Here is a 57671-nt window from a genome sequence, read left to right as displayed (position 1 = left end):
CGTTCACCATTTTTGGAACCAAATCTTTTAATTTTTCAATTATAGACTCTACAAAACTTCCATTCTTGGTCCAAATTTTACTTTCCTCGTAAGGTTCACTTAAAATATCTGCGGCAAGCTGACTTACTTTTTCATTGGCATGATCACGGAAAAAAGTTTTTGCATTAAATTCTGCATTATTCATGTTCGAGCCGTATTGATCAAAAACCAATTGATATAAAGGATTTATCGATTCCAGTTCATCATTTTGTAATTCAGATATAATATATGTACCAACCAGAGTAATTATCTCTTCCCCATTTTCATTTTTATCGCTAAACAATACTTCGGTACCAAAATTCAAAAGAAAGCGAACCAATGCACGCTCTTCCAGATCGCATTCGTTGCCCGATCTCAGAAATCCTGAATTCTCCGCCATTCTTTTAGCGGGTTCAGGTTCATCAAAATCTGGTCGTTGATTTCTTTTCCAGGCTTCCTCCTTGCGCTTGTGAATGATTTTATTAATCTCGGTATATAAAACACGCTCATCTACATTCAGAATACCACTACATTCTCTTACGTAAACCGAACGCACAATGGCATCGGGAATAATTGCAATGGAACGAACGATATCAATAATTAGGTTTGCACGTTTTACCGGATCATCCTGCGCATCTTTTAAAAGCAGATTTGTTTTAAAAACGATAAAGTCTGTTTCGTTTTGCTCAATATAATTGGTAAGCTCAGTCGCTCCCATAGTTTTCGAGAAAGAATCCGGATCTTCACCTTCAGGCAACAACAAAACTTTAGCATTTACCTCCTGCTCCAAAACCAAATCAATTCCTCGCAAAGATGCTTTTATCCCTGCCGCATCACCATCATAAATAATGGTAACATTATTGGTAAATCTTTTTATCAACCTGATTTGATCTGGAGTAAGCGCAGTACCGGAAGATGCAACAACATTTTCGATTCCTGCCTGATGAAATGAAATTACATCAGTATAACCTTCAACCAAAAAACATTTGTCGTTCTGAACAATTGATTTCTTTGCCTGAAAAATACCATACAGTACTCTACTTTTGTGATATACTTCGGATTCCGGAGAATTCAGATACTTGGCCACTTTCTTATCATTTCTCAGCGTACGCCCCCCAAAAGCCAATACTCTTCCTGCAATTCCATGAATCGGGAAAATTACCCTTCCTTTAAACCTGTCAATTAAGCGATTCTCCTTATCGATACTCAAACCTGTTTTTACAAGATATTCCTTCTTGTATCCACTATCTAAAGCTTGTTTCGAGAATGCCTCCCATTCTTCAAGACAAAATCCTATCTGAAACTTTTTAATGATGTCGTCACGGAAACCACGCTCTCTTAAATAACTCATTCCTACAGCCATTCCTTGCGGATGCTGGTGCAAGTTGTGGGTAAAAGTTTTTTGGGCAAAAGAATTTACAATCATCATACTTTCCCTGTCGTTCTTTTGCTTCTCTTGTTCTGGCGATAATTCCTGTTCGATTACATCGATATTGTATTTTTTTGCCAGATATTTTAATGCACCTACATAATCGAGGTGCTCATGCTCCATGATGAAGTTTACCGAGTTTCCCCCTTTACCACATCCGAAACATTTATATATACCTTTTGCTGGAGATACTGTAAATGACGGTGTTTTCTCATTATGAAAGGGACATAAACCCAAATAGTTTACACCTCTTCTTTTAAGAGTAACAAAATCCGAAACCACTTCAGATATCTCTGCAGCATCAAAAATTCTTGATATCGTAGACTGATCAATCATACGAACAAAAATAGAAAACAAGATTGATATTCGATCACCGATTAAAAACTTTTAAAATTTGATTAAAACAAACACACTATAATTTTGGCTACCAAGTTTTATAATCATGAACTTTAGTATTGCTATTTTTTCAACTAGTACATATATAATATGTAACTTGAATTTTTAACAAATCGAAATAATGAAACAAACATTACTACTTACAATTTTTATTTGCCTTTTAGACTTTATTGGTAAAGCACAAGAACATTTGCCAGCTATTGAAGATTATTCTGCTTTTGCAAAAACCAAAACCCTAATTGTTTTAGATGATAATCCTATGAGCGAATACAACTTTAGGATAAAAGATGTAATTAAAAACAATTGGACAATTACTGAATATGGATTCATTTCGAATAAAGAGTTCGAGAATAAACGCTTCGATCCCAAATATTCCTTTATTATTAATAGCATTGTTACTTTTAATAAAGATAAAACCAAAGCCAGGTATAACTTTCTAAGTCTGGTTATGGGCGGTAAGGAAAAAAGAATAACCAACATGCCTGATTTGTGCTCGGTTCCCTTATCGTACAAACATGTTCACGAAGATGTTTATTCCTACAAACTGCCTTGCTTTATTAGATTTATACAAAATCATGTGAAATTGGTAAGTAAAAATCCTGAAATTATATCGGCCAATGTATTAAAATACTATAATAAAAATGCATCCTTGCTTCAAGGCAAAACATTGTACCTTATTAAAGAAGAATTACAAAAAGAGGTGAATAGTCTGACTAAAATCCGAAAAGTTTATCCAGGCAAGGTAAAAATTGTAACAAAAGAAGAGGTTGAAGAGGCAATTAATGGTAAAAAAGAAAATGTAGTGTTTCTGCACAAAGTAGGACCAGAAAGCTCAAAAATAAAAGCCAGATGTTTTAAGATTTTGGTTGGCGCCAGTGATTCAGATTTTTATTATTTTGACTATCACATGATCAAAAAGAACCAAAGCGATTCATTTTTAGAAAAAGATTTTAAACGAATAGCCCGATAAATCTAAACTCATGAAAAAACTAGTTGTATTAAGCGGTGCAGGAATGAGTGCCGAAAGTGGTATCAGAACTTTTCGCGATATGGGAGGATTGTGGAAAGAATACGATGTTATGGAAGTTGCAAGTCCTACCGCCTGGAATAATAACCCTAAGCTGGTTCATCAATTTTACAATGAAAGAAGAAAGCAATTGTTTGAATGTGAACCCAACCAAGGCCATCATCTAATAAAAAAGCTGGAAAAACACTTCGATGTGCACATTGTAACTCAAAATGTTGATGATTTACATGAAAGAGCTGGCAGCTCAAAAATTTTGCATTTGCATGGCGAATTGAAGAAAGCACGCAGTACAGTTGATTCAAGCCTGGTTTATGAACTTGATAAATGGAAGCTTGGTTTAGAGGATAAATGTGAGAAAGGATCTCCGCTCCGCCCACACATTGTGTGGTTTGGCGAAAGTGTTCCTGCTATATCCGAAGCTGCTGAAATAGTAGCCCAAGCTGATATCCTCTTAATTATAGGTACATCACTAAATGTTTATCCTGCTGCAGGACTGATTGATTATGCACCAAACAATACTCCTGTTTACATCATTGATCCAAATCAACCTGCTGTTCATTCCAACAAAAAAATCACTTTTATCACAGAAATAGCAAGTGTAGGAATGGAAAAACTCTTCGAAATTCTCGAACTCGAATAATAGTGATTTCATAGTTTCGCTGAAAGCTCACTCTAAAATTTAAACGGTTAAGGAAAACTCCTCAAAAAAAAAAGCCGGAATATATTATTCCGGCTTTCTTATATAATTAATGGTTTAGATTAATCATCCATAGATTCTTCTTCTATCATTGAATCAACCTCTTCTCCATTAAAACCAGAGAAGTCTCTTGAAGCTTTCAATAAATTTCCAGCATGTAAAGTAAGGTTCTTGGTTTCGTTCAAGATACCTAAGTATAGAACAGAATTTCTTGTACCAACTTTTTCAGCTTTAATTCTCTTGATTTGCTCTTTTCTGAATTTGCGAAGAGATTTCAACAAATCTTTTTGCTTTACTAGAGCTTTTTCAATTTCAGCCGCTTCATAATTGCTGTCTTTCAACAAGCGATTAATTGTTCTGAAGAAATCATCAAGATTGGTTTGAATGATATTTAATTCATTCACCTGCTCCTTAATTAAAGTTTTATGGTTGTTATCAACGTAATCGAAAGCTGGACCAGCAATAAAGCTCATCGAGTGCGCAATTTCACGTAAGTAATCAATCAACTGAACGTAGAAAGGACCTGTTGCGATACTATCTTCACTCAATTTCTTCATCATAATAGGCACCTGATCTTTCATCTGTTTCGCTTCTTTATCTAATTTGCCTGCTTTTTTATTGCATTCCTTCAATTTAGAACGTTCTTCGAAAGCCAATCCGTTAATGATTTTTCCATATAGATTAGGAATCTTAACTGTAATACCAGAAACTGCAAAAGTTAGCTGCTCAAAAATTCCACCCTTAATGATGATCGTATCGTCATCCTCTGTGATTTGTTGCTCTTTTGCCTGAGACTTTTTCTTGTGGAACATGTGAGAACGAACCACGAAGACTACTGCAAGAGTTAACAATCCAAGGATAGCAAATCCTCCTAACCAATTAATCAGGTTCGCGAAAATAAATGCAGCAGTAAAGGCACTAAATGCAGTAAAGAACCATCCTCCAATTACGGTAAGTACACCAGTAATACGGTAAACAGCAGAATCTCTACCCCAAGCTCTGTCTGATAATGAGGTACCCATAGCCACCATAAATGTCACGTAGGTTGTTGACAATGGCAATTTCAAGGAAGTACCAATCGAAATCAGGATACTAGCAACGGTAAGGTTAACCGATGCACGAATCATATCGAAAGCAGGCTTATCCTTAGGATCTATTCCTGGAATGGCTACTTCTTCAGGCTTAGCAAATCTACTAGCAATTCCTTGTTGAATTCCTGCCGGCATCATGCGTTTAATATTGCTGTTCGCTGATAATGAACGACGAACTAATAAACGTGCAAAGAATGATGATCCAAATTTCTCGTCTCCCTCATTTTGACTACTCAAGCCAATTTCTGTCTCGGTAACAGTTCTTGCTTTTTTAGACAACCATAGTGTTAAGGTCATTACTATACCAGCAATCACCAGTAGGTAAGTTTCCGTTTGAACTTTTTGACTCAAAATACCCATTGTCATTCCATAAGGATCTGTTCCTGGATTAGCTGCAAATGCCTGGAACGATTTGAAACCAGCCAATGGCACACCAATAAAGTTTACAAGGTCGTTACCTGCAAAGGCCATTGCCAAAGCAAATGTACCAACCAGTACAATTACCTTAAGAATATTTAAACGAACGAACAAAACCAAAGCTTGCAATAAAATTGTCCATCCAACAAATGAAACCGCAAGAATGGTTAAAGTGTTGGATTTAATCCAAGCCAAAGTGTCTTTGGTAATGAAAGAGGATCCTTTAGCACCTTTAATCAGGATAAAGTAAGTAATTGCTGTAATTGCAATACCTCCAAAAATGGCACCAAAATACTTGAATGTTTTCTCATACTTGTACGTGAAAACCAATCGTGTTACCCACTGCACCAATGAACCGGATAAGAAAGCGATAACAACACTCAACAGGATACCAGTAATAATTGCTAGTGCTTTAGCTGAGTTAATGTAACTTCCTAAATCAAGCAAACTTTGATCGGCAGAGTTCATAATTTTAACCACGGCAACTGCAACAGCAGCTCCAAGCAACTCAAATACAATCGATACTGTAGTTGATGTTGGCAGACCTACGGTGTTGTAAAAATCCAACAGAATAATATCTGTTAGCATTACCGCAATAAAAATGATCATGATTTCTGCAAAGTAGAATTGATCTGGGTGGAAAATCCCTTTACGGGCTACCTCCATCATTCCACTCGAGAAAGTTGCTCCTATCAAAATCCCAAGACTGGCAATAGTCATAATTACCCAACGTGGGGCGGCCTTAGAGCCAAATGCTGAGTTTAGGAAATTAACGGCGTCGTTACTCACGCCCACGATAAGATCGCTAATGGCTAGCGCAAATAGCACTACCACAATTAGTAAATAAAAGTTCTCCATGTTATTAAGTTCGTAAATTCATCGCAAACATACTAACACATGGAGACTAAAATGTTTCGTTTTTATTACGTTTGTGTTAACTCTGTGTTAACTTTTTTTATTCTTCAGATTTGTTAAGCTTAACTAAATAATCTGCAGTAGCAACATTTAAAGCCATTGGAACATTGTTAATTACACAGGTTCTAATTAACGTTTGAATGTCATGTTCGTGACCATGAGGAGTTTCGGCATCTATTAAAAATATTACTTCATCAACCTTTCCTTCCAGAATTTGAGCCGCCAATAAAATATCACCACCATTGGGTCCATGACCAAAAGCTTCAACCTCAAGATCGAGCACTGAGTTCAATATTTCAGACGTATTTGTGGTTCCTATAAGCTTGTGTTTTTTCAATTCATCAAGATGTCTTTTTACCCATGCAAGCATCACACTCTTCTTTTCGTTATGCGCAACTAAGGCAATTGTTTTTTTACTTTCCATATCTAATCTCTTATTAATTTTTAATCTTATACTTAAAATCTATAGTGTAGTACAAGTGTATGAAATCAAAAAAAAACGCATTTGTTAAAAGAACTCTATCTATTCAATTAAGTTTTTTGTATTTTTCTGATTAGTACAACAAATAAACAAAGTATTCTTCAAATCAGTAATAAAATCGTAAATTTGTTAATATTATATTAATGCTAGCAATATGAACTACCTATCTAAAATACTGTTATTGTCCGTTCTAATATGTGGAATTGGCTTAAGTTCTTGTAAGAAAGAGGCGAAAGAACCAGTAAAAAAAGAAACAACTAAAAAAGTTGCCCCAAAGAAAGAGGTTAAAAAAACAACTCCAAAACCTGTTGAAAAGAAAAAATTGGAACCTGTTGTTGAAAAAGTTCCAAACAAGTACTTTTTAATTGTTGCAAGTTTTGAAAACAGAGCTAATGCTGAGAAACTTCAATCGAAATTAAAGACGGAAGGCTATGTTGCTGACATTCATAATGCAAAAAATGGATTCTTCAGAGTTTCTTACAAAGCTTTTTCGGATAGAAAACTAGCATTTCAGGAATTGGCATCTGTTCGAACAACTGAAGAACACAAAGACACCTGGCTATATATCAAACGATAATTTTTAGGACATGGCAAAACTAAGCTATCTATTCATTCCCCTTTTTCTTTTACTGATATCCTGTAAAGATGAGAAAAAGGTTACTACTGTTAGTAAGGACAATGTTGTTGAGCAAACAGCTAAAAGACAGGTTCCGGAGTTAACGCCTCCGCCTGAAAAACCAGAACCTAAATTAAGTAGTGCTGAAATTGCCAAAAACCGTGAAATTTTCGACTATCATATTGTTGCAGCCAGCTACAATTATCAAAAACATGCAGATGCCTTTAAAGACAGATTGTATCAAAAAGGTTATCCTTCCATTGTATTGGAAAATAACGGTAAATTTCGAGTAGTGCTTCAATCATTTAATAACAAAGAATCGGCAATAAAAGAATTGAAACGCTTGAGAAAGCTGAATAAAAAACCTGATTTGTGGTTGCTTCGTCAATAAAGTTGAAGAAGCATTACTGTTGAAAAGATAACAACCAAACCTAGCATAAAACCTGCATATACCTGTAAAGGAGTGTGCAGGTTTAATTTTAATCGGGAGTATCCCAACAATCCTGCCAATAAAATTCCTGCAATAAAATATACTCTTAAGGAACCGGCATAAAGAATGGTAAAACTTAATACCATTCCTATAAATCCACCAATACCAGCCATGTGAATGCTAATTTTCCATTTGGTAGAAATTAAAGCAATTACACCAATAGAAATAATTGCAGCCAATTGCAGGTGAGCAATAATTCTGGTAATTGGGAATTTCATTAAAAGATAAAATCCCAATGCATAAAAAACAATGGTAAAGATCAATGGAATGGCTCTCTCACTTCTTTCGCTTAAGCCATAATCCGAAACAAATTTTTGGACCTTTAAAAGAGGAAGTACGCTTATTGGAAGAAGTATGGTTGAAATTCCAACTATCAGATAAATAACACGAATCAATTGAGGTGGAGTAAAATCAAGAAAAGTACCTGAGTGAAATATTACAAAAATTGAATACAAAGGCATTAACATTGGATGCGCTACTCCTGAAATTATTCTTGAAAGATTCATATTATTACTTTTGTGCTGGGAAACAAATGATGTTATTACTTATTTATCAAACAAAATAAAGCTGCAAAAATAACTCTTTTTGCAGCAGTCTCTGATAATATTATACTTTTTCTATACTTCGATCTTACAATTCCTTTCTTAAACGAGCCACTGGAATATTCAATTGCTCACGATATTTCGCCACTGTTCTACGTGCTATTTGGTAGGATTTTTCCTTTAAAATGGCCGCCAACTTATCATCGGTCAATGGCTTTCTCTTATCCTCATTGTCAATACATTCCTGAAGAATCTTTTTGATTTCACGAGTAGAAACTTCTTCACCAGTATCGGTTTGCAAACCTCCGAAAAGAAATATTTTAACGAAAAAATACCAAAATGTGTTTGAATGTATTTCGAATTCGACACTCGAGAAATGGTTGAGATATCCAATCCTGTGATATCAGCAATATCTTTCAAAATCATTGGTTTCAATTTTCTCTCATCACCTTCCATAAAATACTCGCGCTGGAATTCAATAATTGCATTCATGGTTACCATCAGCGTATTTTGGCGTTGCTTAATGGCATCAATAAACCATTTTGCAGAATCCAGTTTCTGTTTCACGAACATTACTGCATCTTTCTGCTCTTTGCTTTGATTTTTTTTGTTGCCAGCATAATCCTGAATCATTTCAGAATAGGTGCGACTAACATGCAATTCAGGAACATTACGCGCATTTAGGCTTAATCGCAAATCACCATCTTCCTCTTCCAGGATAAAATCAGGAATAATGGTCGGCGATGCTTTAATCATCGGATTATTGAAAGCTCCTCCTGGTTTTGGATTCAATTTCAAAATTTCATCAATTGCACATTTGAAATCTTCATCATTGGCACCAACGCGTTTCTGAATTTTATCGTAATGCTTCTTGGTAAATTCGTCGAAATGCTTTTTCAGAATAAGGTGAGCCAGCTTTACATCTGGGTTGTGTTTTCCCTTTCGGGATATCTGAAGCAATAAACATTCTTGCAAGTCGCGTGCACCTACTCCAGCAGGATCGAAATCCTGAATTACGCGAAGCAGCTCTACCAACTCTTCGAACGAAGTTTCGATTCCTGTTGAGAAAGCCAAGTCATCAACAATACTATCAATATCTCTTCTCAGGTAACCATCTTCATCAATATTCCCAATCAGATATTCGGTTAATGCAGCTTTTTCAGGCTCCAATATTCTTAATCCCAATTGAGAAATCAACAATTCGTGGAAAGTAGTTCCTCCTGAAAAAGGAATTTCCTCGTGCTTATCGTCTTTGGAATAATTTTGTGCCGATAATTTATAAGAAGGTATATCCTCTTCGTTCATATAATCCTCTAAAGTAAATTCTTCTTTATCGGCATCACGATCGTTGCTATCTTCTGTTTGAACTGACTCTTGAAAATCTTCTACTTTTTCGCCTTCTTCAAGAACCGGATTTTCTTCCAGCTCCTTCTTGATTCTCTCCTCAAGCTGCAAAGTTGGAAGTTCCAACAGCTTTATCACCTGTATTTGCTGCGGCGATAACTTTTGTAATAACTTTTGCTGTAAACTTTGCTTTAGCATTCTGTTTCATGTTCTGGTTTAGTCGAAGCAAGGTACATAATCTCCGCTGAACTAACAAATATCAAGCCAAAACGAAAAGGTTAAAAAAGATTAAAGGAAAATAGCAATCAGCTTTTAGCTCACAGGTATCTGCCTCTAATCTTATGAATTTCGTGTTTCTAGTTGATTTCGGGGTACGAATAAATCGCCTATTGGATTATTGATTAGGAATCAGATTAAATAAGATGATTAAGATGAACGCAAATGATTTTCATGATGTATTAAGATTTTGCAATACCTTATATATAGGTATACCTTTTTTCGTCGCAGGAAACCAAAATTCATTTCTCTGGGCTATTACGTACTCCAAGTGCTTAATTTGCAAAACACCAATCTTAATCTTTGCGTTCTTTTAAATTAAAATCTCTGCTCCCTTTGTGTGAAACAAAAAACCGCATCACTTTAGTGACACGGCTTTATATCTTTTCATGTAAAGACGTCGCATGCTACGTCTCTACTAAAATTCCGCATTCTTAGGTGTTCTTGGGAAAGGAATTACGTCGCGGATGTTACCCATACCAGTAACAAACAACATCATTCTTTCGAAACCAAGACCGAAACCAGAGTGAGTTGCAGATCCGAAACGACGAGTATCCAAGTACCAATCCATTTCTTCTGCAGGAACATTCATTTCCTTCATTCTGGTCAATAATTTGTCAAGATCTTCCTCTCGTTGCGATCCACCAACAATTTCACCAATACCTGGGAACAAGATATCCATAGCTGCAACAGTTTTTCCATCATCGTTTTGCTTCATGTAGAATGCCTTGATATCCTTAGGATAATCGATCAGGATCACTGGCTTCTGGAATTTCTTCTCAACCAAATATCTTTCGTGCTCCGATTGTAGATCAGCTCCCCAGCCGTCAATCAAATACTGGAATTTCTTCTTCTTGTTTGGCTTAGAGTTACGAAGAATATCAATAGCTTCTGTATAAGTCAAACGAACAAAATCGTTCTCCAATACAAAGTTCAACTTCTCAATCAACTCCATTGAACGATCTTCCTCTTTCAAACCTTTTTCTTCTTCTTGCAGGCGTTTGCTTAAGAATTGAAGGTCATCCATACAATTATCTAAAGCATATTTAATCATATACTTCAAGAATTCTTCAGCCAAATCCATGTTATCTTTGATATCATAGAATGCCATTTCAGGTTCAATCATCCAGAACTCTGCCAAGTGACGAGTTGTGTTTGAGTTTTCGGCACGGAAAGTAGGACCAAAAGTGTAAATTTCACCCAAAGCCATAGCTCCCAACTCACCTTCTAGCTGACCAGAAACGGTAAGATTGGTTTCTTTTCCGAAAAAATCTTCTTTATAGTTGATTGTTCCATCCTCGTTTAAAGGTGGATTTTTAGGATCAAGTGTTGATACTCTAAACATTTCGCCAGCACCTTCAGCATCCGAACCTGTAATTAATGGAGTATGCATGTAATAGAATCCTTTCTTGTTAAAGAACTCGTGAACAGCATAAGCCATTGCATGACGAATACGGAAAACTGCACTAAATGTATTGGTACGGAAACGCAAATGCGCCTTTTCTCTTAAGAACTCTAAAGAGTGTTTTTTAGGTTGCAACGGATACTTTTCAGGATCGGCAACACCTAAAACCTCAATATTTTTAGCAGCAATCTCAACTGATTGTCCACTACCTTGCGATTCAATAATTTCTCCATCAACCGAAATGGCTGCACCCGTTGTGATCTTTTTCAACAAGTCCTCATTAAAATTAGGAACATCAACAACTACCTGAAGATTTTGAATAGTAGAACCATCATTTAAAGCCACAAAATTAATTTGCTTGTTACCGCGCTTTGTTCTTACCCATCCTTTCACATTCACCGTACTGCCTGCTTCTGCAGAAGCCAACAGTTCTTTGATCTTAATTCTTTTCTGTTCCATTTTAATTAATACTTAATGAGACTTTTTAGCTGGCAGCACCAAGCTGGCAGCTCTCAGCTATTCCCATTCTCAAACAGGAATAACTTATTCTAAATATTTCTATTTGTGAACGATAATGCATCTAAAAATCACTTTACGCAAAATCGAACTACAAAAATATAAAAATTGATTGCAATACGGTTTACTCTGTGCTAATTAATTGAAAAAAAGACCTAACCTAAAGGTTCGATCTTTACTCTTAGTTGTCTTATTGAACAATCAATCTGCCTCTATAAATTTTCTTTCCTTTTAACTCAATGATATAAGTACCAGAACATAAATTGCCTCTCGGTATCTCTACCTTATTAGATTTAATTCCTTTTCTCTGATAAACCACACTTCCTCCTGAATCTAACACTGTAAGAACAAACTCCTTGAAGCCAGGATTCTTAAATTCAGCATAACATCTATCTGTCATAGGATTAGGATAAACAGTTAATTTCTCAATTTTTCCTGTTCTTTCAACAATGCCTGTAGATTTATTTCCTGCATCTACTACATTGGAACTGGATATTCCATAATCATTGGTAGTAGATTTAATGATAGTCGGATCACAAACTCCCCGTGCTTCAATTTGAAGAACATAATACAAAAATTCCTCTTCTGTAGGGGCATTATTGTCTATATATTTTGATTCTGAATTTGAAATAGAAGTTAATAATTGCATATTATCAACCGAAGTACCTCTATATATGTAGTAAGTATCAAAATCAAGTCCAAGATATTTGTTCCAAGATAAATTAATAGCTCCATTTACACCATAGTTAGCTTGTAGTAGCATTGTTCGATGTTCTTCACTTAATTCTGATTCAACGCCACATACATCTATTACAGAAATAGCATAAGTATGAGAACGAGAACTTGGATCGGAGTTCTCATCAGTATATACGCTTTCCTGATCCAAAGATACGTTTGCCATGAATTCATACTGAGAAGCAATATTAGATTCTTTATAAATATTATAAGATTCGATTCCATTTCCTTCTCGCCTTTCCCAAACAATTTCATTCTTATTTTCAGAATTAACAGATACAATACACAGGTTCTGTTCCTTGTAGGTATTTAATACATTAATTGAAATTGTGTCAATATCAGAACATCCATCTTCATTGTAAACTCTCAACCAATATTTACCTTCACCTACCGGAGCAATAATTTTATCTGTAGATCCTGTTGACCACTTATATGAAAAAAAATCGCCACTTGCACTTAACTCCGTAGAATTTGGACAATAGTAATCCCCTTTATTAGATATGATTACAACATCCTCCACGGTATTTAATTGTTCAATACTCACAGATTCAGAAAACTCACAAGAATTATAATCTCTTACAATTAATTTATATGTCCCTGCACCTAAATCATATAAATTTTTGCTTGTTGAACTGTTGGAATCATCCCACTGATAGTCGTAAGGAAGCGTTCCTCCTGTTACAGTTACTTCAATTCCTCCAGTTTTCTCATTCCCACAACTGTTAAAACTTTTCATTTCAACCTGTATCTTTTCCGGCTGATTAAGCTTGATGCTATCGACTGATAAACAGTTATTTGCATCCGTAACAGTTACAAAATGATATTTATCTCCACTAAGAGAAGTAACAATAGAATCTGTTGTATTATCAACATCATCCCACTGGTAAGTATAAGGAGCTTTTCCTCCAATAGGTGTAATTACTGCCATACCATCGGTTAGTCCAAAACAAGAAACATCTTTCTTATCGGTAAATTTCAACAGAGGATCATGTCCTACACTAATTGTTGCAGTTTCGGTACAACCGTTAGCATCGGTAACAGTAACAGTATATTCTACATCTTCTTCCAGGTTTTCGATTCTGCTTGTTGTACTGGCACTTGGATTATCCCAAAGATATGTGTAAGGAGGTAAACCACCAGTTGGTTTACAAATGGCAACACCATCAGTTCGTCCTTCACAACTAACATTAAATCCTTCTACATTTACCAGCAAAGGAAGTGGTTCAGTTATGGTTAATACTCTATCGGTAACCAATTCACCATTCTTATTTTTTACCAACAAATGATAAGTATCGGCATGAAGATCAGCAAAAATACTATCGCCCTGGAATGTGTTTCCATTATCGATAGAATACTGATATGGGTGATTTCCTCCAGTTGGAGTAATAATTAAAGAACGATTACTATCGCCCGAACATGATCCATTATCAACTGTAATCAGTACCTCCTCGTTGGTACATTTGGTAAATTTCAACAAGCCTTTAGCAGTTCCATACCACAGATTACCCTTAAAATCATCCTGGATACAGTAAACTGATGCTTCAGGTAAACCATTATTTGGTTCAATATCAATCCAGTTGGCACCTGTAAATTGAACCAATTTTGGTTCTGTTTCACTTTCATCAAGGTTCTTATAATAAGCAAGTATCACATTTTTAGCTGCATCTTCTCCAAATGTAGATGGGAAATATTCGTTACTCACACCATAATCCTCCCCATTATAGAAAGTCCAAGCGTCATTTTCCAGAACAGCGACGTTTTGCTCAGAAGCCAGCCACAAACGATTTTGAGAATCAACAAGAGCCTTACAATTTATCATTGTATTTCCAGCAGGAGTTAGTGGTATTTCAATCTCGCTAAACGCATTACCATCGTATTTGTTCAACTTCGACCCACTATAAATAAACCAAACGTTTCCAAGCAAATCGGTTTGTATGTCATTTACAGCATTGCTTAGCAATCCATCATTTTGTGTATAAGAATAGAACTGATTATTGGAATATTTATTGATTCCATTTTGGCCATCGAATCGTAACCAAACATTATCATGTTTATCAACAGTTACGCCCATCACTTTATTGTTTTTTAAGCCATCCTCGGTGCTCAGTTTCTCGAACTGCTTATCAGCATATTTGTACAAACCGATATCTGTGGCAATCCATACATTGCCTTTTGAATCGCTTGCCAGGTCATAGATGTAACCAGTAAAACCTTCTTCTTCCGTATACTTGTACCAAGCCGTTCCGTCAAACTTTTGCAGGCTGTTTGGTCCGGTATCTACACTCACCCACAGGTTCTCGTCTTTATCTATAATTGAATTTTTAATTCCATTATTATATAAATCACTTTGAGTATTGTAGGTTACCCAAGTTCCATTTGAATATTTACTTAAACCTTCCGCAGGATTATAACCTACCCAAATGTTTCCAAATAAATCTTCACCAATGGCCAAAGCTCTATCAGATAATAATCCAGTTTCGCTGGAATATTCATACCAGACTTCATTACTTAAGCAGACTACTCCAGTTTCAGTTGCAATCCATACACCACCATTGGCATCAGCACAAATATCATAAATCCACGTAAGTGTATTGCTTAAGTTTGGATTGATACGGATAAATTCATCTCCTTCGAACTTAAGAAGTCCAGACACTCCTTCTGATACCCAATCGCTACTTGCCCAGATTGTTCCATTTTCATCTTCTTCAAGATTTTTAATTCCACCAATAGATTTCCCTTCCGAACTCACCATAAAAGTGGTACAAGATCCTATTTGAGTATCACTTAGAATATTAAACCTAGTGATACCATCATTGGATCCTATCCACAATTGATCATTACTATCGATGTTCAACGAATATAAATTTGCATCAAGCAGACCATCGGAAACTCCAAAATTAACGAATTCAGTGCCATTGTATCGAGAGAGCCCTTCGCTGGTTGCAATCCACAAGTTCCCATATTGATCCTCTTCGATATCCCTCACATCCATACCTGCTAAACCATCATCTTTACTATAAATAGTCAAGGTGTTTCCATCATATTTGTGCAAACCGATACTGTTAAAGTCTGTACCAGCCCATACCTTTCCGCTTTTATCTGCATGCAAACATTCATATTCATAAGTTGTTTCAATAATATTCCAATCCGATCCATCAAACTCACCGATTTGTTGTATGCTTGCAAACCACAGTTTCCCTTCTGAATCTCTTTCAATTGCATTAAAAGAGGTGTTGCTTAACTTTAAACCTTCTCCCTCTTTTGCAAAACTACAGAGGTTATTTTCAACCACCTGAACAACTTTCAGAACAAAGGATACTCTTGTTTGACAACCCTTATCGTCAAAAACCGTTACATGATAAAAATGATCAGCTTTCAAATTATTGGCACTGCTCAAGGTAGAACCTGACTCTTCCCACAAAAATGAATAGGGAGGATTTCCACCTCTAACACCAATGGTTGCCGAACCATCGGCCAGGTCGGACCTTGATATATTGGTACTGTCGGCAACAAATGCTTCCAGCTCTGCCGACTCATATGCATGCAGATAATTTTCATCATCAATACTAATTTGGTTTAAGCACCCATTGTCATCTGCCACTTTAACCCTGTAATTTCCCGATTTGTCCACCAGTTGGTTTCTCTCGCTACCAATGCTTACAAGGCTTTCTCCAATATCATTAAAAAACCATTCGTACGAAGCATATTCATTTTTGGTACTTAAAATTTTATCACCCTCTCCACAAAACTTCGAATCTTCAGTAAAAACAATTTGAGGAATTGTACCAGTATAAATTGTAAGTGTATCGGATAAACGGGTGTTTCCATTTTTATCGATAGCTGAAACAGAGTACTTTCCTGTCTTATCTACAATTATTCCTGGGCGGGTTTTATCAACATCTACGTTTGTATCCCATTCATATGATTGCATAAAATCATACACCCTAATTTCTCTCTCTACACCCTCGCAAATATTATTGCTCGCATTTATAATGCCTAAATGATTCACATCTCCATTTACATCTGTCTTTAATATAAAGGCTCTATTATTATTTCCACTAACTCCCCAGCTGGAGTTTGCCCAATGGTAACCCAAGCCATAATAAAAATCTCCCTGCTTTTTAATGCGATCCAAATGGCCTCCTAATTTGGATCCAAAAAACTTCTCCCATATCAAAGTTCCCTCAGGGTTAACTTTGATTAAATAAGGATCTGTACTGGATTCTGTTCTATCTATGGTGCCTGCAATTAATAAATCGCCATTTTCATTCTCTAATATATCGTCACCTACAAGGTTATTGGTTGTGTAGGTATTCTTATTCCAAAGAATATTTAAACTAGAATCGTATTTTCCAAACCACAAATTTGATCTGAGAGTTCCATTGTCATCATACTCTAATCGTCCTGCAAATGCTAATGAACCATCATTACAGTAATATAAACTTTTTAAATACTCATTCTCAATACTGAGAGTATGAGCCGTCTGAAGAAGATTTCCAGTATCATTTAGTTTAACAATGGCAGTATTTGCGGCTTTATCCTGGTAGTACTCTCCACCAATAATGTATCCACCAGGAATTTTAACAACGGCTCTTGGTGTAAAACTGTTAGAGTCGGAAACCCCGTCAACAATAATTGAATTGTTTGCCCAAAGTAAATTTCCATTCAAATCCACCTTGAGAAGAGCAGGACTTGTCACAGGAGTTGACTGTTGTCCGGCAATTGCATATCCCTCACCTGGAATTTCAATCAGGTCATGACAGTAATTGTAGGTATTATTATCACCAAATCTATTATCCCACAATTTGGTCCCATCCTCATTAATTTTTAAAATATAGATATCATAATAGTTTCCATACTTTAATTCCCCCCCAATTACAAAACCATTATCGGCCCCTTTACAAATTCTTTTACCAAGAATATTACCATCGGTATGTGTTAACACCTTGCGCCAAAGGGTATCTCCTTGTGTTGTTAATTTGTATAATGAAGAACCTATTCCTGTATTTGTAAGCACTAACATTTCTCCAGAAGAGGTGATACAAATATCTTTACCTTCTTCCCATTCATCATCAGGATGGTGAAGAACTTTTTCGAAAGTAGTTTGAGCGTTTATTATGCTCCAAATACAAGTTAATAGTGTAAACAAGTAGAATCTTTTCATAGTTTATGCTGGTTAGTTTAAGTCATTTATCAAACGGGGTAAAATTTAATATAATTAAACATTAAAGTCAAGTATTATATCTTTTGTTTAATATTTTGAACTGAATATAAATAAGAAATATAAATTCTATTTCATGTCTTTAGATCACATTAGGATATACAAGGGCACAGTATAAAGGTAGTCTCTCTAAAAGAATTTTAATTGCGAATGATCTCTGTATTTGTGATTTCTATAAAGTACAATGTAAAAAACGTGATGTGGCAACTAACTCGTTTAAGGATCAAATAAATATTTTTTTCAAGATTTTTTTCAAGATTTTTTACAATTGTGTAAATAACTGATTTTCTGAAATCTTAGTGTCAGAATTATAAAATATCATATTTGGGGTTTATGATTTTTTAACGAGATTATTAACTTTAGCGCTTGCATCAATCAAAGTAAATCAATGATTCAAAATAAGTTAGTCAGTTCCATTCAGGAAACGATTCAAAAAAACTGGGAACACCCAGCGTTTACAAACTACCAAAAAGACACAATTACATTTCAGGAAGTAGCCCAAAGAATTCAATGGATGCACTTTCTGTTTAAAGAACTCGGAATTAAAAAAGGCGATAAGGTTGCAGTTATTGGTCGTAACCTAAACAACTGGGCTGTTACCTATTTGGGCACCCTTACTTATGGTGCGGTTATCGTTCCTATTCTGCCTGATTTTAATTCAAGTGACATTCACCATATTGTTACTCACTCTGAGTCGAAATTGCTTTTTGCCACCGAGAACATTTTCAATAAAATTGATGATGACAAAATGAAAAAGTTGATGGGGATCATTTCTCTTGGAGAATTTGAACCTCTTTGCTCTTCATGCGATAAACTAAATAAGGCGATAGAAAAAGCAAATAAGAAATCGAAGGAAATAGAGGTAAGTAAGGATAAATTAAACTTTGCCGATCCTAAAAAGGATGACATTGCGGTTCTTTCCTATACTTCGGGTACTTCCGGATTCTCGAAAGGTGTAATGTTGCCTTTTAAAAGTTTATACTCAAACGTAAAAATAGGTTTTGATCATATTGATTTGAACCCACAAGATACAGTAGTTTCTTTTCTGCCTTTGGCTCACGTTTTTGGTTGTTTGTTCGAATTCTTAACCGAGTTTTGCTGTGGATGCCATGTGGTATTTTTATCGCGTGTTCCTACTCCACAAATCATTACCAAAGCTTTTCAGGATGTAAAACCTAAACTGATTTGTTTGGTTCCACTGATTATGGAGAAAATCTACAAGAAAAGAATTCTTCCAGTACTGGAAAGCCGCAGGGTAAAACTAATGCTTAAGATTCCTCTGTTGGAGAAGAAAATCTATAAGAAAATCAGAACCTCACTGATCGAAACCTTTGGAGGTAATTTTATTGAGGTAATTATTGGTGGTGCTGCTTTAAACAAAGAAGTTGAAGATTTCCTGAAGAAAATCGAATTCCCTTTCACTGTTGGATATGGAATGACAGAATGTGGTCCGCTAATTAGTTACAGTCCTACACAAAAATTTCGATCTCATTCATGTGGTAAGGTGGTTAATCGCATGCAAGTGCGAATCGATTCAGAGGATCCGTATAAGGTTGTAGGTGAAATTCAGGTGAAAGGTGACAATGTAATGAAAGGCTATTACAAAAATCCTGAAGCTACAGCCGAAGCCATGACCGAAGATGGATGGCTACGCACCGGCGATTTGGGAATTATCGATGCCGATGATACAATATATATACGTGGTAGAAGTAAAAACATGCTTTTAGGACCATCGGGGCAGAACATTTACCCTGAAGAAATTGAAGCGGCTTTGAATAATATGCCATTTGTTCAGGAATCCATAGTTACCGATGATAAAGATCACAAGCTTATTGCCTTAATCTATCCGGATTATGAAGCCTGTGATGCAGAAGGATTGAACAAAGATGAAATTCAACAAGCTTTAGATAAAGACAAGCAGATTATTAACAAGTCTTTGCCTGCTTACATGAAGGTTTCGAGAATCATACTGTTCCCTGAAGAATTTAAGAAAACTCCTAAGCGAAATATTAAACGATACTTGTATACAAATTTGTATCGCGAGTAAAAAGAAAGCCGATCTGTTTAGATCGGCTTATTTTTTAAACAATCCTCTTTGCAATTTTGTGCGATGATTTAATTTGAATACCAAATCAACTACAGGCATTAAGAACAATTGTGTTTTTGTGTCGTTATTTAAATAGTAAGTTTTGTATCCTGCCGATACTGAAAACTTACTGTCTCTATGCCAATGTATTTTCCCTTGACTCTCTATTGCATATTCTCCACCAAAATCGATATTGTAATAGTCGGCCGAAATTGAAAAGTTAAAATTTCGATAAACATTTCCTGCCAACTCTAAACCTGCAAAATATACTTTTTGGTCATCATAGTAGGAAGCCGATCGTTGATACAGGAAATAATAATCCAACTTTGGAAAATTATCATCGCCAGTTTTCAAAGAGAAATCAAAACCAACACGAGCTGTTAATACCAAATCTGGTGTACGAATAAAACAATCTTCAGGTTGTGGGTTAAGTATTCGACTTAATATCAATTCATTTCTAAATGTGAAAATATGCGGAATATCGGCAGTTTTGGGTATCTGATCCTTAAAACCTGAACTTTTTGCCCATTTTAATCCTACAGTAGGATAATAAAAGGTATGCTGACTCGATAAAATGGTATTCTTCCCAAACCATTGATGTTTAAATCCAATATTTGGTGCCAATGGAAAAAGTAATAATTCCGAGTTCAATTCAGTTTTGGGATAATTACCATACCTACTTTTGGCCAAAACACTTAAGTGTATTTCGCCCATTGGAACAACCTTTGCACCTCTATCTGTCCAGGAACTGTAATAATCAATTCTCTCTCCTCCAACTAACGGCACCTGAGCATATGCCGCTGATATATAGAAAGTACTTACCAGGAATAAAAAAATTAACTTTCTCATAGGTTATAGCTTTAAATAGTAAGCGTAAAATTCTTCAATTTATTATAAAATCGAAATAATTTTTGGAAAATGTTAAAACCGAATAAAAATTACCACTTACCGATAAAATTGAAACAATTACCTAATTATGACATAATATGCATTTTCCAAGTTTTATTTTTATCCCAAAAATCGCTTTGATATACTGAAATGCTGAATGTTAACAAAATTTAACAGAAACTACTGGAAACTTTAAGTACTTTTAAAGTTTCCTTAGTGTTAAGTGATTATCTTTGCAAGATGAAAAATCAGAAGGTAGATATAATTGAAATTAGTTGGGAACTGTTCTTTCAATTTGGAATAAAAAGTGTAACCATGGATGATATTGCCAGCAAACTTGGCATCTCAAAAAAAACCATTTACCAGCATTTCAAAAACAAAAATGATTTGGTTGAACAGGCGATAGAGTGGCAAATCAACCATCCTCTTTTTTCATTTCAATCAGAAGAAATCAGCCATTTAAATGCAATTGATCAATACATAGAATTTTACAAGTTTATTGTAAATCAGATAGCAAATTCATGTGAATCTATGCGCTATGACTTGCGAAAATATTATCCAAAGTTGTGGAACAAGTTTCATCTAACAAAACTTACAACCTTTCAAAATGAATTGTCTCAAAACCTGGAAAAGGGAATACAGGAAGGTTTGTTTCGACCAGAAATCAATGTAGAATGGATTAGCAAAACCATGGCTCGCTTTTATATGAATATGGCAGAATCAGATACTCTTATACTCGAAAAAGAAGATATCTCAAATATTGAGTATCACCGAGAACTCGGGCTTTACCATTTACATGGCGTTTGTACAATTAAAGGAATGGAATACGTTAAAAATAATTTTAAATAGATCAGAAATAATGAAAAACATCCTACTATCATTTGTAGTGATTTTTCTTGTGTTCAGTTATCCCACACAAGCTCAAACTGAAGACAAAGTAAATTTCACTCTTGCCGAAGCACAGGAATACGCTTTGGAAAACTCATATACGGTAAAGGGGACCGATTATGACCTACAGGTAGCCAGAAAAAAGGTGTGGGAAACCATTGCCGATGGGTTACCACAGGTAGATTTTTCTGCAGACTATAGTAACAATTTGGATGTAGCTGTGTCTTTATTACCTGCAGAATTTTTTGGTGGTGAACCCGGAAGTTATACTCCTGTAAAATTTGGTCAGCAATATGGAAGTACCGCTTCAATTAGCGTGAATCAGAAAATTTTTGACGGCTCGTATATTGTGGGTACAATGGCAGCTAAAGTTTTCGTACAACTTTCAAAAGATCAGAAAGAGAAAACGGAAATTGAAATTAAAGATGCAGTTGCTCAGGCTTATTATGCCGTTTTGGTTGCCAAAGACAATTACAAAACCGTTAAAGAAAATCTGGCCATCAATGAAAAGTTACTGAATGAAACCAAAGCCTATTGGGAAAATGGTTTTCGTGAAGAATTGGATGTAGATCAGATCAAATTGAATCTGAATCGAAACAAAACTCAATTGTCAGATGCAAAAAGGGCTATTTCTACTTCTTTAACTGTTCTTAAATATACCATGGGAATGGATATTGAGAAAAAAATTGAATTAGGCAACAATCTTGAAAACCTTGTGGATCCAATTCGTTCAACAACTCCTGAAGTAAGTAGTTACGACTTTTCTTCTCATATTGATTACAGAATTTTAGAGACACAATTAAAATCGCAAAAGTTGCTGATTCGAAATGAGCAAGCTCAGTATTTACCAACCATATCTGCTTTTTATAATTATGGGAAAAATACAAGTACGGATTTCCGAAACGTATTTAAATCAGAAGTTCCATGGTTTAAATCTTCAGTTATTGGTTTACGTTTAAGTATGCCGATTTTTTCAGCCGGCCAAAAAAGATCAAAGGTAAAGCAGCAAAAAATTGAATATATGAAAATTGAAAATGATATGGCCAGTACAGAACAAAACCTAAAAAAGGATTTGAGCTTATCATTCTCGAATTTGCTAAATGCTCAGGAAACTTACGAAAACAACTTGGAAGCTGTAAATATCGCAAAAAGAATATACGACAAAACCATTATCAAATTCAACGAAGGGATTTCGACTAGCACGGAATTATCGGAAAATGAAAAGCAATACCTGGATGCACATTCGAATTACATTAATTCAACACTTGGATTGCTGAGTACGAAAATTGCTTTTGATAAGGCTCTTGGAAAATTATAATTAAGAAACATCCTACAAAAACCATAAACAGATGAAAAAAATATTAATTGCAGCAATTATTCCTCTACTATTTGCATGTTCTGCCAAGAATGCAGACAATGAATTGAGCAAGGAAGATCAATTGAAAAAATATAAAACGGAATTTTCTGCTTTAAAAAAGAAAATCTCTGCACTTGAAAAAGAAATTAAGAGTGAAAGCAATACTGATGAAGCAATAAGTGTAGCTGTTACAGAAATCACAAATTCTAAGTTCGAGCATTTTATACAGGTAACTGGTAATGTTGAAGCCGACAAGAATATCACAATTACTCCTGAAACCAATGGTAATATCATTTCCATTGATGTTATTGAAGGGCAAAAAGTAAAAAAAGGTGATGTAATTGGAAAATTAAATACTGCTCAAATTCAAAGAAGCATTGATGAAGTAAAAACCAATCTGAAGTTATCTACAATTCTATTTGAAAGACAAGAAAGACTTTGGAATCAAAAAATTGGTTCGGAAGTTGAATACTTGGAGGCAAAAGCCAATAAAGAGGCTTTGGAAAGCAAACTAAAAGCTTTAGAAGCTCAGAAAGATATGGCAATTATTACTGCTCCTTTTAATGGTATTATCGATGAAATTCACCAAAAGAAAGGTGAGTTGGCAGGGCCAACCATTCCTTTTGCTCAATTGGTAAATATCGATCAGGTATATGTTGAAGCTGATGTTGCTGAAACTTACCTGAACTATATTAAAGCTGGGGAAAAAGCTGAATTGGAATTTCCAGCTATCGATTTTCGTACCAATGCATCGATTTATCGTACATCAAATATTATCGATCCTGGAAATAGAAGTTTTAAAGTTCGTGTCAATTTGAACAATCCAGGACATAAAATTAAGCCAAACCTTATTTCTGTTCTTAAAATTAAAGATTACGAAATTGACAATGCCATTGTAGTTCCATCTATAATTGTGAAGAAAGATTTTGAAGGCAACTACCTGTACCTTGCTAAAAAAGAGGGAAAGAATTTGGTTGCCAAAAAAACTTACATCCAAATATCGAAAACCTACAACAACCTTTCTTTAATCGAATCAGGAATTCAACTAGGAGATAAAATCATTACAGAAGGTTATTCACAAGTTGTAAACGGAACACTAATTAGCACAAAGTAATTCGCAGAAAATGGATCATATAAAAGATAATACTCCTGCCGAGCAAGTTCAGCGGGAGTTTAAACCCACATTTGGTGCGTTAAAGAATAAAAACTCCATTTTTATTCTGACCTTCATTCTTATATTTTTTGGATGGTTCTCGTACCAAAGCATGCCAAGAGAATATTTCCCTGAAGTTGTGATACCAAATATCATGATTACAACTCCTTATCCGGGAAACTCTCCTATCGATATTGAAAACCTGGTTACCAGGCCTATTGAGAAGGAATTAAAATCATTAAAAGGAGTTAAGAAATTAAGTTCGGCTTCTTACGAAGACATGAGTTTAATTGTGGTAGAGTTTAACACAGATGTACCTGTTAAGCAAGCTCTTCAAGACACCAAAGACAAGGTTGACAAATCCTTAAGCGAACTACCTGATGATTTGGATACAGATCCAATTGTTGAAGATGTTGATTTTGCAGATTTCCCAATCCTTAACGTAAACCTTTCAGGTGATTTTGGATTGGAAGATTTAAAAGAGTTTGCAGAAGAATTACAAGATAAATTTGAAACTCTTCCTGAAGTTTCAGAGGCGGATATCAAAGGAATTGACGAAAGAGAAATTAAAATCAATGCCGATTTGCACAAAATGGAAGCAAACGGTGTTACTTTCCACGATATCGAATTGGCAATTAGCGATGAAAATGTAACGGTTAGTGCTGGTACATTAATTACTGATAATACCAGAAGAAGTATACGTACAAGTGCCGATTATACCAGCATGAAACAAATTGAAAACACAATTGTTAAAGTTTCTAATGGTAGAGCGGTTTATTTGAAAGATGTTGCAGAAGTTGAAGATGGTTATGAAGAACTATCTTCCATTTCGAGATTAAATAACCAACCTGTTGTTTCTTTATCGATTACTAAAAAATCTGGTGAAAACTTATTGGCAGCAACCGATGCCATTTACAAAATTATTGGCGAGGAAAAAGAAAATGGTTCACTTCCAAGCGGATTAATCGTAACCGTAACTGATGATACCTCTGAAGATGTTCGCGGTCAGGTTGCCGATTTAGAGAACTCTATCATCATGGGTATGCTACTGGTAATAATTGTTCTTTATCTTTTCATGGGATTAAGAAATGCATTGTTCTCTGGTTTGGCAATTCCTATGTCAATGTTAATTTCCTTCATCATCCTAAACCAAATTGGTTACACGGTAAATCAAATGGTATTGTTCTCTTTGATTTTGGCATTGGGTATGCTTGTTGATAATGCCATTGTGGTAGTCGAAAACGTATACCGCCTGCACGAAGAGGGTTTATCGAAATTGGAAGCCACCAAAAAGGGTGTTAGTGAAATTGCAGGTCCTATTATTTCATCAACAGCAACTACCTTGGCTGCATTCTTCCCATTGCTTTTATGGGGTGGAATCATGGGTGAGTTTATGAAATACCTTCCAATTACATTGATTATTGTATTGTCGTCTTCATTGTTTGTTGCACTGATTCTTAACCCAGTATTTACTGCAACTTTTGTGAAGTTAGATGATGTAAATAAAAAAATGAACAAGAAGAAATTCATCCTAATTGGAACTTCTTTTCTTGTTGTATCTCTGCCATTTTATTTAATGAAGATATTTGGTACAATAGAAAGCTTCTTTATTGCCAATCTTTTGATGCTTATTGGTGTTATTGTATTGTTCAACCTGGTTGCTTTAAAACCATTTGCTCGCTGGTTTCAAACCAAATTACTGGTAATACTAGAAAACAGGTACGAGAAAACACTGCGATTTGCATTAAAAGGAATTAGGCCACTTTTGTTCTTTGTAGGAACATTTGTTCTGATGATTCTATCAATTGTATTCTACTTTAGCACAAAACCTTTATTCGTTTTCTTCCCGGATAATGATCCAAAATCCATTTATGTAACCATGGAATTGCCATTGGGAACAGATATTCACAAAACAAATGAGCTTACAAAACGTGTTGAGGTAATTGTGAATAAAACCATGGAACCATATGAGGACATCATCCGATCGAAATCAACCAACGTTGGTTCTGGTAAAGGTGGAATGTTTGAATCAAGTCGTGCAGCAAACAAATCATTAACCACAATTTCATTTGTGGAATTTAAAGATCGTGGCGGCATTAGCACATCTGAGATTATGCAGGAACTGACTGCAAATTTTGAAGGTTTTGTTGGTGCTAAAATTTTCGTGGAAAAAGATGATCAGGGACCTCCGGTTGGATATCCTGTCAATATTGAGGTTTCGGGAGATGACTTTGAGGATTTATTGATTCAGGCAAATCGCGTTAAGCAATTAATTGATGATGATAGAATTCCAGGAATTGAAGAGTTGAAGTTAGATTTGGATCAAGGTAAACCTGAAATGCTAATTAATATCGATCGCGATAAAGTTCGTCGATTTGGATTATCTACAAACCAGGTTGCAAGAGCCTTACGTAACTCTCTTTATGGTATGGAGGTATCTAAATTTAAAGATGGTGAAGATGAATATGATATCATGCTTCGATTGAATGACAAATATCGATATGATGTACCAGCATTAATGAATCAGAAAATTAGTGTGATGAGTCCAATTAGTAACGAAATGGTACAAGTTCCAATTTCGGCGGTTGCTGATTACTCTTACGGTTCAACCTATGAAAGAATTAATCGTATCGAAAACACACGTGTTGTTACCATATACTCAAACGTAAAGGAAGGATTTAATGCTAATATCATAAACACAAGGGTAAGAGAATTGTTGGCCGATTTCGAAATGCCAAAAGGTTATTCTTATAAACTTACAGGAGAGCAGGAAGAACAAGAGGAAACTCAGGCATTCCTTACTCAGGCACTTATGATTGCATTGGCCTTAATTACTTTAATTTTGGTTTCTCAGTTTAATTCTGCAATTAAGCCACTTATTATAATGATTACAGTACTATTTAGTACAATTGGTGTTTTCTTAGGTTTGGGTATTTTCCAAATGCCATTTGTAATTCTAATGACAGGAATTGGTATTATATCCCTTGCTGGTATTGTAGTAAATAATGGTATTGTTTTGGTCGATTATATTGATTTGCTTCGAAAAAGAAAGATTAAGGAAACCGATATGAGTGATAGAAAGTATCTGAGTTCAGCAGAAGAGATTGATTGTATCGCAAAAGCAGGTAAAACACGTTTACGTCCGGTATTGTTAACTGCAATTACTACGGTACTTGGCTTATTACCACTTGCTGTTGGAATGAACTTCGACTTTTTCTCTCTATTGAGCGAATTTAATCCACACCTTTCGTTTGGTAGTGATAGTACTGCCTTTTGGGGACCGATGTCATGGACTGTGATATTTGGACTAACCGTTGCAACTTTCTTAACATTGGTAATTGCACCTGTGATGTTCCGACTTTCAACACAAATTGAACATCGATTTTATGACTATTTCTCAAAGAAATAAACATATACAACAAAAATAGGAAAGCCGACAATTAGTCGGCTTTTTTATTATCCTAATAATCATGTTATTTTCAGATCTATTTCATGTAAACAATATGTGTTGTTTGAAAAAAACATTTGTCATATTTCGTTTGCATTCATTATATTCATGTATCTTAAACCATAATTGATAACATGCTGATTTAACCAATTTTATACAATTATTTATTAAAAATTAAAATGATTTTTTCATCATTAAATATGATTTGTTTATCCACAAAAATCAAAAGTAAATAAAATGAACCAAACTGATTTTGGGCAAAAACATAATAATTCGTAAATTTTTAAAGATGAGTTTGTTATTTCCAATCAACCAAATTAATCATATTCACTAAACCTTTAAACATGGAAATCATCTCGGTAATACTGCAAATTTTAATCTTAGCTGCCCTTGCTTTCATCATTTCCTTTTTAATTCAGGAAAAAAGGAATGCTGCCGCAAATTCAAATGAAGAAGAAGCTGAAACAAAAGTGAAAGAATCAACCACAAACTCACTTGCTGCTTCCGATGAGAAGAGAGAAGAATTTCTTCGAATCAATGCTTTTTTTATGAAGATTTTGTGTGAAAAAAAGAGCAAGAGCAACTTTAAAAGGCTTCAAAAAGAGTTTTTGGAGCTTGGAACGCGACTGTACTATTTAGCTTCGGAACTAACCATTCGGAAGTTTTTAGAATTTAAATCTCTAAGTTCTTTTGTTGAAGGAACAGTACACGAGCACAAGATTGCTTTGTTGTGGTTTGCCGAGTTTAATGTTTTGCTCCGAAAAGATTTGGGATTGGAAACTTCACCGGAACAGATAAAGGATTATCTAAACATCGTTCTTACCTATTGGGACGAAGATGAAATGGAAAAACAAGAGTTGGATGATTTAAAAGATCAACTGGCCGATTCCATAGATAATTACTTTAGTGTGTTCAACGTTGGGACATCCTTAAACTAAAAAAAGTGCCGAAAGGCACTTTTTTTATTGTATTTATTTTCTTTGGTAGCATCTTATCCAATCAATTTCCATTTCTGCATTTAAGTCATTTCTTGCCTCTTTTACTGCAAGGCTAAAATTCAAATACATTGGATCTTGAGGAATTCCTGTTGTTTGAGTTTTAACAGGAACATCATTTATTTTCCAAACCAATTCGTTTGCACTCCAATCAAGTGAATATATAAAATATCCTTTACTCAAATCAATACCTTTTACCTTGAACTCACTCTTCTGAGGAGAATTTTCACTTCCCCAAAAATTGGCATTCATTATTTTTCCACCATTAAAGGTTTTAAAAATATCGATATGTGGTAAGCTTTTGTCTGCAACCATCCAGAATGAATTCTGAACCTGGGCAGGGTTCTTCACTTTAATTTTAGCTTCGAATCTTCCGAATTTTTGGCGAAACGAATCACCTGTATTAATAATGGCTGAAGTATAATCAAAGCTTTTAGGTACAAATCCTAATTTTGGATTCCAAACCAATCCTTCTTTTGATTCTTTTTTTGCCAACAGACAAGCTGATGATCCTGAAACTTTAACATTTTCTCCATCCGTAAATGTATGCAAGTCCGAATCTAATGAATATCCTTTATCCATTAATTTATCTCCCCAATAATAACGTGTAATCCACTTATTGGTGTCCAAATTTCCAGTATCAAATTCTTCCGCAAAAGTTAATTCCCATTTCTTAATTTCTTCAAATGGATTTTTATCTTTTAACTTGAAATGTTTTACAAATTTCTCTGATGATTTTAAGCTATTATACTCTTGAAGTTTCTTAAAATCCTCTGTTTTTTCAAATCGTTTTTTGTCCAAAAGAAACGCTTTCTCCTCTTTAAATTCTTCCGAGCTTATTCTTTCCTCAAGTTGATAGTATTTTTGCAAATCAGATGATTTATCTACCTCATTGTAGATTTTTAATGCTTTGGATTTTTTAAACTTAAAGTACTCTTTTAATCTGGCAGAACTTTTTAGCCTTTTGTATTCCGAAATTTCTTCAGCATTTTTCTTTTTATTCAGTTTGGATGATTTCATAAGCGCTTCCAATTCTTTAAAGCGCTCCAAATCTTTTGATTCTTCAACCAAATTAAAAGTAGATAATTCAGAAGAATCCTTCAGTCGAAAATAGGTTTTAAACTTTTTTGATTGCTGATACTTTTTAAAAGCTCTCTCTTCCTGATACAGCTCACTCCTTTTAAAGGATTTGCTCTCTATCATTTTTTTATTTCTCTTGAATTCATCAGATAATACCAACAATTCAAGTTCATTAAATTGCTTTAATTCATCCGATTTCGAGAATTGCTCAAATTCTTCAAAATCACTTCTAAGCTCATCTCTTTTTTTCTCGATAGCAACAGTATTTGATGCCTTACGAAGTTTTGATGCTAAAAAAAAGCCCATATTTTTTTAATTCTTTAGGATAAAAACGAATGCCAATTTAGATAATATCAGTAAATAATCATAATCCGAATTGGTTTGAATAGAAGAATGCCTTTGTTACTTACTGCTTTACAAAGTTGTAGGTAATTGTTCCAAACTGTGTTTGTGGACTTGTAGTACTTACATTGAATCTTGATCGATTGGTTGCATCCAAAGCAGCATCAAACAAACAATCGTCCTGAACACTGCACTGATCTTTCACAATTTTAGATTCCACTACTCTTCCACTACGGCTAACACCTATTTTTACAACTATTTTACCTTCGCCCTCGCACTTAAAAACTGGAATGGGTAAATAGATCTTATGACGCCCCTCGAGACTATAATAAACACTACTTGGACCACTATATTCTATACTTTGTAATGAGTCCAAAACACGCTGTTTTTCTCTCTCTTCGGCTATGCTTAAACTGTCTTTTTTAAATTCATTTAAACCATCATCACCACCCGATGCATCGTCAGATCCATATTCATCCAAATTCTTCTTAATCTCATCAATCATATCCTCCACCTTTTGTTTTGGATCGGAATTTGATTTTTTAACGTCTTGGTTTACGGCAATTGATCGCAGAAGTTTGTCTACACTTTCGTTTATTTCTGAATTTTTTTCTTCGATCTCTTTTTTAATCTCCTCTTCTTTCTCTTCGAGAATTTGTTCGACTAATTCTTGTGGTATATCAATGAAAATTTCTGCCTCGAGAAACTCTCTCTTAGTGTGTAGTTTAAATGAAAATAAAAGAATCAAAAGTATCATATGAAAGGCCAATGTCCCCATCACACCGTATTTGTTCCTTTTTAAAAAACCTCTGAATTCAGATATCACAAATGGAACAAATTCTTTGATTTGCTCAACAACAATTTTTCCTAATTCAGAAAGAGACTTCATTTTTTACGGTAATTTCTTAAAGCTTCTGCAATATTAACGATTCTTATTCAAAATTATTAAGAAATATATATGGCATCAAATGCAATTAAAAAAGATTGTACAAAAAAGAAAGCCGCTTAATAAAATTAAGCGACTTTCAAGAGAACTTCTATTATCTGAATTTACTAAAACTTCCGTTCTTTAATTAAATTGCCCTTAGCATCCCAAATGGACCATGTTCCGACTTTTTTTCCTTCGTAATACTCCATTTCATAGCGTTTTACACCATTGTCGTCCCAAATGTACCACTTGCCGTGCTTTTTATTCTTTTTATAATTTGCTTCGGCAATTTTTACTGATTTATCATTCCAAGTAATCCAGGTACCATCCATTAAGCCATTTACATAGGATCTCACTTCCTGAACTTTTTCATTTTCGAAGTAAAGAGTAATTTTACCATTTCTCTTTCCTTCTTCAATATTCATTTCAATTCTTTTTACACCACTCTCATAAAATTCTGTATATGTTCCGGTGTATAAATCTCCTTTTGTAGTGTAATATAATCCCTCTATTTCTTCAATGGCTTGAGAAAAAGAGTGATTCGCAATCAGGCAAAATAGTACGCCTAATATTACTCCAAGTCTTTTTATCATTTACTCTTAATTAGTCCTTTTTAAGTACAAGGCGAATAACATTGTTCTTGCCACTAACATTTACTTCCTTCATTTTATTATCTGTGTACGAAATGTAGCTAGACAGAACATTGTACTTTCCAGGAATTACATTGTCAATTTTAAAGTTACCATCAAAATCGGTATACACTGTTTCTTTTGATCCTTCAAAACGGATGGCTACTCCAACCAATGCTTCACCGGTTTCATTATCCAATACAACACCAGAAAGACTAGTCGTTTCAATTGCTGCCAATTCTGTGGCTTCTATTTCTTTGTCACCATTAGGTGTAACTACGTTGATTGCCTGACTTTCTAGTCCAACAACAAGTAATGCGATAAAAAGGAAAACAAGCTTTTTCATTGTTTCTAATTTTTTGTCTTAGTAATAAATCCTCTAATTTTTATTTAAATTTCATTCTCAATAATGAACTTAATTTGTCTATCTTTAAATTGAGATCAAATTTGATTTTTTATTCATATTGATTAACACTACAAAAATAAGGTGACATATTTTAGCTTTGATTATAAGAAGCTTATCAAAACCTTAAGTGTTGGTTAACTTTTTATTGAGATAATATTACAAAAGGATGATTTCTCAGTTAAATCACAGGATATCTGGACTATGGGATGATTTTATCAATCTGTTTTATCCCAATATTTGTCAGTCGTGTGGCAACGTTTTATTTAAAAACGAGATTGCCATTTGTAGTCGCTGCTTGTACCAAATTCCAAAAACTGATTTTCATTTACAAAAAAACAATCCTGTTTCGATTCTCTTTTGGGGAAGAGTAAAAATTGAATATGCATGTTCCTATTTTACGTTTTCTAAGGGAAGTAAATTCCAAAAATTAATTCACAAGCTAAAATACCATCACCGAACTGATATCGGTATTGAACTTGGTAAACAACTTGCCCACCAATTAAGAAATTCAAAGTTCTTTGATGATGTTGATCTAATTGTTCCAGTTCCGTTGCATCCCAAAAAAAAGAAAATTCGTGGATACAATCAGGCAGAAGTAATTGCCAATGGAATGAAAGAAATTATGAAACTTGAGGTAAATGGTTCAAACCTTTATCGATCAGTTCATACCCAATCTCAAACCAAAAAATCCAAATTGGAGCGTTGGGAAAATGTCGATAATATATTTAAGCTTCGTGATACAAAACTATTTGAACACAAACATATTTTATTGGTAGATGATGTAGTCACAACAGGTTCTACATTGGAAGCCTGCGCACAGGCAATTTTAGAAGCAAAAGGTAGCAAAGTAAGTATTGCTACCTTGGCATATGCTTAATTTGCTGCGTCAACAAATTTATAACCAACTCCCTTTACCGTTTGAATGTAATCATCACCAATTTTTTCACGAAGTTTTCTGATGTGAACATCAATTGTTCTATCTCCAACTATAATTTTTTCACCCCAAATTGAAGAATAAATCTCATCGCGAGTGAAAACTTTTTGTGGACGAGATACCAACAAAATCAATAATTCAAACTCTTTTCGTGGCAATGAGAATTCTTTTCCATCCTGAATAATTAAATATCTCTCACGATCAATTGAAATATTGCCAATGCTTATTAATCCATTACTAGTATTGCCTCCTTCCTCAGAAACTCTTCCCGATCTTTTTAGTAATGCTTTAACACGACTAATAAAAACTTTTGGCTTTATTGGTTTACTGATATAGTCATCAGCACCAGCTTCGAATCCTGCAATTTGAGAATAGTCCTCTCCTCTTGCTGTTAAGAAAGAAATCAGTACATCTGAAAACTCAGGCAACGATCTGATTTTCTCGCATGTTTCGATTCCATCCATTTCCGGCATCATTACATCTAAAATAATTAAATGTGGATGCAATTTTTTAGCTTTTTCTATTGCCTCTTTGCCATCACCGGCAGTTGACACCTGAAAACCTTCCTTTTTAAGATTATAACTTAAGAATTCCAGAATATCCGACTCATCGTCTACCAATAAAATTTTGTAATTACTACTTTCCATTTGGTATTGGTTGTTTAGTTCTTATTATTTTGATTTATCCAGTGAAAAAGTAAAACTCGTACCTTCGCCATAAGTACTGCTTACATTTATACTTTGATTGTGAGCATCAATAATATGCTTAACAATTGCAAGGCCTAAGCCCGAACCGCCCATATTTCGTGCTCTACTTTTATCCACTCTAAAAAATCGCTCGAAAATACGTGGTAAATTATCCGATTCAATTCCGATACCATTATCTCTTACTTCAATGAGTGCTTTATTATCCATGCTCATCACTTCAATTGTTGTGGTACCTTTATCTTTACCGTATTTTATCGAATTTACTATTAAATTATTTAAAACCTGAAAGATTTCCTTTTTATCGGCATATACAAATTTGGGAGCATCGACACGTTGAATAAAGTTTAGCTTTATTCCATTCTTATGAGCTCTCATTTCCTGCATTTCCAAAACCTCATTTATCAAATCTGCAATATTGAATCTTTCGAGCATTAGCTTTAACTCTCCCGACTCTAATTTAGAAATGACCTCCAAATCCTTAACGATGGTAATCATTCTATTTATACTCTTTTCGGTTCTTTCCAGATAGTTTCGGTTTATAGATTTATCTTCCAAACCACCATCAAGCAGTGTTAGTATATATCCTTGGATATTAAAAATAGGAGTTTTTAATTCATGTGATACATTCCCAATAAATTCCTTTCTAAACTTTTCTTGTTTTTTAAGTTGTGCCACCAAAGAACCTCTTTTCTCACTCCATTCTCTGACCTCTTTTTCTGCTTCAACTAAAATGTCAGTACTTTTAACTTTATCACCTAGTTCTTTATCGATTATCTGGGTGTCGTGAATGGTTTTGTAAAGCATTCTCACTTTGGAGTATAAAAATCGATTTACCAAAACTTTACTCAGACTATAAATAATCCAAGTAGAAAGTACTCCAAAAACTATGATATAGCTTGGCTGAATTGGTAAGAATAAACATATGGCACAAAATACCATTACTATACCTCCTGCTAGTAAACTAACAAAAAGACTAACTTTTGTTGATGAAATAATTTTCATTTCTCTATTTATCTTACCTGAAAATAAAAATCTCCAGGTGTTTTGTTCTGTCAATAACATTGCGTTTCACACTTTATAATGCGTTGCAAATATTTAAATAAAAGTAGGATATTTTCTGAAATAGAAGTTAACTTTTCGTTAATCTTATTGTATTTCAGAAGCTTGAATCTTAATTAAATCTTAACATTTCCTCAATAATATTGCCTTAAGTATTCAGGAACTTTAAATGATGTAAAAAGCAGAGTTCTTTTTTAAGATTTTACTTGCTAAATATCTCAAGTAAAAAATCATCTTTTTTCTACTTTTTTAAAAGAATTAAAGTCTGTAATAATTGTGTAATTTTTCCTTCATGTTATTGTAACCAATATTCTTTATTCACTGTTATACAAAGAATTACCATTCAAGAATATTAAAAATAGGTTCCCATTTTTAACCCTGTATTTACAGAGCTTTAACATTCCTAATGCACATTAACTTGAAATTAACACCGCAGCCAATTTTTATAATTTTTATTTAAAGCCATCTTATTATTCTGATCATATATCATTCCTAACATCGCAATGTGATTTGAAAGTAAAAATCGTATTGACTTATTAAGGAAAAAAATGACAAAACAAGTATTATTAGTTTTATTACTAACTCTTTCTTCATTTGGTTTATATGCGCAGAAGGGAAGCATTACTGGAAATGTGAAGGATGGAAAAACCGGTGAAGCATTAATTGGAGCTTCGGTTTATGTGGATGGAACTACTTTAGGAACAGTAACCGATTTTGATGGTAATTATACCATTCCTAATGTTCCTGTTGGAACAGTAACAGTAAAATGTTCTTTTATTTCTTACGAAACCTCTTCAAAAGAAAATTTAAATGTAGCTGAAGATAATTCAGCGGTTGTTGATTTTGTAATGGGAGAATCAACAGTTGCACTTGAAGATGTTAAAGTAGTTGCCAAGGCAAACCGAGAATCTGAAGTAGTTCTTTTATTGGATCAGAAAAAATCTGTAGGCATTAAGCAATCAATTGGTGCACAAGAATTGGCAACTCAAGGCGTTTCGGATGCAGCAGCAGCGGCTTCAAAAATTTCAGGTGTTACCAAAAACGAAGGATCCGGAGATGTATATGTAAGAGGATTGGGTGACAGATATCTTTCAACAACCATGAATGGATTACCAATTCCATCGGATGATGTTGAAAAGAAAAACATTGATCTTAACCTATTTGGTACTGATATTATTAAAAATATAAGTATTAATAAAACCTATTCAGCAGAAAACTATGCTGATCAGTCTTCTGGAAATGTAGATATTGTATCTAAAACATTTAGCGATAAAATTAGTATTGGATTATCAACAAAAGCCAATACAAATGTTTTAAAAAGCGGAATTTTTGACAATTTCAGAACTACCCAAAATTACCAGGACATGACATTGGGTTTTTACGATAAACCCTATGATACTGAAGAGGCAATAACAAGTCAAAGTTGGAGTACTGATAAAAGAGATTTTCCAATAGGATATGATTTTTCAATTTTAGCTGGTAAAAAATTCAAGCTTTTCGAGAAAGACTTATCTGTATTTGCTACTATTTCTCACGAAAATAAATCTTCTTATCAAGAGGGTGAATACCAGAATTTTCGTATGAATAATATAAATAACTCTTTCAATTTTACAGAGAAATACGAAACCAAAATAAATACTACTGGTTTATTAAACCTTACTTTGCATCTAAATCCTAATCATAGTATTAATTTAAACACTTTGTATGTTCATAAAACAAAGGATGAACTTTATGAGCAAGGTGGAAACGGTGAAGGTTTTGTTCGTGATCAGGATCCTCAGCAAGAAGGTGCTTTTGTAAGAGATCAAAATCTTAAAGAAACAATTCTATTCATAAACCAAATGTTAGGGTCTCACAAAATTGGAGATAATAACAAAATAAACTGGGCTATTGGTTTTAACACAGTTAAAGCAGAAGAACCAAATCGTATTCGTAACGAAGTAAATATTTTTGATGCCAATACCGTTCAGTTTGCTCATGTTGGTGATTATCAACAAAGAAAATCAGAACAGTATATAGAAGACTCTGAAATTAACGGTTATCTAAAAGATGAATTAAAACTTGTTGATACCGACGATAGAAAACTGAAAATTACATTTGGTGGAGATTTTAGAAAGAAAGAAAGAGACTTTAACTCTTTATTCGTTGGGGTTAGAGCAAAAGGAACTCAATTTCAAGTACCGAGTGTTAATGATTTAGATGATGTTCTTCTAAATACTTCTCTTTATGGGAATCTGAATAACGATTTAAGACTTAGAGTTGGTAAACCAGACATATTTAATGCTACACTTGATGTTTACGCTGGATATTTAAATACAGCATTCCAAATAAATAAGTTATCAGGTAATGTTGGAGTTCGTTACGAAATGGACAAAATTGAAGCAGATTGGGACGTTGCCAATTACGTTAATTTAGAAACACAAACTACAAGAATTGGGAGCATTTCAAATGACTACAACAATGTATTACCTGCTCTTAATTTAAAATATCAATTAACTGATAAGAGTGCACTTCGTTTTGCTTTTAGTAAAACCATAACACTGCCAGAATTCAAGGAGCTTTCTCCATTTGAGTATGTTTCCCCTACTGGTCGCATTACCAAAGGTAATCCAAACCTGAAGAATTCTGATGACTACAATTTTGATTTAAAATGGGAAATGTTCCCAACTGCTAAACAACTTGTTTCTGTCTCTGCTTTCTACAAAATGATAAATGATCCAATCAATCTCGCATTAACCAGAGGTTCATCTGGGTATTTCTATTTCGCAAATACCGGAGATAAGGCTGATGTTTATGGCCTTGAGTTTGAAACTAGATTGGCTTTAATAAAGGCTGAAACTACAGGAATGCCGGAATTAAATTTAATTCTAAATGCAACAAAAATGTGGTTCAACCAAGATCTACTTGAAGAATTTCAATACAACAATAAAACTGAAACTGACTTGCAAGGAGCATCAGATTTTATCATGAATGGAACTTTAAGTTTTTCTAACCGAAAAGAAAAAGAATTCAAAGCAGCTTTATCAGGAAATTATTCATCAGATAAAATATATGCGCTTGGAGCTCCTGAAAGCTTCGCGAACTCCGCAACACTTTATAATAATGAAATTATTGAGAAAGGATTTGTAACTCTTGATATGGTAATTAGCAAAAAATTATCAGATCGTATCTCTTTGAAACTATCAGGTAAAAACTTACTAAATCCTGATATAGAGCAATCTCAAAAAGTAGATCCTACTTCAGGAGCCCCTTCTACCAATGAGATTGTAAAATCCTATAAAAAAGGCATCAGCCTTAGTTTAGGTGTTAAAATCAACTTATAGTAAGTAACTAAATAACTTTTTTATATTCCAAAAATTAAAACAAAAATGAAAAAATTAACTATTAAAATTTTCGGTTTGGCAATATTAGTAATGCCTTTCTTTACAAGCTGTTCTGATGATGATGATCCAGAACCAGATCCAGTACCCGTGGTTGAAGAAGTAATCGAAAATCTTCAAAATGGTATTATGAATGGACAGTTAACAGAGAATTATACTCTTGATGCATCTGTTCAATACGATCTTTCAGGTTCTTTTATTGTACCTGATGGAATGACTTTAACAATTCCTGCTGGTACCGAAATTATTGCTGATAACGGTGGTACTGATGTTTATATTGCAGTTTTAATGGGTGGTATGATTGATATTCAAGGTACTGAATCAAATCCTGTTGTTATGACATCTTCTGCTGCCCAGCCAGGTGATTGGGGAGGATTAACTATCTGTGGTAAAGCTACTACTACGGCTGGTCCAAACTCTGTTGCCGAAGTAGGTGGTTTTGTTTACGGTGGTTCTTCTGATGATGATAATTCAGGTAACATCAAAAACCTTGTAATTAAAGGTACAGGTGCTCAAATTAACTCTGAGTCACAATATAATGGTGTTTCTTTCTACGCTGTAGGATCAAGCACAGTAGTTAAAAATGTTGCAGTAATCAACGGTTCTGATGATGGTGTTGAGTTCTTTGGTGGAACTGTTTCTGTTGAGAACTTATTCTTACAAAACAACGAAGATGATGCAATTGATTGGACTGAAGGATGGAACGGAACCGTAACAAATGCATATGTAGAGCATACTATCGCAGGTTTCTCAACTGTTGTAGAAGGTGATAAAGTAAACAACAATCCTAAGTTGATCAACCTAACTGCTGTTTCTACTGTTGGTGGTACTGCTCTTCAATTCAAGAGTACTTCTGGTGCTACAATTACAGGTTTATCATTAAGCGGTTACACAAAAAGTATCGATATGAAAGATGGTGGCGATTTAGCAAATGTACAAATTGAAGGTGTTAATGCTGATCCTGCTAATAGTTATAATGCTCCTGCTACTGTTGATCCAAGCGCTTGGACATGGGTTGATGCAGACGTTGCTATTGTTGAAGAACTATCGGGTAATGTTGATTCTGATGTAACACTTGATGCTACAAAATCATACCGTTTAACTGGCGCCTATATTGTACAAGACGGTGCTTCATTAACTATTCCTGCTGGTACCAAAATTCACGCTGATGCAGGTGGTACTGAAGTATACATTGCTGTATTAATGGGTGGTACTATTGATATCCAGGGAACCGCTAAGGATCCTGTTGTAATTTCTTCTGACTTAGGTCAGCCAGGTGACTGGGGTGGATTAACCATTTGTGGTAAAGCTACTACAACTGCTGGTGCAAACTCTGTTGCTGAAGTTGGTGGTTTTGTTTATGGTGGTACTACTGATGATGATAATTCAGGTTCTATTTCTCACCTTGTTATCAAAGGAACAGGTGCTCAAATTAACTCAGAATCTCAGTACAACGGTGTTTCATTATACGCTGTAGGTTCTGCAACTACTATCGAAAATGTAGCTGTAATCAACGGTTCTGATGATGGTATCGAGTTCTTTGGTGGTACTGTATCAGTAAGCAATCTATACCTGGAAAACAACGAAGATGACTCTGTAGACTGGACTGAAGGATGGAGCGGAAAAGTAACTAACACTTACATTTCTCACACTATTGAAGGATTTTCTACTGCATTCGAAGGTGATAAAGTAAACAACAACCCACAATTCGAAAATGTAACTGCAATTTCAACTGTTGGTGGTACTGCACTTCAATTCAAAAGTACCTCTGGTGCTACAATTACAGGATTATACCTAAAAGGTTATACTGTTGATTTGGATATGAAAGATAATGGAGCTTTAGCTAACGTTCAGATTAACGGAGCTGATGCAGATGCTACTTTATTAGATGGAGAAACTAAGAAGTATGAATTGAATTCAGGTAAAGATGCTGCTAAAGTTGATATCTCAACTTGGTCATGGATCGAAGCTGAATTATAATCTGAATTCACAATAATATAAAAAAAGCAGGCTCAAATGGGTCTGCTTTTTTTACATTGTATTATTGCAAGTATTCTCTATTTTTCTGATGATCTATCATACCTGAAAAAGTTTATGACAAAAATCGGAAAGTTATTTCACAATTTCCATTTTCAGTTCTTTCCAATAATCCAATCCATCCTCTAAAGAACAAACCTTAATCTTATATTTTTTAAATAGCATTTTGCCCGCAGCAATACTTCTCTCACCATATTTGCAGTAAAGCAAATAGGTCTTCCTCTCTCCCAACGAATCGATTATCTGATACAATTTGTCTGATGTTTCAGCTAACATGGCACCATCTATATGCCCCTTTTTAAAATCTTTTTTTAATCGAACATCAATTACTACAGCTTGCGGATTTAACTTGGCAACCCTTAAAAATTGCTTTGGACTTAATACCTGAACCGTATCAGTTTGTGCAAATACATTCTGATTTACAATCAGGGTGAAAAATACGATCAGTGCTATCTTTAAATACTTCATTTTCTTATTCGTTAATCTTCTTCTATAAAAAAGAAATCAGACATGATATCATTGGAAATAAACACACCTTCATCGCTTAATATTAAAGCATTATTCTCCTTACGGATGTGTTCTGATTGGATATACTTTGCTGCCTTTTTTTCACAATGTCGATACAAATCATCTCCAAACTGTTCTTTCACCAAACCCAAATCCAATCCCCAATAGGTTCGAAGCGAGGTAAGAATTAAATCATTAAATCGATCAAAGAAATTTAAATCTTCCTTCTCCGAAAATTCTCCTCCTTCTTGAACGGCTTTCATGTACTTATAATTGTGTGCAATATTCCATTCTCTTTGTTTTAAATTGTAGGAGTGTGCCGAAGGTCCAATTCCAAGATATTGCTTTTGTTTCCAATAACTCGAATTGTGTTTTGATATGTATCCATCTTTGCAAAAATTGGATATCTCGTAATGCGTAAAACCATTTTCGCGCGCCGAATCAATCAAATATTTAAACTGATTAAAACTCTCCTCTTCTTCTAATTCAACCAACTGACCTTTCTCCAGTTTTTTGGAAAAAACCGTATTTGGATCATACATTAAATGATAGGAAGAGATATGCTGAATATCCAAATCATAAACCAAATCAAGATTCTCAATCCATTTTTCCATACTCAATCCTGGAACACCATAAATCTGATCTACCGAGATATTATCAAAACCATAATCTTGTGCTCTTTTTATGGTATCGTATGCTTCCTTACCAGTGTGTCGGCGATTCATTAAAATTAAATCTTCATCATGAAATGATTGTATTCCCACACTTAATCGATTCACTGACGAATTTCGAAGTTGTTTGAGGTATTTCTTATTTAAATCATCAGGATTGGCTTCTAGTGTAATTTCAACATCTGTATCAATGTTCCAATATTTCGAACACTCATCAATTAGCATCTGAATCTGTTCCGGCTTGTAAACCGAAGGTGTTCCTCCACCAAAATATATGGTCGAAACAGATTTTTGATCTAGATAATCCTTTCGTAATTCCAACTCCTTTTTAAAGCATTCAAGCATATCATTGGTAGATTGCAGCGAAATACTCTTGTGAAAAGCACAATAGTGGCAAAGCTGTTTACAAAAAGGGATATGAAAATAAATTCCTGACATATAAAATCAATTTTCTTGCAAGGTAGAAGCAATTCTTTTATTTTCCATGTTTGATTTTAATTTAGACAAGCTTTCGTGTATTATATCACACCAAAGTGGCACGAGTTTTATTTTCATGCAACACTTTGCAATACATTAAAGTCTTTAATACAAAGAACAAAAATATAAACCCATTGAGCTATGAAAGGATATAAAAAAATAATTTCACCGATTTTAATTTTATTAATTAGTGTTGCCACTGCTTTACCAACTTTTGCCGATGGTATTAAAGGAAATGGTAATGTAAAATCGGAAGTGAGAGAAGTTGGCAATTTTGAAACCATTAAGGTAAATGGAGCTTTCACAATTTACTTATCGCAAGATGATGATTACAGCTTAAAAGTTGTTGCCGACGAAAATTTATTGGATGTTATTACCAGTAAAATGAAAGGTGATGTTTTGTATATCACTACTGAAAAAAGCATATACAAATCAACAGAATTAAAACTGTACATTGGTTTTAAACATTTAAGTGAGATAAAAGCAAATGGTGCAATTTCATTAAAATCTGATCAGGTTTTAAGATTTGACGAGTTGGAAATTGAAATTAATGGTGCATCATCTGCAGATTTAGAACTAACTGCAAACAGTCTAAGTATTGACAACAGTGGTGCTTCAACAATTAAACTTGCCGGTAAATCAGAAGAAATTAACATTGATATTTCGGGAGCAGGTAGTGTAAATGCAGTTGATATGAAAGCGCTAAAAGGAACAATAGATATTAGTGGTGTTGGAAGCGGAAAAGTATATGTTTTAGATGAATTAAGAGTTAGTATCTCAGGAATTGGTTCGGTAAAATATAAGGGAGATCCTAAGGTAACCAGTGATATTTCATTCCTTGGAAGCTTGAAGAAATACTAAAATTAAATACTTACGAAATTTATAGAGTAGTATCCCATAAAGTGTCAATTATAGAAAGCTCTGCATGTTTGCAGAGCTTTTGTTTTATGAGACTAAGTTTAATTTGCATTATAGAGAATGCATTAATGCCTTTACTTTAAAATTATTCTTTTTTAAAACCTATCACGGCATTGGAAACCGCACGTGGTTCTGGTGGCAAAGAGAAGATATTTCGTTCATAATTCGAATTGTATGGAGATATATTTAATGTTTCTCCGTTAACAACCAAAGTCGAACTTCCACCTGGATCGAATCCCATTGCTTTTTGAATACCATACTTTTCCAGAATATTAGCCATATCAATATGAGTAGCACCAACCGATTCACGAATTCTACCATTAATGGTTAGAACGTATAAATTTCCCTTTTCATCTATACCTATGGCAATTTTTGGACCTCTCATATCTGTAAAGTCCAATCGGGCAGCCTGTGTTTTTATCGAATTCTGTTTCTTCCACCCTTCCACTTCCATATCGATACATTGCTTTCCTTTATTTAGCAACATCGGACCTGCTTCAACAGCATGTAAAACATCCTCCAGACCATTCACAATAATTTCAAGCTCGTCACCAACACTTGCAATTGCTGATTGCATTAGTGATAATGGGATACATAGAGTTAATCCAACAGGAATTTGTTTCACTTCGTCAGCATTATAAATGATTTCTTTTACGGTATTACCTGCCAATCGATATACGATACAATCCTTGGATGGAATCATTTCTTCATCGTACATCAAATCAAAGTAAGCACATTTTCCAACTTGAAAGTGATTGTAATTTTTGGGATCAAATTTCAATTCGACATCACTCGTTTTGATTCGAATACCGCTTTTACAATTTACTCTTTCTATGTCAAGCTTACCTGATTGATAAATTAACAATGCCGGCTTATTAAAGAGAGGCGTACTTAAGCACTTTCCGTTTGAGATTAGTAATCCTAAAGGAGAACCAATATAGGATTCTGATAAACCCAATTTACCAACCAACTCAGGATTTAATATATAACCACCATTCCACGCTATTTTAGCTTGGCATTTGTTAGTTTCTTCAAACTCTTTTACAAAGCTTGTTACCGTTTTTGTCTGGAATGAACTAACTGCAGTAAATTCCCAATTTTCATTATCATCTTGCACGTTTGCCCTGGCCAAAATTCCATTCCATGGATATCCATCTTCATATATTCCGGTAACATTAGAATATTCAACTTCCTTTTTTTGATTGTTTGACTTCGATATGTTTTCCAAAACCAATTTTAATGGAGATCCTTTGGTTTGGGCATCATTCTTTATCAACTGCAGCAATTCTTGTTCACCAAGCTTTTCACTTAATTCTTTAAATAAATCTGAATGCAATAGGTCCGAAAAATCCTTAGCGGTTTGCACTGGAGTTGGGTAAGCCAAAGTTGATCGAACTCCTGCAGGAACAAACTGAATGTACCCAGTATTATTTGGAATTCCCATTATATTTGCTGCCAATTCGGTTGTTACTTTTCCAATATGAAATCTATCCAGATTCAATATATCGGTCATAAAAGCAGCATTTCTTCTGTTCGATATTAAGTAACCATTCTTATCCATTACTTTTCGTAAAATCGATAAAGCCTTCTCTCCCATTTGCGGAATATGAATTCCCACAGTTAGGGAATCAATAGAAACCACTTGCAGAATTTTTTTATCATACAAAAGTTTCAATTCCAGATCAGAACCACTCTCAATAAATTCACAAATATCACTAGCAGTTGTCCAATTGGTTAATGCTTCTTCCGGAGCAAATACATACACCTTTTCAATATTTTTTTCCTTTAAAATTTCTTCCGTAATCGGATCATGCATATCCATACCCAATCGACTTTTAATAGAATTCAGCACAAAATATTCAAGCTCATATTTCACATACTTACCCGGAAAATATGCCAGTGGAATATTCTGTTTCATCTTCTTGAAAAGGAAATTTCTATCATCAATAGAAATTATAGAAGAAGAAGTTAATTGAGAAAGAGCCAAATTTTTATCTATAAAAAACCTTGATGCACCACTTACTTTTCTGCCAATACCGAGAGGTAAATATTTCGATTTAAGAAGATTTACCATACCCGATAATTCTTGATGAGTAAAATAATGAAACAGATAATGGTTTTTATTTCTATGTCGATAGGTAAAAGAATGATCGTGTCTTATTGAAATTTCACCATTTCGAACTGCAAAAAGATTGTCAATTGAATTGTAAAAATTATGAATCTGTTCCAAGTCTAAATTCTCTGAATCTGGATGATCTTCAATTTGTCGTTTTGCAAAATAAAAGGTACCTCCTCTAATTTCTTGCTCTTCCATTCTAAACGAACTCGGATCAATTAATGATTTTAAATAAAGCATAAAACCCAATCTACCATATCCTGGTAAATAATGTCTATTCTCAGTATTCAACAAGGCTTTTACATCATTGTTTGTAAACTTTACTTTTGACTTGTAGTACTTGTATAATTGACCAACTTCGTTTAAGATTTCTTTATTTGATTGTAACTGCAAAAAGAGTTTCCTTACAATTTCTTCTATGCCCAAGTTTAAAGAGTTAATGCTGTAACGCTTTTCTATCACTTTTTTATTATGACTCACACTTCGGTGATGAATGTGAGGAAAGAATACCTTTTCTATGGTTTCATTCACATGTGAATCGTGTATTCTTCTGCCTGTAAATTCAATTACTTTTAATCTATCCTTCTCTGGTAAATGTTCTCCAATAACTTCTGCATATACATTTTCTGGTTGGTATCTTCGGCAAAAAATAGGTACCCCAGCAGCTGCTGCTTCTATGATAGGCAAGCCTCTGCCCTCCGTTTTAGATGGCAATAATATTAAAGAAGAAATGCTATACAATTCAGGAATACCAATAGGGTTTTCGAAGTGATTCCTAAACCTTTTTTTATCCATCTCACTAAATAAAAATCCCAAATAAACTCTCTTTCTAAATTCGAGATCTATTTTCTCTAAAAGCTCCTGAAATCTTTTTAACAATTTTTGAAAATAAGCATATTGCCCCAATGGAATTGGTCCTGTAATTAATATGGTAATTTTTAAATCTTTCGATTCTCTAATTTTCTTTTTTAAACTCTCAACATGCAACATCTTACCCACAAGGTCAAATCCCAATTCAATCCTTTTTCTTGAAATTATTCTGGTTGGTTGCAGAAAAATAATATTCTCAGACAAAAACTTGTGCATTGCTTTTGTTTTGTAACCAATATAAATGGGTTCCGGGTCCTTTCTATTCACCAATTTATATTCCAATACATCTCTTACCGAATAACTAACAAGTGCTTTTTTGTGATAACGACTCAACATCTTTTCCATTTGAAAAAGAGATTCAATCCTTCTTCTTTTACTAATGTTATTATATTCTACACTATCTACTGCAGTTCCAATTTCAGTCACATTTGCAGGGTTGTGTCCTTTATAATGTATCAGATAATCGCATTGTTCTTTGTTAATATTTACATTCATCCAAGAACGAGATTCCCATGGATATAGTACCTCTAATTGTGAAAAAAATTCACCCAAATGTGAGTTCAGAAAAAAGAAATCACGCGGACCTTTTTTCAATCCTTTTACCTCTTTGGTGATTTCAGAATTTCCCCCTTCCCAATAAAAATCATGATTGTTATTGATTACAGGAATACCCATATATTCTGAAACCAAAACTGTAGCCAAAGCAGCAGCTACATTTCCTGGATTTGAACACAAATTAATGAGGTATAACAAGCCAATATTATTATTCTCGATATACGAACCTAATTTTTCACAGATAGAAAGAGTTTGTTTCCAAAATTGTATAATCAAAGCATTGTATTCCTTGCTTCCACGTTCCAGTTTGGTAAAGTAGAAATCTTTATACAGTGTCCAATCATCAAATCCCTGCATTTCTTCAATAGTGCAGGTTTTTGTTCTTGGATCGATAATTTTAGAAGCCTCGGAATGAAATTTACCAGCTATATAATGTATTGCAATATCATCTCCAAAATTGTATCGAAAGGTTTTTGCATATTTCTCAACCTCTATACTAACTCCATCAATTGAATAGTAGAAAGTAGAAAAAGCAATTCCCTTTTTATAAATTTCAGATTTAAAAGCTTCAAAACTTTGGTTAAACTCAACAGCTGGAATGGGTTTGTTTTCCTTAAATCTATCTATAAACAATCCTAAATCAAACCATGTTTTAATGTTTTCAGAACACAAAACCTCCATCATTTCAGTAGCCATCATAGTCATAACATACAGAATTCAGTTTAACAAAATTTCAAATAATATTCAAATTACGAAATTCTGCTAAATAGATCAATAGCGTATTGATTCAAACATATTTATACCATAAACTTGAAAACTAAAAATAGCTTGCTAACTTTGAGCAACTATTATCGATATGCATAAATTTATGAAGAGAAAATTGTTCTGGCGAAATATTATTTGGGCAATAATTATATTTATTTTGTGTTCTATTCCAGGCAATGATTTACCTAAAACATCTGCCATTCATATTCCCCATTTCGACAAGCTTGTTCACTTTGGAATGTTCTTTATTATGGGAATTTTTTTGATGGCAGAGTTAAGTTTTCAAACCAAACTGAAAAAATCTCTAATAATTCTGATTATAGTATTTTTGGTTGCTGTCTATGGTGGTGCAATAGAATATTTACAGCAAAATTACTTTATAAATCGTAGTGGTGATTATATGGATTTAGCGGCAGATATTCTTGGGGCAATTGTTGCTATTTTACTTTATCCTTGGATAAAAAAACAAAAGGACTTACTATTGAATCGCAAGCCCTTTAGTGAAATATCTTTTCTAAAGAAAATCTTATAGAGTAATATACTCATTCGCATTTTCCATTTCGGTAATCAACTGACCTATTGTTTTTCCTTTAAACAAATCGTAAATCTGTTTTCTAATATGTCCAAACTGATTGTGAACAGGACAAGCTGCTTGTGCTTTATCATCAGACTTACATGGACGAATTCCAATTAAACAATTTTCAAACATATCCAATCCATCCACTATTTCAACAATATTCATCAAGGTGATTTCACTAGGATCCTTACCCATTCCAAATCCACCATGAGGCCCTTTTGTTGATGTAAGTAACTTTTGTCTTGCAAGGCTTTGTAAAATTTTTCCCAAAAATGGTGTTGGAATTTCCAGCTCCTCTGATATCTTCTTTATTCCTATTTTTTTGCCTTCTTTTGCATTTATCGACAAATAAATTACTGAGCGAATTGCATATTTACAAGTATTCGATAACATCTTTAATTTTTATTTTTACTCCACATTTATCTAACAATCAGGTCAAAGATAACAATAATTACAACTAATTACGCATCTTTAATTCTTTAATTCCTTATTTATTATGATTCTTATTATTCAAGAAGCCTAAGTTTACAAAGGAATCTTGTCAATTCGCTTCTGATGTCTGCCTCCTTCAAATTCAGTATTTAGAAAGGTTTTAGCAATCTCTTTCACTTCTTCAAATGAAATAAATCTAGCAGGAATACCACACACATTTGCATCATTATGCGATCTTGCTAAACCTGCAATTTCTGCGGTCCAACACAAAGCTGCACGAATTTTTTGGTGCTTGTTAGCAGTCATGGTAATACCATTTCCACTTCCACATAGAGTAAAACCAAAATCAAACTCACCTGCTTCAACAGCTTCAGCTAATGGATGAGCTGTATCAGGATAATCCATACTTTCTTCAGAATTAGTACCAAAATCTTTTACTTCATATCCTTCTGCCTTCAAAATTTCAGCCAATTCATTTTTAAACTGAAATCCTGCATGATCAGCAGCTAATGCAATTCTTAGTTTTTTCATCTTATTAAAATTATTAAAGACATTATGCCTTTATGTGGTTTTTGTTCAAGTTAATTTTGGAGTACAAAACTAAGTAAATTATATGAGTTGTTTTCAAAATGTCCAATTTTCCAAGTTCAAAACCCCACATTTTATCTAAAGTCATTTATTAAATTAATTGTTGAAACACATCTATCTATAAAAGAATAATTTAGCTATAGTCTTTTCGTTTATGAACAGATTTGTTCACATTCAGTTAACATACTGTTGATTTTTCCTTATTAAAATTTACAAAGTATTCTTTGGAACTAACAAGATTATATCTGTATAGAAAAATATTTCTCAGCCACCAATTTTATTTTTTACCAGTGTTATTAAAGGTTTCAACCAGTTTTCAACAAGCTGTTAATATCCGAACAGGATTAAATTATCAAAAACTAAAGTTATTAACAAGAAGTTTATAAAGTATGCATCCTATTGATTTACAGAATTCCTATATTAACAACACCTGTTCATATCGTGTTATTAGACTTTTTTCTACTAAAAAAACAACAAAATTCATGCTCTCTTACCAACATTATTAACAGGATATAATAATCATCTTATTTTTTAGAAATTTTAAAAAAATTAATATTAATAATATGAGTGTTGATAATTGTAATAAGGTCTAAATTCAGGAATAAAATTCAACTGTGAATTGTTAGGTATGTTTACTTAATTATTTCAATGATTTTGTTATCTTGCAGACTATAGAAAATCCACACTGAAGAGAATGAGTTGGGAAAGTAAAAATTATTCGATACTTCTTGTTGAAGACAACAAATTGAATCAAACTGTAGTTAAATTTACTTTAAAGCGATATGGTTATTTAATCGATGTTGCTAATAATGGTTTGGAAGCTGTCGATATGTACAAAGAGGGAAACTATGATTTTATTCTGATGGATGTCATGATGCCAGAAATGGACGGATTAGAAGCCACGAAAATCATAAGGGGAATTGAAAATGGTCAAGGACACGTTCCAATTATTGCTCTTACAGCCGATATAATGGTCGCTAACGAAGAAAAATGTTTAGAGAATGGTATGGATGCCCATTTGTCAAAACCATTCGATGTAGACCATTTATTTAAGGTTTTAACAAATCTAGGTTTATAAGTACCAATTCTGGATATTTTCAAAAGTTTCTAACAAGCATTGTTTGCATTTGAGTAAAGTTTTCTACTCGAATTAAAGATTTTCAGATTATTTTTGTCGCATGGATGATAACCTGGACATACGAAGTCATAATTTTTCGGATAAAGAAAAAGAATTAGATAATAAACTAAGACCACTTCAGTTTTCAGATTTCCGTGGGCAAAAGAAAATTGTTGAGAATCTAAATGTATTTGTTGCAGCTGCAAAAATGCGCGAGGAAGCTTTAGATCATGTTTTGCTTCATGGACCTCCTGGGCTAGGAAAAACAACTTTATCAAATATTCTTGCCAACGAATTGGGCGTTGGATTAAAAGTTACTTCAGGGCCAGTACTTGATAAACCAGGTGATCTTGCTGGATTATTAACCAACTTGGAACCCAATGATGTTTTATTTATTGATGAGATTCATAGGTTAAGTCCAATTGTTGAGGAGTATCTATATTCCGCAATGGAGGATTTCAAAATAGATATCATGATTGATAAAGGGCCTGCAGCACGATCAATTCAATTGGAATTAAATCCTTTTACCTTAATTGGTGCAACTACCCGTTCCGGATTATTAACTTCACCTTTAAGAGCCCGATTTGGTATCAATTGTCATCTTGAATATTACGACCTACCTGTTTTATCAAAAATAGTAGAACGTAGCGCAAGTATTCTGGATGTTGAGATAACACATGAAGCAGCTGGAGAAATTGCGTCAAGAAGTAGAGGAACGCCCCGTATTGTAAATGCACTTTTACGTAGAGTAAGAGATTTTGCACAGGTAAAAGGAAATGGATCTATAGACATAGAAATTACCAAATTTTCATTAGAAGCTTTAAACATTGATAAGCATGGTTTAGATGAGATGGATAATAGAATTCTAAATACGCTTATTGATAAATTTAGTGGAGGACCGGTTGGAATTTCAACAATTGCGACAGCAGTTGGAGAGGATAGTGGAACAATTGAAGAGGTTTATGAACATTCTTGATTAAAGAAGGATTTATTAAGCGAACTCCTAGAGGAAGAGAAGTTACTCCATTAGCTTATTCGCATCTTGGGAAAAACAATTTTAACGATCCTGAATTACTTTTCTAGAAATACTTAAAAATGAAACGATTTTTATCAATTCTTTATACGCTCGCAACGGTGTTAATTATTGTTGGTGCTCTTTTTATTTTACAAGCCGAATCATATGGAATAGCAATGTTGGCTTCCGGTGTTGGTTTAAATATAATTTACAGGATTTTTAATTTGAATTTAGAAAAGGTCAAGCAATTAAAATTTTCAGAAATAATAAAAATTATTGGAATTCTTTTCATGCTTGTAGCTTGTATGTTGATTTTTACTAAATCAGATCAAAAGTTCAACTTGATGATTTTAGCTGTGGTACTCGATGTTATTATCAATTACAAAGAAATATCTCTTAAAACAAAATAGAAAAAGGAGCTTGTGACCAGCAAGCTCCTTTTAACATCCCTAGTTATTTTCCTAAATAGCAATATTCTTTCGAGTATTAGACGATGAATATATTTCGTTAATATTTTGTTTCAATATAGCTTCAATTTTTTCTTTTAGTACAAGATTTGATTCAGAGAATTTAAATGGTATGGTAAAATAGAAAATAGAACCATCACCTAAATTTGAATCGATGTACAATTTGCCTCCAAGAAATTCAACCAATTCTTTGCTGATACTTAATCCTAAACCAGCACCTGAATGTTCTCTGGTATATGAATTGTCTACCTGAGTAAATTTATTGAATATCTTAGCTTGTTCCTGATCGCTTATTCCAGGTCCAGTATCTTTTACATAGAAAAGAATATTGTGTCTGTCCTGAATTGCACAGCCAAAATCAATTTCTCCTGAATTGGTAAATTTTAGTGCATTATCCAGAAGATAAGACAGGACTTTAGTTAATTTTTTCTGATCAGTAAATATTTTATTCTCATGTAAATCTTCGGTATAGTTTAATACCAAATTTTTACCGCTCATGTTAATTTTTTGCCCGTAGGCTGAATACAACGTAACCAATAAATCGTGTACTTCAACTTCCGATTCGTTGTATTCCAATGCTCCGCTTTCTAATTGCGATAGTTCAAGGATTCTATTGAATAGATCCAAAAGTTCTTTACTGCTCGATGACAGTATTTTTGTGAATTCATTTCGATCCTCTTTCGAAAGAGAATCATCACGAAGAAGTTCCGATGCCCCTACAATTGCATTCATAGGTGTTCGAATTTCATGCGACATATTGGCAAGAAATGCATCCTTCAGCTTTTCGGTCTTTTCAAGCTGAGCACGTGCTTCTGCTAATTGTCGTTGCAATTCTTTATATGTAGGACGTTTCTCCATTTAAATGAATTTGTCTTTAACTTATAACAGTTCTTTATTAAGCCTATACAACAAGACTTAATCTAATACATCTTTAATAGATAGTATTACTAAAATATATTATGGGAATTTGTTAGACTAAAATATCGTCATTTATTGACTTGTCTTGATAACCACCAAGCGTATTGTCTAACTCCTGAATTGTTAATTCTTCAAAGGTGTTCATAGTGAATTGGATAAGAGAGTAGTAAATATAAAAAATACCATCTACTTATTCAAATTTTTTTTTAAACCAATATATCGTCACAAATAGACTTGTCTTGATAACCACCTTTAATGTTTTTTAAGTCTTCAGTGTTTAATACTTCAAAATTTTTCATTGCTATTTTTATTTGGTCGTTACTAACTAGGAAAATACTTTTTGGAAAATTTGGATTACTTGGGTCGAGTATGGTTAAACAAGGATATCGTCACAAATAGACTTGTCTTGATAACCACCTTTAATGTTTTTTAAGTCTTTAGTGTTTAATACTTCAAAATTTTTCATTGCTATTGGGTCTTTTTTTTAGTTTTTAAGAAAATAATTACACCCCTTTATTCCGCTTTTTAGAAAAAGGTAACCCTGAGATTGAATGTTTTTTTTAAAAAAAGTGAAAAAAACTGTATATATTTAAATCCTTTTAGGAAAGACTGCGTATATAAAGCATTGTTTCTAAGAAGATTAAGAAAAACTACTTGAGCGTGAAAAAAAATCTAAAAAAAGTTCTGCTTTTCTCTCTTTTACTTGTTTTGCTGGCAGGCGAAAACAAGAATTTAGCACTTACATCTATTTTCATTGAAGATCAAAATGTTGAAAATTTAACTCCAGATTCCATTCTTGTGAATCAAGTTAATAGAGCATTAAAATTTTATCAGGCGAGAGAATTTCAATATGCAGTACAATCTTTCCAAAATGCAACTCAAACTATTGAAAATGGTGGGGTTAAGGATAAAAATATGATTTATCGAACTTATGTTAATTTTCGGGTGATTAAAAAAAGATTAGGCAAAAGAAATGATGCTTTAAAATATTTAAATATAGCCGAGAAGTTTACTATAGAGAATTATGGTCTAGAATCTGCTAAACTTGTACCTATCTATGTTAATGTAGGAAATATTTATCATGACTTATTCGATTTATTCAAAGCGCAAAGTTATTATGAGAAGGCCTTATCACTAATTGGTAATAGTAATTCTAGATATCTTCAACAAATAAATAATAATCTTGGGAACATCCATTATAACAGAAAAGAATACAATACTGCTTTAGATTTTTACAAAAAATCTTTACAAATTAAAAAATACGCTAAAGAGAAAGATATATCCTCAACTTTAAATGGAATAGCAAACTGTTATAAGCAATTAAAAAATTATAAAGAGGCTGATTATTTTTATCTTAAAAGTATTAATAATATAAAAGACTTAGGAGATGAGAATCATTACAGGTTGGGTTCTTTATACTTAAACTATGGAATTTTTCAGAATGAAATTAAGAATGATCAAAATGTACTAAAGTATTTTAAACTTGCATCAGACATTTATATAAGTAATTTTGGTACTAAACACCCTGATGTTGCAAACTGCTTAATGAATATAGGTGATTTTTATGGAGAACAAAAGGAGAATACTACTTCGTTAAAATATTATCAGAAAGCCATTATTTCTGAACTAGATAATTTTTCTGACAGTACAATTTATACTAACCCTAAAATTAAAGAAATAGAACCACAAATTTCTATTCTGAGGGTTTTAAAAAGAAAAGCGAAGGGGTTAAAACAATTATATGATGAAAAAGTTCGGATAAGTGATTTAGATTTTAGTTTGGAAACCTACGATTTATGCCTTGATATTATCGATAAAATCAGAATTGGTTATCAGGATGAGCAAAGTAAGTTTGCTTTATCACAGAATGAAAAAGATACTTATACAGTTGCTATTGAAATTGCAGTGCAATTGTACGGATTAACTAAAGATATTAGCTATAAAGAAAGAGCCTTTAAATATGCAGAACGCTCTAAAGCTGCCAGTTTAATGTCTTCTTTAAATGATATTAATGCCAAGAATATCGGTGGAATTCCTGTGGAATTACAAGAGGAAGAGCAACGGTTAAGAAAGGATATTGCTAGCTATCGTGAAAAGATCTACGAGGAAAGAAAAAAGATAAAATCAGATCGAGATAAGATCACTGAGTGGCAAGGAAAATTATTCCAATTGAATGAAAGTTATAACCAAATGGTACTTCGTTTTGAGAAAGATTATCCCAAGTACTACGAACTTAAATATAAGAATAGTACAATTGAAATGTCAGAGCTTCAATCAAAATTATCTTCGAATGACATATTAATTGAGTATTCTATTTCTGATTCTTCTCTTTTCACCTTCATTATTACCTCAGATTCGTTTGAGATAACGAAACAAGAGATCAATTCTGATAGTTTAGACTATCAGATTGAAGAGGTTAGGAGTGCCTTAAAAACCAATGATTTTGCAGAGAATAGTTCTGAGTATTATCAACGATATACTAAATCAGCTTTTAATTTATATCAAACTTTTATAGCTCCTCATAGTAAGCAAATACAAAATAAGAAACTAATTATTGTTCCAGATGGAAAAATGGCTTATGTTCCATTTGGTGTTTTAATTAGACATGAAGCTGATACTAATCGGATGAATTATAGGGATTTAGATTATTTAATCAAATCTAATACAATAACTTATCAGAACTCGGCAACAATTGGTTTTTCAATAGAACCTGCAGGATTTAGTTTCACTACAAGTAAATCAGTTTTGGCTTTTGCACCCTCATACAATGGAATTGATGATTCAATTTTGTACACGGAAAGAGCATACAGAGATAAATTATATCCTTTGCCATACACTAAAGAAGAAGTCAATAATATTTCGAATGTAATGGAAGGTGATTTATACCTGGATGAACTTGCAACCGAACAAAATTTTAAGGATCACGCAAATGGTTATGATGTTCTACACCTTGCAATGCATACAATTATAGATGATGAGAATCCAATGTATTCAAAACTGGTTTTTACTCAAACAAATGATACAGTTCAGGATGGATTATTAAATACGCATGAAATTTATAACATGAATTTTAATGCTAGAATGGTAGTTCTTAGTGCTTGTAATACTGGTGATGGTAAACTTCTGAAAGGAGAAGGGGTTATGAGTTTGGCCAGAGGATTCTTCTATGCAGGTTGTCCAAGTATTATTATGACTTTATGGACAGTTGAAGACCAGACAGGGTCTAATTTGATGACCAATTTTTATTCATATCTATCAAAAGGATTATATAAGGATGAATCTTTGCGCCAGGCTAAATTAAAGTATTTAGAAACTGCAGATCCACTTAAATCTCATCCGTATTTTTGGTCGGGATATGTAACCATGGGTGATGTTCAACCACTATACGATTTCGATCTTAAAAATAATTTGGTTTATATGGGACTTGGAGGTTTAGTATTATTAGTTCTTGTTGTATTCAGAAGAAGAATTAAAAGAAAAGTTGCTTAATAAGATATTTTTAAAGTCTGAGACACTGTTTCAGACTTTTTTGATTTTAAGAGGTAGATAGTTATCCAGGTTATCAACTATTTTGATTTATGCCGAGAATTAATGTGATTTTACTCCTATCACAATCTTCCTTAAAATTGCTATTTAAATCAAGGTACTAGTAATTTATTTATAGGTACGTGGACTTTGGGAAGAGAGGAAGAATTTTCTTATTGCTTGAAATTACTTAAAAATTATTTAAGCGGTACTCCAAATGCGATTGTTCGATTCATGAATACTTACTGTATTAATGTACATTTTATACAAAAAAAAGAAAGCCGCTCAATCTAATTGAACGGCTTTGTATATGTGTTAATGAATGAGTGTAATCTATTCCAACTTACTTAGAATTTCCTGAGCTTTTGCTTTATAGAAACTATTTCCTCGAGCAATGGTATTAAACTGCTTAATGGCTTTATCTCTTTCGTTAGTCATTAAGTAACAAAAGCCCAAGTACCATTCGGATTGTTCTATAAACAAGTTGTTTTTGTGCTTTATAACTCTTGTAAAATTCTTATTCGCTTTACCATATTCGTTAATTTCCAAGTTAGAAATACCTGAATAAAAGTTACTCGTGATATTTGTACTATCCTTGTCTAAAATTTGCTTAAAAAGCGCTAAAGCGGTATGATAATCTCTGGCTTCGTAACTTTTTAATGCTGTAACAAGCATATTATCTATATTAGCATCAGCGGAACGAGTATTTACTACCATTTTATATGGCTTATAGTAATTACTATATACTTTTTCGTTCGAATAAGAGCTCTTGTTATTTACAAGGAACATTAAGCTACCTAGACCAATAAATAGAGCTAATGAAGCTGCAACAATATTCCATTTGGTTAGATATTTAAATTTACGCTTCTCTTGTTCTTTTGGAGGTGTTTCTATCGCCTCTAGTTTGCTTCTTAGGTCCATAATGTCATTTTCCATTATGGCCTCGTCAACCTCTTGATGTAAATCCAACTCCATTTGTAAGTCTGGATCATTCAGAAGGTCTTTCTCAAATTCCTTAAGCTGGTCCTCAGATAAACCACCATCTAGGAAATCCTCAATACGGTCAAAATTCATATCACTCATCATATACTTCTTTAAATTCATTATCACTTTTAATACTCTCTATCAGCATTTGTTTACACTGATGTTTCCTTTTCTTTGCATACTTCTCACTCTTATAGCCCATTATATCGGCAATTTCTTTTAGTGAGATTTTGTCTAAAGCAAGTTGAAGAACTTTTTTACAATCCGGGCCAAGTTTTTGAAAGTGTTTCTGATATAGTCGATACCTCTCAGTTTGGTCATAAGTCTCAGAAGCTTCGTCTAATCGGTTATCCAGAACTCCTTCCGAATTGATTTCATTACTGTTCTTTTTCTTTTCAAGTTGCTTTAACCACAAAAGTCTGCAAATGGAATAGATGTATGTTTTAAAGTTACAACTAAGAACCAGTGGTTCTTTTTTCATTTTACGATAGATTACAATAATAGCCTCTTGGAAAAGATCGCGTGCGTCCTCCTCGTTCCCATTATTGTTCTCGATAAAATTGCGAATACTTGGAAAGAATTTTTTGTAGATGTAATTTAATACATCATTGTTACTCATACTTATTCCCTCAAGTATCGCTTCAGTAGTGTAATCCATATTTTCTATCCCTTTATTCCTCTTATGGCAAAAAGGTAACCCTCAAAAAGTGAAAAAAAATTAAAAAAATATCAACTTTGTGTGTAAGTGATTGAAAATTAAATAAATAAAAGATGAAAAAAAACTGTTTTTTTTTGTTTTTTTTGAATTTATTATCATAAACCAAAGCAATATACTATTAATATTCAAATTAGGTTACCGTAAAAGCTCATTATTTAATGATGAAAGAGTAAAAAAAACATGTAAGCGTTCAAAATGATGATGTGAATACCTTAATATGTCAGAGTCTAGTAGAATAATTATGCTTGAAATTTTAATTGGACAATAAATGACTTGATAGATTATAGTAATTTTGGTATTGCGGAATATTATTAATTGTATTCTACAAAGAGCAAATGTATAATTGGGATTTTATACAAAACAAAAAAATCGGCTTTCAAATGAAAACCGATTTTTGTGGGCGATATAGGATTCGAACCTATGACCCCTTGGGTGTAAACCAAGTGCTCTGAACCAACTGAGCTAATCGCCCTTGTTATTGGAAAATTTTGCTTTTGTGGCGAATATAGGATTCGAAC

General features: G+C 33.6%; 42 protein-coding genes, 1 tRNA gene and 1 pseudogene (1 of these 44 running past the window's edge). 20 read left to right on the top strand and 24 right to left on the bottom strand.

Annotated features, from left to right (window positions below; translation table 11 throughout):
* Positions 1 to 1783 carry the 5' portion of a DNA primase gene (gene dnaG, locus JCM15579_RS16355; RefSeq protein ID WP_054721737.1) on the bottom strand. 173 nt of this gene lie to the left of the window's left edge, so only the first 1783 of its 1956 coding nucleotides appear in the window; its start codon is at positions 1781 to 1783; the stop codon falls past the left edge of the window.
* Between the two features lie 181 nt (positions 1784 to 1964).
* Here dnaG and JCM15579_RS16350 point away from each other — a divergent pair, with 181 nt between their 5' ends.
* Positions 1965 to 2813: a hypothetical protein gene (locus JCM15579_RS16350; protein ID WP_054721730.1), complete on the top strand. Its 849-nt coding sequence runs from the start codon at positions 1965 to 1967 to the stop codon at positions 2811 to 2813.
* A gap of 10 nt (positions 2814 to 2823) precedes the next feature.
* Entirely contained in the window at positions 2824 to 3510 is a 687-nt protein-coding gene (locus JCM15579_RS16345) for an SIR2 family NAD-dependent protein deacylase (RefSeq protein ID WP_054721728.1), read from the top strand.
* A gap of 119 nt (positions 3511 to 3629) precedes the next feature.
* Here the strand turns inward: JCM15579_RS16345 and JCM15579_RS16340 are convergent, their stop codons facing one another.
* Complete coding sequence (locus JCM15579_RS16340; protein ID WP_054721726.1) at positions 3630 to 5933, bottom strand: inorganic phosphate transporter; 2304 nt, start codon at positions 5931 to 5933, stop codon at positions 3630 to 3632.
* Positions 5934 to 6030: 97 nt separating this feature from the next.
* Positions 6031 to 6414, bottom strand: coding sequence for a methylglyoxal synthase (locus JCM15579_RS16335; protein WP_054721724.1), 384 nt, complete (start codon positions 6412 to 6414; stop codon positions 6031 to 6033).
* 211 nt (positions 6415 to 6625) lie between these two features.
* Between JCM15579_RS16335 and JCM15579_RS16330 the strand changes: the two genes are divergently transcribed.
* Positions 6626 to 7048 (top strand): SPOR domain-containing protein, encoded by a 423-nt coding sequence (locus JCM15579_RS16330; RefSeq protein ID WP_083464730.1) that lies wholly within the window; start codon positions 6626 to 6628, stop codon positions 7046 to 7048.
* Positions 7049 to 7058: 10 nt separating this feature from the next.
* Positions 7059 to 7478 (top strand): SPOR domain-containing protein, encoded by a 420-nt coding sequence (locus JCM15579_RS16325; protein ID WP_054721719.1) that lies wholly within the window; start codon positions 7059 to 7061, stop codon positions 7476 to 7478.
* On the opposite strand, the gene JCM15579_RS16320 is transcribed toward JCM15579_RS16325, so the two are convergent.
* From JCM15579_RS16320 to JCM15579_RS16305, 4 genes and pseudogenes are all read right to left on the bottom strand, one after another.
* Complete coding sequence (locus JCM15579_RS16320) at positions 7472 to 8083, bottom strand: hypothetical protein (protein WP_054721717.1); 612 nt, start codon at positions 8081 to 8083, stop codon at positions 7472 to 7474. The two genes, JCM15579_RS16325 and JCM15579_RS16320, sit on opposite strands and share 7 nt — an antisense overlap.
* Before the next feature lie 124 nt (positions 8084 to 8207).
* A pseudogene (gene rpoN / locus JCM15579_RS16315) lies at positions 8208 to 9661 on the bottom strand (RNA polymerase factor sigma-54).
* A 496-nt stretch (positions 9662 to 10157) separates the two neighbouring features.
* Positions 10158 to 11603 (bottom strand): asparagine--tRNA ligase, encoded by a 1446-nt coding sequence (gene asnS, locus JCM15579_RS16310; protein ID WP_054721715.1) that lies wholly within the window; start codon positions 11601 to 11603, stop codon positions 10158 to 10160.
* 247 nt (positions 11604 to 11850) lie between these two features.
* Complete coding sequence (locus JCM15579_RS16305; protein WP_054721713.1) at positions 11851 to 17559, bottom strand: two-component regulator propeller domain-containing protein; 5709 nt, start codon at positions 17557 to 17559, stop codon at positions 11851 to 11853.
* Positions 17560 to 18004: 445 nt separating this feature from the next.
* On the opposite strand from JCM15579_RS16305, the gene JCM15579_RS16300 reads away from it, so the two are divergent.
* Positions 18005 to 19663: an AMP-binding protein gene (locus tag JCM15579_RS16300; protein WP_054721712.1), complete on the top strand. Its 1659-nt coding sequence runs from the start codon at positions 18005 to 18007 to the stop codon at positions 19661 to 19663.
* A gap of 27 nt (positions 19664 to 19690) precedes the next feature.
* Here JCM15579_RS16300 and JCM15579_RS16295 read toward each other — a convergent pair whose 3' ends face one another.
* On the bottom strand, positions 19691 to 20551 hold the full coding sequence (locus JCM15579_RS16295; protein WP_054721710.1) for a hypothetical protein: 861 nt from the start codon (positions 20549 to 20551) through the stop codon (positions 19691 to 19693).
* Between the two features lie 279 nt (positions 20552 to 20830).
* Here JCM15579_RS16295 and JCM15579_RS16290 point away from each other — a divergent pair, with 279 nt between their 5' ends.
* The 5 genes from JCM15579_RS16290 (at position 20831) to JCM15579_RS16270 (ending at position 28374) form a co-directional block, all read left to right on the top strand.
* Complete coding sequence (locus JCM15579_RS16290) at positions 20831 to 21439, top strand: TetR/AcrR family transcriptional regulator (RefSeq protein ID WP_054721708.1); 609 nt, start codon at positions 20831 to 20833, stop codon at positions 21437 to 21439.
* A 10-nt stretch (positions 21440 to 21449) separates the two neighbouring features.
* Positions 21450 to 22796 (top strand): TolC family protein, encoded by a 1347-nt coding sequence (locus JCM15579_RS16285; RefSeq protein ID WP_054721706.1) that lies wholly within the window; start codon positions 21450 to 21452, stop codon positions 22794 to 22796.
* A 31-nt stretch (positions 22797 to 22827) separates the two neighbouring features.
* Positions 22828 to 23949: an efflux RND transporter periplasmic adaptor subunit gene (locus tag JCM15579_RS16280; RefSeq protein ID WP_054721704.1), complete on the top strand. Its 1122-nt coding sequence runs from the start codon at positions 22828 to 22830 to the stop codon at positions 23947 to 23949.
* A gap of 10 nt (positions 23950 to 23959) precedes the next feature.
* Positions 23960 to 27397 carry an efflux RND transporter permease subunit gene (locus JCM15579_RS16275; RefSeq protein WP_054721702.1) on the top strand — a complete coding sequence of 1146 codons (3438 nt, stop codon included), beginning with the start codon at positions 23960 to 23962 and terminating at the stop codon, positions 27395 to 27397.
* Between the two features lie 383 nt (positions 27398 to 27780).
* The gene (locus JCM15579_RS16270; RefSeq protein WP_054721701.1) at positions 27781 to 28374 is read left to right on the top strand and encodes a hypothetical protein; all 594 of its coding nucleotides are present in this window, start codon (positions 27781 to 27783) and stop codon (positions 28372 to 28374) included.
* Positions 28375 to 28407: 33 nt separating this feature from the next.
* Here the strand turns inward: JCM15579_RS16270 and JCM15579_RS16265 are convergent, their stop codons facing one another.
* The 4 genes from JCM15579_RS16265 to JCM15579_RS16250 all read right to left on the bottom strand — a co-directional run bounded on the left by JCM15579_RS16265 (position 28408) and on the right by JCM15579_RS16250 (position 31756).
* A complete protein-coding gene (locus JCM15579_RS16265) occupies positions 28408 to 29817 on the bottom strand; it encodes a glycoside hydrolase family 16 protein (RefSeq protein ID WP_054721700.1) in 1410 nt (469 codons plus the stop codon).
* 100 nt (positions 29818 to 29917) lie between these two features.
* Positions 29918 to 30742, bottom strand: coding sequence for an energy transducer TonB (locus JCM15579_RS16260; RefSeq protein ID WP_054721698.1), 825 nt, complete (start codon positions 30740 to 30742; stop codon positions 29918 to 29920).
* A gap of 164 nt (positions 30743 to 30906) precedes the next feature.
* Positions 30907 to 31374, bottom strand: coding sequence for a toxin-antitoxin system YwqK family antitoxin (locus JCM15579_RS16255; protein WP_157471523.1), 468 nt, complete (start codon positions 31372 to 31374; stop codon positions 30907 to 30909).
* 10 nt (positions 31375 to 31384) lie between these two features.
* Positions 31385 to 31756: a carboxypeptidase-like regulatory domain-containing protein gene (locus JCM15579_RS16250; RefSeq protein ID WP_054721696.1), complete on the bottom strand. Its 372-nt coding sequence runs from the start codon at positions 31754 to 31756 to the stop codon at positions 31385 to 31387.
* Positions 31757 to 31982: 226 nt separating this feature from the next.
* On the opposite strand from JCM15579_RS16250, the gene JCM15579_RS16245 reads away from it, so the two are divergent.
* Complete coding sequence (locus tag JCM15579_RS16245; protein WP_054721694.1) at positions 31983 to 32693, top strand: ComF family protein; 711 nt, start codon at positions 31983 to 31985, stop codon at positions 32691 to 32693.
* On the opposite strand, the gene JCM15579_RS16240 is transcribed toward JCM15579_RS16245, so the two are convergent.
* Positions 32690 to 33397 carry a response regulator transcription factor gene (locus tag JCM15579_RS16240; protein ID WP_054721692.1) on the bottom strand — a complete coding sequence of 236 codons (708 nt, stop codon included), beginning with the start codon at positions 33395 to 33397 and terminating at the stop codon, positions 32690 to 32692. The two genes, JCM15579_RS16245 and JCM15579_RS16240, sit on opposite strands and share 4 nt — an antisense overlap.
* A 24-nt stretch (positions 33398 to 33421) precedes the next feature.
* Positions 33422 to 34519, bottom strand: a complete 1098-nt coding sequence (locus tag JCM15579_RS16235; protein ID WP_245625949.1) for a sensor histidine kinase — start codon at positions 34517 to 34519, stop codon at positions 33422 to 33424.
* 545 nt (positions 34520 to 35064) lie between these two features.
* On the opposite strand from JCM15579_RS16235, the gene JCM15579_RS16230 reads away from it, so the two are divergent.
* Both JCM15579_RS16230 and JCM15579_RS16225 read left to right on the top strand, forming a co-directional pair.
* A complete protein-coding gene (locus JCM15579_RS16230; protein WP_054721690.1) occupies positions 35065 to 37839 on the top strand; it encodes a TonB-dependent receptor in 2775 nt (924 codons plus the stop codon).
* A gap of 45 nt (positions 37840 to 37884) precedes the next feature.
* Entirely contained in the window at positions 37885 to 39876 is a 1992-nt protein-coding gene (locus JCM15579_RS16225; protein ID WP_054721688.1) for a beta-helix domain-containing protein, read from the top strand.
* 132 nt (positions 39877 to 40008) lie between these two features.
* Here the strand turns inward: JCM15579_RS16225 and JCM15579_RS16220 are convergent, their stop codons facing one another.
* Both JCM15579_RS16220 and hemW read right to left on the bottom strand, forming a co-directional pair.
* Positions 40009 to 40401 (bottom strand): rhodanese-like domain-containing protein, encoded by a 393-nt coding sequence (locus JCM15579_RS16220; protein ID WP_054721686.1) that lies wholly within the window; start codon positions 40399 to 40401, stop codon positions 40009 to 40011.
* Positions 40402 to 40412: 11 nt separating this feature from the next.
* Positions 40413 to 41549: a radical SAM family heme chaperone HemW gene (gene hemW / locus JCM15579_RS16215; protein ID WP_054721685.1), complete on the bottom strand. Its 1137-nt coding sequence runs from the start codon at positions 41547 to 41549 to the stop codon at positions 40413 to 40415.
* Positions 41550 to 41729: 180 nt separating this feature from the next.
* Here hemW and JCM15579_RS16210 point away from each other — a divergent pair, with 180 nt between their 5' ends.
* Positions 41730 to 42449, top strand: coding sequence for a head GIN domain-containing protein (locus JCM15579_RS16210; RefSeq protein ID WP_054721679.1), 720 nt, complete (start codon positions 41730 to 41732; stop codon positions 42447 to 42449).
* Between the two features lie 142 nt (positions 42450 to 42591).
* Here JCM15579_RS16210 and JCM15579_RS16205 read toward each other — a convergent pair whose 3' ends face one another.
* Positions 42592 to 46752: a phosphodiester glycosidase family protein gene (locus tag JCM15579_RS16205; RefSeq protein ID WP_083464728.1), complete on the bottom strand. Its 4161-nt coding sequence runs from the start codon at positions 46750 to 46752 to the stop codon at positions 42592 to 42594.
* A gap of 163 nt (positions 46753 to 46915) precedes the next feature.
* On the opposite strand from JCM15579_RS16205, the gene JCM15579_RS16200 reads away from it, so the two are divergent.
* The gene (locus JCM15579_RS16200) at positions 46916 to 47344 is read left to right on the top strand and encodes a VanZ family protein (RefSeq protein ID WP_157471522.1); all 429 of its coding nucleotides are present in this window, start codon (positions 46916 to 46918) and stop codon (positions 47342 to 47344) included.
* Here the strand turns inward: JCM15579_RS16200 and JCM15579_RS16195 are convergent.
* Together JCM15579_RS16195 and rpiB are read right to left on the bottom strand one after the other, a co-directional pair.
* The gene (locus JCM15579_RS16195) at positions 47339 to 47782 is read right to left on the bottom strand and encodes an RrF2 family transcriptional regulator (RefSeq protein WP_054721673.1); all 444 of its coding nucleotides are present in this window, start codon (positions 47780 to 47782) and stop codon (positions 47339 to 47341) included. The genes JCM15579_RS16200 and JCM15579_RS16195 overlap by 6 nt on opposite strands.
* Positions 47783 to 47914: 132 nt before the next feature.
* Positions 47915 to 48352 (bottom strand): ribose 5-phosphate isomerase B, encoded by a 438-nt coding sequence (gene rpiB, locus JCM15579_RS16190; protein WP_054721671.1) that lies wholly within the window; start codon positions 48350 to 48352, stop codon positions 47915 to 47917.
* A gap of 751 nt (positions 48353 to 49103) precedes the next feature.
* Here rpiB and JCM15579_RS16185 point away from each other — a divergent pair.
* From JCM15579_RS16185 to JCM15579_RS16175, 4 genes are all read left to right on the top strand, one after another.
* Complete coding sequence (locus JCM15579_RS16185) at positions 49104 to 49487, top strand: response regulator (RefSeq protein ID WP_054721669.1); 384 nt, start codon at positions 49104 to 49106, stop codon at positions 49485 to 49487.
* A 100-nt stretch (positions 49488 to 49587) separates the two neighbouring features.
* The gene (ruvB, locus tag JCM15579_RS16180) at positions 49588 to 50502 is read left to right on the top strand and encodes a Holliday junction branch migration DNA helicase RuvB (RefSeq protein ID WP_262493536.1); all 915 of its coding nucleotides are present in this window, start codon (positions 49588 to 49590) and stop codon (positions 50500 to 50502) included.
* Positions 50499 to 50609 carry a Holliday junction DNA helicase RuvB C-terminal domain-containing protein gene (locus JCM15579_RS22435; RefSeq protein ID WP_444543030.1) on the top strand — a complete coding sequence of 37 codons (111 nt, stop codon included), beginning with the start codon at positions 50499 to 50501 and terminating at the stop codon, positions 50607 to 50609. The genes ruvB and JCM15579_RS22435 overlap by 4 nt, the downstream gene beginning before the upstream one ends.
* 12 nt (positions 50610 to 50621) lie before the next feature.
* Positions 50622 to 50951 (top strand): hypothetical protein, encoded by a 330-nt coding sequence (locus tag JCM15579_RS16175; RefSeq protein ID WP_054721668.1) that lies wholly within the window; start codon positions 50622 to 50624, stop codon positions 50949 to 50951.
* Between the two features lie 51 nt (positions 50952 to 51002).
* On the opposite strand, the gene JCM15579_RS16170 is transcribed toward JCM15579_RS16175, so the two are convergent.
* Positions 51003 to 51866: a sensor histidine kinase gene (locus tag JCM15579_RS16170; protein WP_054721666.1), complete on the bottom strand. Its 864-nt coding sequence runs from the start codon at positions 51864 to 51866 to the stop codon at positions 51003 to 51005.
* A gap of 433 nt (positions 51867 to 52299) precedes the next feature.
* Complete coding sequence (locus tag JCM15579_RS22345) at positions 52300 to 52392, bottom strand: bacteriocin class II family protein (protein ID WP_083464727.1); 93 nt, start codon at positions 52390 to 52392, stop codon at positions 52300 to 52302.
* Positions 52393 to 52586: 194 nt separating this feature from the next.
* On the opposite strand from JCM15579_RS22345, the gene JCM15579_RS16165 reads away from it, so the two are divergent.
* Positions 52587 to 55415 carry a CHAT domain-containing protein gene (locus tag JCM15579_RS16165; protein WP_054721664.1) on the top strand — a complete coding sequence of 943 codons (2829 nt, stop codon included), beginning with the start codon at positions 52587 to 52589 and terminating at the stop codon, positions 55413 to 55415.
* 369 nt (positions 55416 to 55784) lie between these two features.
* Here the strand turns inward: JCM15579_RS16165 and JCM15579_RS16160 are convergent, their stop codons facing one another.
* From JCM15579_RS16160 to JCM15579_RS16150, 3 genes are all read right to left on the bottom strand, one after another.
* Positions 55785 to 56555, bottom strand: coding sequence for a tetratricopeptide repeat protein (locus JCM15579_RS16160; protein ID WP_054721663.1), 771 nt, complete (start codon positions 56553 to 56555; stop codon positions 55785 to 55787).
* On the bottom strand, positions 56527 to 57093 hold the full coding sequence (locus tag JCM15579_RS16155; RefSeq protein ID WP_054721661.1) for an RNA polymerase sigma factor: 567 nt from the start codon (positions 57091 to 57093) through the stop codon (positions 56527 to 56529). Before JCM15579_RS16155 ends, JCM15579_RS16160 begins: the two co-directional genes overlap by 29 nt.
* Before the next feature lie 457 nt (positions 57094 to 57550).
* Positions 57551 to 57625: transfer RNA gene (locus JCM15579_RS16150), tRNA-Val, on the bottom strand.
* Positions 57626 to 57671: the final 46 nt, after the last annotated feature.

The sequence above is a fragment of the Marinifilum fragile JCM 15579 genome, from assembly GCF_001310955.1.
Lineage (GTDB): Bacteria > Bacteroidota > Bacteroidia > Bacteroidales > Marinifilaceae > Marinifilum > Marinifilum fragile.
This window is presented reverse-complemented; position numbering and strand designations above follow the sequence as displayed.

Excerpts from the sequence above, each read along its gene's own strand:
- JCM15579_RS16270 (WP_054721701.1), top strand. The coding sequence starts at position 27,781 with ATGGAAATCATCTCGGTAATACTGCAAATTTTAATCTTAGCTGCCCTT.
- JCM15579_RS16200 (WP_157471522.1), top strand. The coding sequence starts at position 46,916 with ATGAAGAGAAAATTGTTCTGGCGAAATATTATTTGGGCAATAATTATA.
- JCM15579_RS16220 (WP_054721686.1), bottom strand. The coding sequence starts at position 40,401 with ATGAAGTATTTAAAGATAGCACTGATCGTATTTTTCACCCTGATTGTA.
- JCM15579_RS16280 (WP_054721704.1), top strand. The coding sequence starts at position 22,828 with ATGAAAAAAATATTAATTGCAGCAATTATTCCTCTACTATTTGCATGT.
- asnS (WP_054721715.1), bottom strand. The coding sequence starts at position 11,603 with ATGGAACAGAAAAGAATTAAGATCAAAGAACTGTTGGCTTCTGCAGAA.
- JCM15579_RS16320 (WP_054721717.1), bottom strand. The coding sequence starts at position 8,083 with ATGAATCTTTCAAGAATAATTTCAGGAGTAGCGCATCCAATGTTAATG.
- JCM15579_RS16160 (WP_054721663.1), bottom strand. The coding sequence starts at position 56,555 with ATGAATTTAAAGAAGTATATGATGAGTGATATGAATTTTGACCGTATT.
- JCM15579_RS16170 (WP_054721666.1), bottom strand. The coding sequence starts at position 51,866 with ATGGAGAAACGTCCTACATATAAAGAATTGCAACGACAATTAGCAGAA.
- JCM15579_RS16345 (WP_054721728.1), top strand. The coding sequence starts at position 2,824 with ATGAAAAAACTAGTTGTATTAAGCGGTGCAGGAATGAGTGCCGAAAGT.
- ruvB (WP_262493536.1), top strand. The coding sequence starts at position 49,588 with ATGGATGATAACCTGGACATACGAAGTCATAATTTTTCGGATAAAGAA.
- JCM15579_RS16275 (WP_054721702.1), top strand. The coding sequence starts at position 23,960 with ATGGATCATATAAAAGATAATACTCCTGCCGAGCAAGTTCAGCGGGAG.
- JCM15579_RS16235 (WP_245625949.1), bottom strand. The coding sequence starts at position 34,519 with ATGTTATTGACAGAACAAAACACCTGGAGATTTTTATTTTCAGGTAAG.
- JCM15579_RS16305 (WP_054721713.1), bottom strand. The coding sequence starts at position 17,559 with ATGAAAAGATTCTACTTGTTTACACTATTAACTTGTATTTGGAGCATA.
- JCM15579_RS16260 (WP_054721698.1), bottom strand. The coding sequence starts at position 30,742 with ATGAAGTCTCTTTCTGAATTAGGAAAAATTGTTGTTGAGCAAATCAAA.
- JCM15579_RS16250 (WP_054721696.1), bottom strand. The coding sequence starts at position 31,756 with ATGAAAAAGCTTGTTTTCCTTTTTATCGCATTACTTGTTGTTGGACTA.
- JCM15579_RS16155 (WP_054721661.1), bottom strand. The coding sequence starts at position 57,093 with ATGGATTACACTACTGAAGCGATACTTGAGGGAATAAGTATGAGTAAC.
- JCM15579_RS16285 (WP_054721706.1), top strand. The coding sequence starts at position 21,450 with ATGAAAAACATCCTACTATCATTTGTAGTGATTTTTCTTGTGTTCAGT.
- JCM15579_RS16265 (WP_054721700.1), bottom strand. The coding sequence starts at position 29,817 with ATGGGCTTTTTTTTAGCATCAAAACTTCGTAAGGCATCAAATACTGTT.
- JCM15579_RS16175 (WP_054721668.1), top strand. The coding sequence starts at position 50,622 with ATGAAACGATTTTTATCAATTCTTTATACGCTCGCAACGGTGTTAATT.
- JCM15579_RS16290 (WP_054721708.1), top strand. The coding sequence starts at position 20,831 with ATGAAAAATCAGAAGGTAGATATAATTGAAATTAGTTGGGAACTGTTC.
- JCM15579_RS16240 (WP_054721692.1), bottom strand. The coding sequence starts at position 33,397 with ATGGAAAGTAGTAATTACAAAATTTTATTGGTAGACGATGAGTCGGAT.
- JCM15579_RS16210 (WP_054721679.1), top strand. The coding sequence starts at position 41,730 with ATGAAAGGATATAAAAAAATAATTTCACCGATTTTAATTTTATTAATT.
- JCM15579_RS16255 (WP_157471523.1), bottom strand. The coding sequence starts at position 31,374 with ATGATAAAAAGACTTGGAGTAATATTAGGCGTACTATTTTGCCTGATT.
- rpiB (WP_054721671.1), bottom strand. The coding sequence starts at position 48,352 with ATGAAAAAACTAAGAATTGCATTAGCTGCTGATCATGCAGGATTTCAG.
- JCM15579_RS16245 (WP_054721694.1), top strand. The coding sequence starts at position 31,983 with ATGATTTCTCAGTTAAATCACAGGATATCTGGACTATGGGATGATTTT.
- JCM15579_RS16330 (WP_083464730.1), top strand. The coding sequence starts at position 6,626 with ATGAACTACCTATCTAAAATACTGTTATTGTCCGTTCTAATATGTGGA.
- JCM15579_RS16325 (WP_054721719.1), top strand. The coding sequence starts at position 7,059 with ATGGCAAAACTAAGCTATCTATTCATTCCCCTTTTTCTTTTACTGATA.
- JCM15579_RS16230 (WP_054721690.1), top strand. The coding sequence starts at position 35,065 with ATGACAAAACAAGTATTATTAGTTTTATTACTAACTCTTTCTTCATTT.
- JCM15579_RS22345 (WP_083464727.1), bottom strand. The coding sequence starts at position 52,392 with ATGAAAAATTTTGAAGTATTAAACACTAAAGACTTAAAAAACATTAAA.
- hemW (WP_054721685.1), bottom strand. The coding sequence starts at position 41,549 with ATGTCAGGAATTTATTTTCATATCCCTTTTTGTAAACAGCTTTGCCAC.
- JCM15579_RS16350 (WP_054721730.1), top strand. The coding sequence starts at position 1,965 with ATGAAACAAACATTACTACTTACAATTTTTATTTGCCTTTTAGACTTT.
- JCM15579_RS16300 (WP_054721712.1), top strand. The coding sequence starts at position 18,005 with ATGATTCAAAATAAGTTAGTCAGTTCCATTCAGGAAACGATTCAAAAA.
- JCM15579_RS16205 (WP_083464728.1), bottom strand. The coding sequence starts at position 46,752 with ATGACTATGATGGCTACTGAAATGATGGAGGTTTTGTGTTCTGAAAAC.
- JCM15579_RS16340 (WP_054721726.1), bottom strand. The coding sequence starts at position 5,933 with ATGGAGAACTTTTATTTACTAATTGTGGTAGTGCTATTTGCGCTAGCC.
- JCM15579_RS16195 (WP_054721673.1), bottom strand. The coding sequence starts at position 47,782 with ATGTTATCGAATACTTGTAAATATGCAATTCGCTCAGTAATTTATTTG.
- JCM15579_RS16185 (WP_054721669.1), top strand. The coding sequence starts at position 49,104 with ATGAGTTGGGAAAGTAAAAATTATTCGATACTTCTTGTTGAAGACAAC.
- JCM15579_RS16295 (WP_054721710.1), bottom strand. The coding sequence starts at position 20,551 with ATGAGAAAGTTAATTTTTTTATTCCTGGTAAGTACTTTCTATATATCA.
- JCM15579_RS16225 (WP_054721688.1), top strand. The coding sequence starts at position 37,885 with ATGAAAAAATTAACTATTAAAATTTTCGGTTTGGCAATATTAGTAATG.
- JCM15579_RS16335 (WP_054721724.1), bottom strand. The coding sequence starts at position 6,414 with ATGGAAAGTAAAAAAACAATTGCCTTAGTTGCGCATAACGAAAAGAAG.